Raw genomic sequence first — 57671 nt, forward strand, 5'->3', positions numbered from 1 at the left:
CTGTCAGCTTCTTGAGGAACAGGGCGCATGTACCACAGCAGCCGGAATGCTGGATGAATATCCGGTTAAGGCACAGCCGCAGATAATCAGGACTACTATTGACAAAATTAACGGATATATCGGTGAGCAGATTCCTGCAGATCAGGTTATCAGAATCCTTACCAATCTTTATTTTAAAGTAGAAAATGATAATGGAAACCTGACCGTAACAGTACCGGATTTTCGCCTTGACCTGGAAGGTATGCCGGATCTGGCAGAAGAAGTTGCCCGTGTATATGGCTATAAAAACATTCCGATTACCACTCCCTGGAGCGCTATTGCCAAAGGGAAAATGACTGAAGAGCAGGATGCGATTTTCCGTATCACCGACTGCCTTCTGGCTAATGGACTGTCCGAAGTTGTAAATTACAGCTTTATGGATAAAAAAGATCTTGAAAAACTGAATTTTCCTGCTAATCACAAGGTCTATAATGCCATACCGATTATGAATCCGATTTCAGATGAATATCCGGATATGCGCACCACACTCCTTCCAGGGCTCATGCATACACTTGTCTATAACCTTTCCCAGAAAAATGAAGAGGTGGCTGTTTTTGAAGCTGGTCATGTTTATCAGCCTAAAGCGCTGCCTTTGACCGAGCTGCCTTATGAATATGAACTGTTCTCCGGCCTTCTTTGCGGTACACCGGAGGAAGCCGGTTATCCGAATGATCAGAGAAAATATGATTTCTATGATGTTAAAGCCATTATGGAAAATGTTCTCACTACGTTGAATGTGACAAATTATGAAATTCGCCGTTCTTCTTATCCGGTATTCCATCCCGGAATTTCTGCTGATTTCGTAAAGGATGGAAAAGTCCTGATGTCCTTTGGTGAAATGCATCCGTCAGTTCTTGACAAATGGGGAATCAAAAAGAATGTATACGGATTTGTTATTTTCATTCCTCATCTGATGAATTTTATTGACGAAACCATTGATTATAAGAAGATTCCGAAATTCCCGGCTTCTGACAGGGATTTGTCTCTTCTGGTTCCTTTCAAGTATTCCAATAGTGATGTAATGGAGATCATTCGCCGTTCTGCAGGCAAACATCTTGAACTGCTTCGTCTCTTTGATCTGTATCAGGGCGAACAGGTCAAGGAAGGCTACAAGAGCATGGCCTTTAATCTGACTTTCCGGGCCGAAGATCGTACCCTGACTGATGGAGAAGTGGATACATGGATTGAACATATCGTGAAGGAACTTGGGAAGGCCGATATCGTTCTTCGTTCCTGATTTATTTCCTGGATGTTTATTCTCTGAATATCAGACGGCAATGATAAAAACCCTCAGGTTCTATCTGAAAGATAGAACCTGAGGGTTTTGCTGTTTTGAAATATTCAGAGAAAAATATGCATCACTCCGGTCCCAGGGTATCCCGTTTATCAGTCTTGTGGCGCATGTAATTTGCGACTTTCTGACCGGCATTTTTCACCTGCTGGCCTGTATTTTTAAACTTATGAAGGGCTGTCGATTTTGACTTTATTGATGGTTTCATGTCCGGATTAATGTTGCCTCTTTTAACGGAAGTTGCCCTTATTTTCTCGGGATGGAGTGTCGAACGTAAAACAGCCATAGTGCGGGAGGGTATTAAATCTGTGCTGAAACTGTAAATATCGACGGCTGCAAACCCAATCAGGGGATAGGCATGAATGCAGACATGGGATTTGATTCCGTAGGCTGCCGCAATGATTTCATCAGTATCCTCATGATAAAAAGTATCATTGATTTTCATGCCGATTTTTTCTGTGGAGTCCTCAAGCACATGAAGAATGTTTTCAGAAGAGCTTATTTCATCTGATCTGCAATTGTAACAATCAATCAGTAAATGTTTGCCTATATAATTATCCATTCCGTATACCTCTTTAAAAATGCCTGTTTTCTAAATTATATCAGATATTATTATTTTTATGCAGTTTTTTTGGAAACTCGCCACTTAAAAAATGAAATACAAAAATGAATTTTACCAGCTGGGATATTTGTTCGAGTCCGGGAGCCATTTGTATTATAAGAAGAAATTTATTTTTATGCAATAAAATTTGACCTTATGCGAAAAATGCTATAAAATTTAATAAATATACAACTTGATTCAATATTCTGAATGGTTTGTCAATGAATTTAAATAATCTGGAACCTGTTACTTAATTCTTCAACCAGGAAAGGAGAATTCTGATGAAAAGATATAGAATTATGAAAATAAAAGAAATTGTCCAGAACCAGGTTATAGAGACACAGGAAGATTTGGCTGAGGCTTTGAAAAAAGAAGGAATTATCGTTACCCAGGCCACTGTTTCAAGAGATATCAAGGATCTTATGCTCGTGAAAACACCATATAGGGATGGTCATTATCGTTATTCGTTATCCAGTGAGAAGGAGAGCGTTATGTCCAAAAGTCATACTGCCATTTTATTTCAGGAAGCTGTCGTCAAAATTGATTCGGCAATGAATCTTGTGGTTCTTCATACAATTCCCGGCTCCGCATCATCTGTCGCCTTTGCAATAGATCATTCTAAAAATGGGGAAATTATCGGTACCCTTGCAGGTGATGATACAGTCCTTGTTATTTTAAAAAAGCCTGAGGATGTACCTGTTCTGCTAGAACATATTCAGGGCATGCTGAAATCGTAAGGCAGGTGCTACCATGCTTCAAAGCCTTCATATCGTTAATTTTGCAATTATAGAGGATACCGTTATAGATTTTGGAAAAGGTGTTACGGTATTCACCGGGGAAACCGGTGCGGGAAAATCTATCCTGATTGATGCGCTGGCTGTATTAACCGGACGAAGGGCGAAAACCGACCTGATCAGGACCGGCACTGACTTCTTTAAGGTGGAAGGTGTTTTTGATGCTGATTCTTCTGTGATAGACAGCTTAAGGCAGGAAGGTATTGATTCAGAAGAAGGACAGATTATTATTTCAAGGAAATTGAATCGTTCAGGCCGCGGTATTTGTACCATAAACGGGAATTTCTGTACTGTGAAACAGCTGCAACGCATCGGCAAGCTGCTGATACGTCTTCATGAACAGAACGATAATATAGAGCTCCTGTCCATTCCTTTCTGCGAAAAGATGATTGATTCAGCTTCACCGGAAATAGTGAAGGTCTATAATGATTACCGTAATTTATATAATGAATGGAAGAAATTAAAGGACGCTTTGGAAGATTATGACCTGAAAAAGCAGGAGAGGGAACGGAGACTTGATGTTCTGGAGTGGGAATTGAATCAGATTTCTTCAGCCAATCTATATGAAGGAGAAGATGCGGAAGTCAGTAAAAAACTTTCAGTACTTCAGAATCATGAAAAAATAATCCGTTCAGTACATAATGCGCTTGATATGATTATGGACGAAAGGGGACCTCAAGACGTGATTGCCAGAGCGGAACATGAATTATCCGGTGTTGTCCGCTTTGATGATGCTTTGAACGGTGCTTTGGAATCTATACATTCTGCTGCTTATGCTCTGGAGGATGCGGTAAGCAGTCTTGAGTCCTATGCTGCGGATTCTGATTTTTCAGAGGAGGATTTAAATCTTCTGCAGGACAGGAATGAAGTCATTCTTGAATTGAAAAGAAAGTATGGTCCTGAAATTTCCGATGTTCTGACTTATGAGAAAAAAGCAAAGAGCGAATATGAATCTTTGAAGGAACTGATTTTTGATAATGGTGCACTAACTAAAAAATACAAAGAGCTTGCTCAGGAAGTTATGAATAAGGCTGATACGCTGAATAGAATCAGGAAAGAGGCGGCTGTAGGAATATTGGAGAAAATTATCCGCTCCCTTAATGATATGGGTATGGAAAATGCCAGAATGGAACTGCATCTTGTTCCTGCAGATGTACCGACACCAAATGGCGCTAAGGAAATGGAATTTTACTTTTCCGCCAATACTGGTGAGCCCCTGAGGAGTATGAGGGATACGGCTTCCGGTGGTGAAATTTCCCGTATTGCCTTGTCTATTGAAATTGTCATTTCAAAACTTCTCAGTCAGCAGACACTTATATTTGACGAAATCGATGTAGGGATCAGCGGCAGAGTTGGACTGCAGGTAGCAAAGAAAATTGCGCTTTTATCTAAGGATATTCAGGTCCTTTGCATTACACACCTCCCGCAGACTGCCTGCGCAGCCGACAGGCATTATAAAATTGTCAAGTCTGTCTCTAATGGACGTACTGCTACCAGGGCAGTTTTGCTGAATGATAACGAGCATGTTTCTGATATTGCCCTGATGATATCCGGCAGTACCTCCTCCTCAAGTGCGCTTGAATCGGCCATAGAAATGAGAAATAAAGTTAAATCATCTCAAAACCGATGGAATTGACAGCTGAAAAACGATTATGAAAAAATGATCAAAAAGGCACCAAAGCTATGCGCTCTGGTGCCTTTTTGACATTCCTGTAAAACTTGTCTGCAGGCAGGCTGTTTTCATTTATTAATAACAATTGTGGAAATATCCTGTGAATTTTCTGAAGAATCAGCACTTGCTAATTCTTTCCCGGCAGGAGAAAACTTTTTCTGTGCAGAAGTTTTAGACTTCTTTGCAGCTTCCTCTGCTTCCCTGGCAGCCTTCTCTTCTGCAATTTTCTGCTTGATGGCCCTGGTCTGATATACGGGATATCCGGGAATCGGGGAAACGAGCGCATTGATTTCAAAAAGACGGTTCCAGGGGAAATTGGCCGAAACCGTTGCCGGATTAAGCTTTAATTTTTTAGCTGCAAATTCCTGAACTTCCGCAATCATTTCTTCTTTGATTTCTGGCGTGGGAACCAGATTGTCTGTTTCTTTTTCCGTAATTCTTGCAATGTTCTTACGAACATTCGCCTGATAGGCCCAGTTATCAATATACTGTTCCGTCAGCATATTCTTATGATCAGCTTCGGACATTTCCGACGCAAGAATGGCTTGCGCGACAGCATAGCCTATTGTATTGGAGGCCGTATTCCATCCGTTATAAGCTGCTACCCTGTACAAAAGGTCATTTTTGCTGAGCAGATTCATCAGGGTATTATCTGAGCCGTTTGCGAAATATACATCTACTATAGAAACAGGAATGGAACGTTCTGTGATGTTCTTGATTTCATTTACAAAATCAGTAGTGCTTTGCTTGAGCATTCCGAAGTTACTGAACTGTCCTGATTCTCCCGTAGAGCTGATGGGGGTATTGACCGCAAGCACGATATCAGGAACTTTTTTACCCGCCATTGTACCCCCAACAGCAGCGATATGTTCACTGATTGTTTTTCCTATGGGCTGGCTTTCATAACTTGGAATCGTATCTTCTGCCCGACCAAGGGGATAAATGATAGAAAAGGCAGGCTTTAAATGGTTTACATCGTTATGGTAACGTGCAATCAGGAGTAATGCCAGCTGATCGGCACCGGGAAATGAACCATACTTTGTTTCTGAAAGTTTGGAAGCATCGATGGAGAGATAGCGGGATTCAAGGGAGGACTGTGAATTTTTACTGTTATCATCATGGCCTTCGCAAAAATAGGTGAAAACTCCATCGCGGGTATCCTTGATTAACATCCGATTGATGGTGTTGTTTTTTGTGCGTCTCTTGAACCAGTCCTGCAGGTATTCAGTCGGTATTGATAATTTAAGGGAAAGCAGTTCGCCGGCTTCATCCGTGGTAATACTCCCATTATCCATTTTATCCTGCAATCCGGAAAGCCGGTATATATCATTCCCGTACTGGCTGTAGTAATAGGGCTCTACACCGCTTTTGGAGGCGTAGGGAGTTCTCATTATGGTTCCAAATCCATAAATGGGGACCTTGGGAAAGCGTATGTGGAGCTGCCGGATTTTATTTTCCCGGGCCATCAATGTGGAAAGATCCTCATTATGCTTACGCGAGTCTACAAGGCCGCCATATATCAGGGAATCGGTGGAAATTACGGCAGCATCAGCCCGATTCATATTGCGAAGAACCCAGCTCCAGATCTGATCAGGGTAGCCACGATAATTTTTCCCGGATAAAAAAGCCTTTGGCGGGGTCAGAATCGTATATCCCGCTTTCTCTGCAGTGGATACTGTGTAATCCAGACTGACAGGACGATCGTCCTGCGGTACCAGCAGGATTGTTTTTGCTTCCGTATCGGCATAAAGTCCGGTCAATAAAGCTGTCAGCGCTAAAGCAAGGACCTTTTTGCGAGTTATCAATTTATTACCTCCTGAAATCAAAGACTGTGAGGCTCGAATAGGAAATAAAAAAGCACCTGAACAGGTGCTTTGCTTTTGGCGGAGCAGGTGGGATTCGAACCCACGGGCCCCTAGAGGCTAACGGATTTCGAGTCCGCCTCGTTATGACCGCTTCGATACTGCTCCTGATTCATTCCGTATGCCCTTTTTTCATGGAAAAAGTGATTTAGTATATCCTGGCACTCATCCGCCAGAATGCCGGTCGCAATTTCTATATGATGGTTCAGAACGTCTGCTTCATGAATATGGAATCTGGATTGAATGGCTCCATATTGCTTATTGCTGGAGCCGTAAACAAGACGTTTAATCCTGGCATTCAGCAATCCTCCGGCACACATCGGGCACGGCTCTATGGTAACATAAAGAACTGCCTTCGTCAAACGCCACAAACCCAGGAATTCTGCTCCTTCTCTCAGAACAAGAAGCTCCGCATGAGCGGTAGGATCATTATACTGCTCCTTGCGGTTATGGTTGGCCGCTATGACCATATCATCCCACACAAGGACAGCACCTATGGGTATTTCATTTTCCCGGGCCCCTTTTTCCGCCTCCATCAGCGCCAGCTTCATGTAATCCTGATCGTTCAATTTCCTATCCTTCCGTATAAAACTGATTTTCTTGTTATAAAGTACCATAAATATAGTGGAAATTAAAGTCCGGGCAGGTTAAAATAAATACAGTTGTTTTGCTTATTCAGAAAGGTGATAAATATGGCTGAAGAAAAAAGAGTAAACCTTAAAGCTAAGAAATTTGAACAGTATACCAGCGCAAACAAGATGGATTTCTTTGTTAAAAATGAAGTTCATGATGAAGCGGATACCGTTGTATTCCAGTCTAATATCCAGGTAGAAGGACAAACTATTCCTATGGGGATTATTACCGACAGTACAATCTATACGATCATCCGCGTACAGGTTGGGAGCAAACTCGTTAAAGAAAGCAATAAGAACAAATTCCTGGAATACCTGAATACTCTTAACAGAAGCTATAAAGTATTCAAGTATGTGGCTGCTGATGATGGTTCTGTATTCCTTGATGCCTGCCTGCCGAGCACAAATGACAGCTTTGATCCGGAAATTGTCCGTGTGGTACTTGATGTAGTTGTAGACCATCTGAACAGTGAATACAAAAATATCATGAAAGAAGCCTGGAACTGATTGGCAGTTTCTGCTTAGGAATCTGAAGTTACACAATGGCTTAATGCATGCCCGCATCGTGAGCGGATAATATACCTCCTGAAATTTGAACTTGATATTACAGTTTTGTTTCATCAATTCAAATCTTCAGGAGGCTTTTAATTTTATTGAAAAAGAAATTTAAATGACTTTTCAATAATATATTCTTTTATACCATTTGTGTTTTTGCAACTATCATATCGATCAAGATAATTCAATCTTATGATTCACCGGACAGGGCTGGCGGGTACTTCAAGCGGTGCCCGTATGATCTGCAGGTAATGATAATATATCGTAGCTAATGAGAATAAAAGGTGATAAAATAAAACAGAAAATATGACAAATAAAGGACTTGCTTACTATGGAAACAGGAAAGACGAAATACAAATGGAATATAACAGGTCGTGATGAAAATAGTAGAGATTCCGTTCCTTCTTTTTTTAAATCCTATCATATACCGGATGGACTTGCCCGCATACTGATGCGAAGGCATATTACGGACGAAGAAACCTTGTCTCATTTTCTTAATGATGATCTTGATAATCTTTCTGACCCATTCCTGATGAAAGGAATGAATCAGGCAGTGAACCGTATTATAGAAGCACTCAATCATCATGAAAAAATTGTTATTTATGGTGATTATGATGTAGATGGCATTACAGCTACTTCTATTATGTATCGCTGCCTCGCTGCTCTGCATGCTGAGGTCGGATATTATATCCCCAAAAGGGAAGTAGAAGGATATGGTTTAAATAAAAAGGCCCTTGTAAAGCTGGCAGAGGATGGATATAATCTGCTGATTACTGTAGATTGCGGTATAAGTTCAGCTCGGCTGATTGCCGAGGCTCCTTCCGGACTGGATATTATAGTCACTGACCATCATACTCCTCCGGAAGTAGTTCCGGATTGCGTGGCTGTACTGAATCCACATCAGGCAGACTGCCCGTATCCGTTTAAAGAACTTGCCGGCTGCGGTGTGGCATTTACTCTCTGCCGCGGGCTTCATTTACGTCTTCAAAAGAATGATTATTATAATGACTTGGAGCTTGTCGCGCTTGGAACTATTGCAGACGTTGTATCCCTGACGGGGGAAAATCGCATTCTTGTCAGAGAAGGAATGAAACACTTTGTTCATACACCCATAAAGGGATTGTCAGCCCTTCTTTATGCATCCGGCATTATACATGAAGATACTACAGAAATAAAAAGGGCCGACCAGGTTTCCTTTGGCCTTGCTCCAAGACTGAATGCCGCCGGTAGAATTGATCATGCGGAAACGGGAGTACAATTGCTGACAACCGAATCTTCTTCCGAAGCTGAAAAACTGGCAAACAGGCTTTGTGAAATTAACATGACCAGGCAGCAGATTGAGAAAAAAATTTATGAAGAGGCACAGAAGAGGATAGGAGAGCTCCAGATTGAAAAGGATCCGACTCTTATTATAGATGGCAATGACTGGCATCCCGGGGTGATAGGTATTGTTGCATCAAGAATTCTTGAAAATTTCCACCGCCCCGTTTTTGTAATCACAGTTAGAAATGGGGTCGGCAAGGGCTCCTGCAGAAGTATTGCTGCTTTCAATATATATGAAGCCCTGGCTGCCAGCTCAGATCTTCTTCTCCAGTTTGGCGGGCATAAAATGGCGGCCGGTTTTTCAATAAAAATGGAGAATATTCCTCTATTCAGAAAGCGTATGAACCAGTTGGCTGCCAGAATACTTCAACCGAAAGACTTTATTCCCGTTTTGAATGTAGAAGATATTCTTCCTCTTGATGAACTTTCACTGGATTTTATCCAGTCCCTGGATCTGTTGGAACCATGCGGCTGTGATAATCCCAAGCCTTTATTTTCCACTAACGGCGCTTTTGTAGAAACTTCACGTCATATCGGGCAGGAGGGGAGGCATTTTAAATGCCAGCTTTCCAGAAAAAATGATTTAATTGATGTCATTTGCTGGGGAACCGGCCCGGAAAGCCCCTGTCAGGCGGGAGATGTGATTGATCTTGTTTATGAACCTGAAATTCACGAGTGGTACGGCAAGCATGTCCAGCTCATCTGCAAAGATATAAAGCAGGAGAAGATTCATCTTCTGGACAGAAACTACCTGGTCAATGTGTACAGGAAACTCGATTCTATTTTAAAGAATATGCCCAAACCGGTTAAAGAAGTCCATTATCAGCTTATTGGAAAATTTGATTTTGATCCGGTATGCCTCAAAATGGCTTTAGCCGTATTCGAAGAACTGGAAATTATTTCCCGGTACAGCAGGAATGGGGAAGAATTCTACCAGAGAAGAATCGTGCATAAAAAGTTGGATTTATTATCATCTTCTGTTTACAGAAGGCATATGAGCCAGTGAGGTGATTGCGATGAGTGATAATCCGGATTTAATCAGTAATAAGATGCCTGAAAATAAAACGGCTGAACAGTCTTCCTCACAGGCTGTCAATCCCAACGCTGTTTTTAACAGAAACTTAAATGAAGAGACCATTCATACAGATGCATCGGCTTCCACTTTGGCTGAATTTCTTATTCATCAGGAAGAATATGTAAAGAAACAGAAAGAAAAAAAGAGCTGGAGCGGCGAGAAAGAAGAAGAATATAAAAAGCTTTTTGTGAAAATACATTCTTATATTAAAGATCCAAAAAGTCTTGACTCTATCGAAGAAGCCTATGAACTTGCTGCCAAAGCCCATGCTGAACAAGTCCGTGCAACAGGAGAACCTTACATTATTCATCCACTTTCTGTAGCTTATATTCTGGCGGAACTCGAAATGGATACTCAGGGGATTATTGCGGCTCTTCTTCATGATGTTGTAGAAGATACCGAGTATACTCTGGAAGATATTAAGATGATGTTTGGTGATGAAGTTGCATTCCTTGTTGACGGAGTCACCAAATTATCTCAGTTTCACTACAAAGATAAAGAGGACCAGCAGCTGGAAAATTTCAGAAAAATGTTTCTGGCTATGGCGAAAGATATCCGCGTAGTCGTTATCAAACTGGCTGACCGCCTTCATAATATGCGTACCCTGGGGGTATTCCGCAGAGAAAAACAGGAAAGAATTGCCAAGGAAACACTGGAAATATATGCTCCTCTGGCCCACCGGCTCGGTATTTATAATATCAAATGGGAACTGGAAGATTTGTGTTTCCATTATCTCTATCCGGAAGAATACTACGACCTTGTCCGGCAGATGAAGCAGAAACGAAAAGCCCGTGAAGAAATTGTTAATGATACCATGCGTGTTCTTCATGATCATATCGAAGAAGCCGGGATCAAGGCAACGATTACGGGGCGCCCAAAACATTTCTATAGTATTTATAAAAAGATGAAAAGGGATAATAAGGATTTATCCCAGATTTATGATTTATACGCTGTTCGCGTTATTGTGGATACAATTCCCCAGTGTTATGCGGTTCTGGGTATCGCTCATTCTCTTTGGAAGCCGCTGCCCAATCGTTTTAAAGATTATATTGCTGTTCCGAAACCTAATATGTATCAGTCGCTTCATACAACGGTTATTGGCACAAGGGGACAGCCCGTTGAAATACAGATTCGTACCTGGGAAATGCACCATATTTCCGAATATGGCGTTGCGGCCCACTGGCGTTACAAGGAAGGCAAGCAGGCAGGTTCAAAAGACTTTGATGCTAAAATAAGCTGGCTGAGAAGGATTCTGGAATGGCAGGATACAAGCAATCCTAAAGAATTCATGAATGCCCTGAAGCTGGATGTATTCTCCGATGAAGTCTTTGTCTTTACTCCTAAAGGGGATGTCATTAATCTGCCCAAGGGTTCCATACCTATCGATTTTGCCTACCGTATTCATACGGAAGTTGGTAATCGGTGCGTAGGGGCAAAAGTTAATAATAAAATCGTTCCCCTGGATACAAAACTTAAGAACGGGGATATCGTATCCATTATCACATCTAAAACAGGGAAACCCAGTTATGATTGGATCAATATGGTTGGGGCGGCCGACAGTAAGGCCAAGATTAGAAGCTGGTTCAAAAAGGAAAATCGTACCGAAAATATCGCAAGGGGACAGGAACTTCTAATTCAGGAAACCGATCGCCTGGGTTATGAATGGAAGAAATTGACTGCCAAAGACCGTCTTGTCCAGGTGGCCAAAGCATTTAATAACATAACTGTAGATGATTTATATGCTTCTGTAGGCTTTGGCGGAATCGCAGTCAAGAGTGTCATGCTGAAACTGACGGAGCTCTATAAGCGGGAACTCAATGAGCAGCAGCCCATGCCGCAAAAAACGGCGAAAGCCCTTGAAAATCTGAAAATGAGAAGGGTGAAGGCTCATTCCAACAGCGGCATACTGGTGAAAGGAGAAGAAGGACTCGAAGTCCATCTTTCCAAGTGCTGCAATCCGGTCCCCGGTGATGAAATTGTAGGATTTGTGACAAGAGGGCGGGGGGTTTCCGTTCACAGGGCTGATTGTCCCAATGCTATTAATTTCCCTGATAAAGACCGGATGATTGATGTGGCCTGGGAAGCACAGACAAATACGATGTTCCTTGTCACAATTGAGGTTATCAGCTATGACAGGACAGGACTCATGGCAGATATACTGGCTGCTTTGACTGAAATGAAATTATCAGTTTCGGCAGCCACCGTTAAAGTAGAAAATAACGGTATGGCTGTGATGCATTTGGGAATCCAGATCAAGGATTTGCAGCAGCTTGATTACATTATGACTAAAATCAGGAGAATCAAGGGCGTTCATTCTGTACGACGTATGCATTCAGTAAAGGGAGAATAAAATGAGGGCTGTCATTCAGCGTTGTAACTGGTGCCGTGTATCTTCCGAAGGTACTCCGGTTTCTTCTATCGGGAAGGGGCTTTCTGTCCTTCTGGGTGTAAAAAAAGGAGACACCTCAAAGGATGTTATTTATATTGCTGATAAAATTCTGCATCTGCGGATTTTTGAAGATGAAAATGGGAAACTGAATCAGTCAATTCTTGATGTCGGAGGAGAAATTTCCATTGTTTCTCAATTTACTCTTTATGGAGATGTCAGGAGAGGGAGAAGACCCAGCTTTACGGAAGCAGAACTGCCGGAGAAAGCCCGCCAGTTGTATCAGGAGGTAGTGGACTATTTCAGAAATGCGGGAATTAACGTTGGTACCGGAGAATTTCAGACGTATATGAAAGTGGCTCTTGAAAATGATGGCCCCGTCACTATCCTGATTGACAGTGAAAAAATTTTCTAGCCAATCGGTTATGCCTGAAATAGAAAGCAAGGTGAATGTAATTGAAAATCATGTACATGGTACTTGGTCCATTTATGACAAATACATATATTGTTTATAATGAAAAAAACATGGAAGGGCTTGTTGTTGATCCTTCTTTTACTCCTGAACACTATATCAGGGCTATAAAGGATAAAAATATCAAGCTTAAAGCAATTCTTTTAACGCATGCCCATGTAGACCACATGGCAGGGATGAATAAGCTTCGGCAAGAATTCCCGGGTGCACTTATGTACATGGATAAAAGAGATCAACCCTTTCTTCGTGACCCGGAACGTAATCTTTCCTATATGTTTTCGCCGTCAGTCAAAGTAGAAGATGCGGATATCTGGATTAAACAGGGAGATGAAATTAAAACTTGCGGTCTTACATTCCACGTGATCGATTCAGCAGGTCATACCCCGGGCGGGGTTTCTTATTATGAAAAAGGGGAGGGCATTGTTTTTACCGGAGATTCTCTTTTTCAGGGCTCCATAGGCAGGACAGACTTCCCGGGAGGTAATTTGAAAATGCTGGTTGGGAATATTAAGAAAAATCTCTTGTCTCTTCCTCCATCCACAGTTGTTCTCTCCGGTCATGGCGGACAGACATCAATTGGGGCAGAAGACCGGACGAATCCCTTTCTTAATGGAGGTTTCTGATGAGAAAAGGTGTTGAATTCTGGCTGCGTGTGGCAATTACTCTGGCTCTGGTATTGCTGGTTATAGCCGCTCCTTCTGTTCTGCTGCCTTTTATCGTTTCACTGGTTATAACCATATTGCTTAATCCGGTTGCCGGAAAAGTATATGCCCTGTCACAGAAATACCGGCTGAAGTGGTTTCCTTATGATTTTGCCATTATCATTTCCTTTGCACTTTTTATAGCAGTTATTTATCTGATTGTTGTTCATATTTTTGTACCCTTCGTTTCCGAATTCCAGGAATTCATTAAAGGTGTTCCTGAGATGATGTCCGCAGTTCAGCAGATGATTCCTGAATTGGAAAAGCAGTACCAGCTTAATGTGCTCCCGCCGGAAGCAAAATCCTTCCTGGCTAAAATCGTACAAGATATTGGTGAATATACATTAAAACTTGCGCAGTTCAGTATTTCCGCTATTTTTTCTTTCGCAAGTACTGTAATTGAACTGATTGTCGTTCCTTTTATTACGTTCTATATGATGAAAAGTGGGAGCGCTTTTATTAACGGATTTATTCATATTTTCCCTGAACGATTCCATAATCATCTTAATCATCTGTTCAAAGAGATTCACTTCGTATTGAATGCATATATCAGAGGACAGCTTATCCTTTCTACTCTGATGGCTTTAGTCGTATTTATTGGCATGTGGGCATTAAATATTCCCTATCCTCTGGTTATTGGCCTGCTTGCCGGGATTGTGGAAATGATTCCCCTGATCGGACCGATTATTGGTGCTGTGCCGCCAGTACTCCTCGGTTTGCTTCAGGGATCGGCTGTTATGATTAAAGTGATTGTTTTCTATATCATTGTGCAGCAGCTTGATGGGCATCTTGTTATGCCTAAACTTATGGGAACGATTATTAATGTTCATCCGGTTTCCATTATTGCGGCGGTACTGATTTGCGGCCATATTCTGGGGGTAGTGGGCATGATGATTGCCGTCCCACTGGTAGCTGTTCTGCAGATTCTACTGAAACATATGTGGTTTTATGATCGTTATAGGAACTGAGGTGCTGCATAAATTGAATAGACCAATGAAAAAAGCAGCGGTTATGAATACTTTAAAGAAAAAAATCAGGGACCATAAATATAAATTCACCAGCCAGAGGCAAGTCATCCTTCAGGCTTTTCTGGACAGCCAGGAAAATCATATGAGTGCTGAAGACGTTTTCAACGTTGTAAAACAGATTGATCCAGATATAGGTTTGGCAACGGTATATCGGGCCCTTGAGCTGTTCTCCTCCCTTGACTTGTTAAAAAAGCTTGATTTTGGTGATGGCAGAAGCCGTTATGAAATTAATGACAACAATTTATCCCATTCCCATTATCATCTTATTTGTCTTGGCTGTGGCCGGGTAACTGAATTTTCCTATGATTTTCTGAGTGAAATTAAAGATAAAATCCGGAAAGAAAACGGATTTGAAATTGTGGATTACCAGCTTAAATTCTATGGATATTGCAAAGATTGCGAAAAAAATAAAATTCAGTGATAATTTGAACTATTATTTTCACACTTAATCAGCTTTTGATAATCTTTATTTGCCAATACCCTGTAAGGAATGGTACAATTTAATTTGTCAGTGCATTTTCCGAATAAGAATTATGATTGACAGCTGATGGAATGATAATAATAACTGATTCAGAAAAAGAGGTGTCTATATGCAGGCATTAAAAGGGACACACGATATCCTTCCGGAAGAAGTCTATAAGTGGGATTATATGGAAGGCGTCATTCGTGCTGTTTGCTCCCGTTACGGATACAAAGAAATCCGGACCCCCATTATTGAAGCAACGGAACTTTTCCAGCGCGGGATAGGGGATACAACTGATGTTGTAACTAAAGAAATGTATACATTTAAAGACCGGGGAGACCGTTCGGTTACTTTACGGCCGGAAAATACGGCTTCAGCAGTCAGGGCCTATCTGGAACATAAAATGTATGGCGACCAGCAGGTTCATAAAATGTTCTACATTGGATCCATGTTCCGTTACGATCGTCCACAGGCAGGAAGGTACAGAGAATTCCATCAGTTCGGGCTCGAAGTGCTTGGTGCCTCGTCTCCACTGGCAGATGCTGAAGTCATTGCCATGGCTTGTGAGATTTTCCACAGGTTGGGCTTGAAAAATCTGGATTTGCATCTGAATTCCATTGGTGACAGGAATTGCAGGCCAGCCTATAGACAGAAACTGATTGAATTCTTTGAGGCTAAGAAGGACCAGCTTTGTGAAGATTGTCGTGAACGTTTATATAAAAATCCTCTCAGAATTTTAGACTGCAAGGAAGAGGGATGCAAAAAAGCATCTGAAGGGGCACCGGAGATTACTGACTACCTTTGTGAAGAATGCCATAATAAATTTGAAGCCGTCAAACATTACCTTGACGCTTTAGGTATTTCTTATACCGTAGATCCAAGACTGGTTCGAGGCCTTGATTACTATACCAATACGGCTTTTGAAATTCAGTATCCGCCGCTTGGTGCGCAGAGTGCTGTCTGTGGAGGGGGCCGTTATGATGGGCTGGTCGAGGAAATCGGAGGTCCGTCAACTCCCGGTATCGGTTTTGCAATCGGTTTAGAAAGATTACTGCTTGCACTTGACATGCAGAATTTGATTCCTGTACCTGCAGTAAATAAAAAGGTTTATATTGCTGCTCTCGGAGAAGATGCGATAGCTGCCGGATTTAAAATTCAGGAAGAACTCCGTTCCAGACATGTTATTGCAGATATGGACTTGCAAGGGCGTAGTCTGAAAGGCCAAATGAAGCAGGCAGGCCGGATGAATGCAGTTTACACTATCATCATCGGCAGTAATGAACTGGAAAAGGGCAAGGCTGTTGTGAAAACAATGGAAACAGGAACCCAGCAGGAATTGCCGTTTGAAGAAGTGGCAGATTACATTGTCACAGAAGAAACTAACTCTAATCGGTTATAATTTTTATTTATAAATACATTTTTTAAAGAGGTGCTCTAATTATGGAAACAATGGCAGGCATGCATAGATCCTGCGGATGCGGAAAAGTAACTGAAAGCGATTGTGGCAAAGAATTGACTCTTGCCGGATGGGTCAATACCCGTCGTGACCATGGCGGTCTGATTTTCGTTGATCTTCGTGATCGCAGTGGTATCGTGCAGCTGGTTTTAAGTCCGCAGTATGGTGAGGACGCATTTCATAAAGCAGAGGGCGTAAGAAGTGAATACGTTCTTGCCGTTAAGGGCAAGGTAAGAGAGAGAAGCGAAGATACAATCAATCCCAAAATGGCTACAGGCAAGGTTGAAGTTGTTGTTTCCGAACTTCGCGTTTTAAATAAAGCAAAGACACCGCCATTTTATGTGGAAGATGGTATTGATGTCGATGAAAATGTCCGTCTCAAATACCGTTATATCGATCTGAGACGTCCGGAAATGCAGAATCATCTGATCATGAGACATAAGATCGTTCATGAAATGAGAACATTCCTGGATGAACACGATTTCCTGGAAATCGAGACCCCGATGCTTACAAAGAGTACTCCGGAAGGCGCCAGAGACTATCTGGTTCCAAGCCGTGTAAACCCGGGTAAATTCTATGCTTTGCCGCAGTCTCCACAGCTTTTCAAACAGCTTCTCATGGTGTCCGGTCTGGAAAGATATTTTCAGGTAGCCCGCTGCTTCCGTGATGAAGACCTCCGTGCGGATCGTCAGCCTGAATTCACTCAGCTGGATATGGAACTTTCCTTCGAAGACCAGGATTTCATCCTGGATCTGATGGAACATATGATGCAGAGAGTCTTCAAAAACGTACTTCATGTGGATATCCAGATTCCGTTTAAGAGAATCAAATGGGATGATGCCATGAATCTGTATGGTTCTGATAAACCGGATCTCCGCTTTGATATGCATTTTTATGACGTATCCGATCTTCTTCGCGATACCGGGTTTAAAGTTTTCCGCTCTGTCCTTGATAAAGGCGGTGTAGTCAAAGCAATCAATGTAAAAGGTGATGCCGGTATTCCACGCCGGGAACTGGACGGACTTGTAGATTATGTAGGTCATTATGGCGCCAAAGGCCTGGCATGGATTGGATTCAATGAAGACGGGACTCTGAAATGCCAGATTACCAAATTCCTGGGTGAAGACAAAATCCGTGAAATCGGAAAAGCCTGTGAAGCCGAAAAGGGAGACCTTGTACTTATCATTGCTGATAAGCCGAAGGTTGTTGCACAGGCTCTCGGTGAACTCCGCCTTGAAATGGCACGCCGCATGAACCTGATTGATCCAAATGAATTCTGCTTCCGCTGGGTCACTGATTTCCCAATGTTTGAATACAGCGAAGAAGAACACAGATATGTTGCTGAACATCATCCATTTACTGCTCCCCGCGATGAAGATGTGCAGTACCTCCTGACTGATCCGTCAAAAGTTTATGCAAAAGCATATGACATGGTTCTGAATGGTGTAGAAGCCGGTGGCGGCAGCCTGCGTATTTATCAGGAAGATTTGCAGGAAAAAGTATTCCAGGCTATCGGAATTTCTCAGGAAGAAGCCCAGGTTAAGTTTGGATTCCTGCTTGATGCGTTCAAATATGGCGCACCACCGCATGCAGGTATTGCGCTTGGTCTTGATCGTCTGGTAATGCTTATGCTTCATCTGGAGTCCATTCGTGATGTTATCGCATTCCCCAAGACTCAGAGCGCTATTGATCCATTGACCCAGGCGCCTTCTACTGTCGTTGAAAAACAGCTGAAAGAACTTCATATCAAAGTAGATATCAAGAAAGAAAAGGATTTCTTTGCCAAAGCGTAAGCCCAAAGTCAGAGACTTGTAAATCTTTACACTTTTTGATACACTATCCATAAAGAAACCCTGCTGTGCACGTGCAGCTTTATATTTTGAACCAACACCTTTATAACGGGAGTTCAAGCTGAATTTATGAGTTAATGCCTCGTCAAGTGGACTAACAAGAGTTTTATTCATGAGAACACCCACCTGCAATTATGCAGACTCAAAATACGGCAATTAACGACATGGTGGGGCTATGAAAATGAAAATGCCGCCAAAATATTTGGCGGTATTTTTTTATGTTTAGATACAGGCAATTCAATAATTCATTCCGGGGTTTTGAAATTTTTCCATTTCCATGGGATAATAAGAACATATTATTAAAGAAATAGCCGGGCTTTTCATAAAAGACCGTATCTTTTTCAAATGAGGAATCATTATGGACTCACTTTTTGATTATAACGATGATATCAGACCTTCATATGCACCGCTGGCAGACCGGATGAGGCCGGAGTCTTTGAATGAAATCATAGGACAGGATCATGCAGTGGGGCCCGATTCTTTTCTATACCATATGATTCAAAGAGATACAATCCCTTCTATTCTGTTATTTGGACCACCTGGGTGCGGGAAGACGACGATAGCATCTGTCATTGCCAAAATGACACAAAGCAGATTTATAAAACTAAATGCAACCTCCAGTGGAGCCAAAGAACTTCGGGATGTCCTGGAACAGGCAAAAATCGATCTTACCTATTATCAGAAGAGGACAATCCTCTTTATTGACGAAATTCATCGATTTAATAAAGGCCAGCAGGATCTTCTGCTTCCCTATGTAGAAGATGGGACAATTATTCTCATTGGCGCAACTACGGAAAATCCTTATTTTGAAATTAACAGGCCCCTGCTTTCCAGAGTCAGGATCATTCATCTGAATGCATTGTCAGAAGCGGCAGAATTAACCATTTTAAGGAAAGCAATAGCAGATTCAAACAAAGGGCTTGGTTCATTTGCCTATAAGGCAGAAGACTCTGTTCTTAAATTAATCTGTTCGTATGCCTCCGGGGATATCCGTATGGCTTTGAACCTGCTGGAACAGGCCTCCTCTCTATTACCGATTAAGGGGGATCTTACGGAAAAAGAGGTAAAAGAGGTTGCAGGAGAACATATTATCGTATATGATAAGAACAGGGATTACCATTATGACGTTGTTTCGGCATTTATTAAAAGTATGCGGGGAAGCGATCCTGATGCAGCTCTTCATTATCTGTCGCGTATGATTGAAGGGGGAGAAAAAACGTCATTTATATCCCGTCGTATTATTATAAGCGCCGCAGAAGATGTAGGACTCGCTGATCCTATGGCTCTTCAGATAGCGGTCTCAGCGGCCCAGGCTGCAGAGATGATAGGATTTCCAGAAGCCCGCATACCGCTTGCAGAAGCAGTGATTTATATTTGTCTTGCCCCCAAAAGCAACAGTGCCATTCAGGGAATCGAAATGGCTTCTATGGAAGAGCGGACCCGTCATAACTGGTCTATACCCGATTGGCTTCGTGATACTCATTATGCCGGGACCAAAAATCTGGGTTATGGGAAAGGCTATCTCTATCCCCATGATTTCGGTGGATGGGTAGAGCAGCAGTATATTCCTGATGAATTAAAAGGGCATATATATTATCACCCGGTCAATAACGGGCATGAAGCCGAATTGGTCAGACGATGGAACCAATTCAGGAAGAATAAAGAGGAGTGAATTCCAATCGTATGAAAAAAAGAGCACGCTCCAAAAGAAGAACTAAAAACAATTCAAACAGCAGCTATGAAATATCCGGTATCATTATTTTCTTCCTTGGTATTTTTGCGGCGGTAAGCCTTTGGGAAACAAGAACGGGTTTATTGGGAGATCTGACCAACCAGGGCATTCATTTCCTGCTTGGCAGTGCAGCATGGCTTTTTACTATTTTTTTGATGTTCTTTGGTGCCAGATATGCAATATTCTCTAAAGGAATTTCTTTAGACAGGCGAAATGTGTTGTTGGCACTTTTAGTTTTGTTTTTACTTACATTCATCCACCATTACTATGTTCCTATGGGGCAGGAATTCAATGTTGAAAAAATATTGAAATATGGAGGAATTATAGGAGCCGGCATAAGCAGTTTATTTCATTCAGCTTTTGGAGGCATTGGTACTACGCTTCTGCTTATTGCACTGGTTTTGATCGACGTCCTTATGCTGACCCACTGGTCCCTTTCAGCGGGAGCTCGAAAGGCGGGGAGTAAAGCTAGACATATTGGTCAAAAAACCGGGGATAAAATCAGTGATGTTGCTCAGAAGCTGAAGGATAAACGAAGAGCTCTTGAGGAAGCAAGATCTGCTGCAAGACTTGAAACGTTAAATGATAAACCAACAGAATTTATTTATAAGAAAAAAGCTGATGTTCCGGAAATCGAACAGTATGGCAATGAAAAAGATACAAATATAGAGGATGATGCCATAGATTCAGAGAATGAAACAGGCGAAGAAATTGCATTACCTCAGGTTGAATCAGGAGATGATTTTCAGGAAATTTCGGAAATTTCGGAATTCAGTCCAGCACTTGAAAATGATAAGGGAATTCCCACTCCCTATGAAGAGATTCAAATGGAAGAGAAGCCGGTCTCTGCTGGAGGGGCTGAAATAGAAAATATAACAGAAAATGATCTAAATGAATCTTTAGAGGAGGGAACGACTGAGGCTTCCGGGGAGAACAAGGAAGCCGTTCCTGAGCTGCTCGTTAATGAAGAATACCATTTTCCTCCATTATCTTTGCTTCATGCCGGCTCTGTGAAAAATTCAGGCCCTCAGGATATTGAACAGAAAGGGACTTTGATAGAATCCACTTTAGGCAGTTTCGGGGTAAAGGCGAAAGTTTTACTTGCCAGTGTTGGTCCTACCGTTACCCGTTTTGAACTTCGTCCGGAAGTAGGAGTCAGAGTCAAACAGATTGAGAATTTACAGAATGAACTGGCAATGGCCCTTGCGGCAACCCATATCCGCATTGAAGCTCCAATTCCGGGTAAGTCAGCAGTAGGTATAGAAATCCCCAATAGCAAATCGTCCGCTGTGCCGCTTAGAGATGTGCTTGATTCCGATGAATTCAGGAATGGTAAAGGGCACATTCTTGTTGCATTGGGAAAAGATATAGCAGGAAAACCCGTGGTTACTGACCTTTCTAAAATGCCGCACCTTTTGATTGCCGGGTCTACAGGGTCCGGTAAATCTGTATGTATCAATTCCATCATTACCAGCATTATTTATCACAGCAGGCCCGATGAAGTTAAACTGATGCTGATTGATCCGAAGGTGGTGGAGCTCAGCGTATATAATGGGATACCTCATTTAAGGACAGAAGTCATTACCAACATGAAAAAAGCGGAAGGGGCATTAAACTGGGCAGTGAAGGAAATGGAAGCCCGCTATCAGCTTCTTGCTAATGCCAGAGTCAGAAATATAGAGGGATATAACAAACTGTTTCCTGACCAGAAACTGCCCTATATTCTTATTATTGTTGATGAATTTGCAGATTTAATGAATGTAGCGGCTAAAGATGTGGAAGTATTAATTCAACGTCTTACGCAAAAAGCAAGGGCGGCCGGTATTCATCTGATTCTTGCGACCCAGAGACCGTCGGCCAATGTAATTACCGGTGTTATTAAATCCAACATTCCAAGCCGTATTGCATTCATGGTGGAGTCGTCCCTTAATTCCCGAATCATTCTTGATGAAAACGGAGCAGAATCCCTTTTAGGGAAAGGGGATATGCTCTTTAAAGAGGGTGGGGCATTGACTGTTCGTGTCCAGGGAGCATTTATTTCCGATGAAGAAGTAGAATCTGTCGTGGAATATGTCAAAGATGAATGTCTTAAACAGGAAAAATTACCGGTTAAATACGAACCTATCGATTTGTCAGTTCCTGAAAAAGATAGCACTTCAGAAGCTACGGAAGAAGAAAGCGAAGAACTCCCGGAGGAAGTTGTTGAATGGGTGCTTGATACCAAGAGGGCGTCTGTCTCTGCTTTGCAGCGTCGTTTCCGGATAGGTTATACAAAAGCCGGGAGATTTATGGATATAATGGAAAAAATGGGTATTGTAGGTGCTGCTAATGGAGCAAAACCTAGAGAAATACTGATGAACAAGGAACAGGCACTGGGTATGCTTTCCGGTAAAAGCGAGGAAGGAGAAAGGCCTGATTGAGGAATTGTGACTGACAAATTCAGTTCCATATACTTAAGATTCTATTGATAATTGGCAGTGTGATATAATTTTTTCAGAGGTGATTTCATGAAAAGAATGGCATCGGTTGTTCTTTTTCTCATCCTGGCTGCATCTGCTTTCTTGGGAATTCTGGATTTTGCCCATAAGCAGGCTGCGATCAAGGCGGAACGTCAGAACCCCTCTGATTATGTTACTGTGTATACAGATATACCACCCGGTGCTCTTGAACTTTTAAATCCTGTCTTTTTCGAGGAGTCCGGTATTAAGCTTAATGTTGTTTATCTTTCAACAGACCAGCTGGCCTCTGAAACATCCAAGCCGGATGTAGCACCGTGTGATATATTTATTTCAAGTCAGGATTCGCTGAATAAATTAAAAGAGAATAACCGGCTGCAGATATTTGCTTCTGCCAGAACAGACACCGCTTTGAATCTGTTTAAAGATGAGGAATGTTACTGGACTGGCATATGGGTAGATCCCGTAATTTTTGCTGTTAATAAGGATTATTCCTTAAAGCATCCTGCTTTTCAATTTAACTGGCCGGAAGTCCTGACAATAAAATCCGTCAGACTGTCGGTAACTGATTTTATCGCTGCATCCATGGCAGAAGATTTACTGATGTGCATGACAGAGCATTTTGGGATTGAAGAAACCATGTGGTACTTGACGGAAGCACAGAAGCATATTGTACAGTATGGAAAATACCTTTCTACCCCTTCAAGAATGGCGGCAATGGGGAAATGTGATATCGGTATTTCCGGCTTCAATGAAGCAGTGCGGACACAGAAAGAAAATATGCCTCTGGAAATCGTGTTTCCAGAAGATGGCAGTCCCTGGTATCTTTATGGAGCGGGTATCAGTAAAGATGCACAATATCCGGAAAGGGGACAACTGTTTTTAAACTGGCTTCTTGATTCACCTCAGTATAAGAACTTGATGGAAAAAAACAATTTTTATTACATTTATGTAAATGATCTGGCAATGAATGGGGATAACAGGGGTACGACTTTGAATTTCTGGAATCTCCAGAAGAAATATTATGATGAAGGGAAAAAGGATCTTTTGAATCAGTGGGGCGAAAAGATCCGCTTTGGAGGTAAAGAAAGTGATTAAGAGAAAAATAGGGTTTATCAGTCTTGGATGTTCCAAGAATCTGGTAGATACGGAAATGATGCTTGGCATTATGGAAAATGCAGGCTATGAAATGACCGAAGATTTGAGTCAAGCTCAGGTTATTATTATTAATACCTGCACTTTCATTGATCCCGCAAAGGAAGAATCCATTCAAACCATTCTTCAGGCGGCCGAATACAAGAAGACGGGGAAATGTGAAAAACTGGTGGCAGCAGGCTGCCTGACCCAGCAGTATCAGAGAGATTTGGGAAAAGAGATTCCTGAAATTGACGTTTTTATTGGGACTGATTCCTGGCAGCATATTCTTGAAGCCGTCAATGAATCTTATGATAAAAATGAAAAAGTTTACAGCTTCGATACAAAGCCGGCCGTAAATGAAGAATTGATTCCCCGGAATACTCTCACACCATCCTATAGCGCCTATGTCAAAATTGCTGAAGGCTGCAGTAACGGCTGTACTTTCTGTTATATTCCCTATGTCCGCGGCCCCATGCACAGCCGCCCTATTCCATCTATTGTTCATGAAGTCAGAAGACTGACTGCATCAGGGACCAGAGAATTTAATCTCATCGCCCAGGACTTAAGCTGTTATGGCAGAGACTTAAATAATGGGACGAATCTTGCCGGGCTTTTGAAAGAACTTGTCAAAATTAAAGAAGTAAAATGGATCAGATTATTTTATCTTTATCCCACTTATTTTGACAGTGAACTTTTACATATCATTCTTACAGAAGATAAAATCTGCAAATATGTGGATATACCGCTGCAGCATATCAGTGATACGGTACTCCGGCGCATGCACCGGAGAGATACCTCTGAGAGTATAAAGACTTTGCTGAGGAAAATCCGTAGTTCCGCACCCCGCATGACCATCCGTACTACACTTATGGTAGGCTTTCCGGGAGAAACGGATGAAGATTTTAACCAGCTCTGTGATTTCATAAAAGAGGTTCGCTTTGATGATATGGGAGCCTTCAAGTTCTCCCCACAGGATGGTACGCCTGCAGCCAGGATGACTGATCAGATTCCTGAGGAAATCAAGGAAAACCGGTATCATGAATTGATGGCTATCCAGGCTGCAATATCTGAAGAAAACAATGAAGACCTGATCGGTATGGAAACCGAAGCTCTGGTGGAAGAACTGGTAGATGATGGAGAAGGCCATATTCAGGCTAAGGGACGCACATCTTTCCAGGCACCGGAAGTGGATGGAAATGTATATATCGATAATCCTGGAAATGTAAAACCCGGTGATTTTTTGAAAGTACGGATTATAGATGGGTATGCTTACGATCTGATTGCTGAAAAGATCTGATTCACTATTTGACTGGAATCAAGAGGCTTCTTTTATGATTGTTGAAATAATAACTACCGGTACCGAGCTGCTGCTGGGAGAAATTTCCAATAGAAATGCCCGTTGGCTGGCATCCTGCCTCAACAGATATGGCTTTACAGTTGCCTATATAACAACAGTTGGGGATAATCCTGCAAGGCTCAGGGAAGCCTTCCGTATCGCCTTAAACCGGGCTGATCTTGTTATTACTTCGGGAGGGTTAGGTTCCACTCTGGGAGATATAACCAAAAAAGCCGGCGCAGATGTGCTGAAACTACCTTATGTACGGTTTCCGGAAGAATCCATGCGGCTCAGGAAATATTATGAACTGCTTAATCGTAGATTTATTCTTCCTCTTGACCGGCAATCCTGGTTCACCTCAGGTGCCATTCTTTTTCCAAATGAAGTTGGATCCGCCAGCGGCTGCATAGTGGAAAAGAATGGGAAATTTCTTGTTCATCTTCCTGGTCCTCCATACGAAATGCAGGTGATGATGGAGAAACATGTGATGCCGTGGATGATTCAAAAATTTGGAGATCAGGGATCTATCCAGTCAGTTATACTCTCTATTGAGCATATGTCTAAAGCAGAAATAGAAGTAAAAATTGGAGACCTTTTGAAATCGCAATCGAATCCTACTATAGCTTTACTGGCAAGACCCGGTTATATTGCTGTCCGTATTACAGCCAGGGAAATTAATGAGAGTGAAGCACTTCAGAAGGCACAAAATCTGGCCGAAATTATCAAAGGTAGACTTCCAATCAGTGAGTTTAGCCCTGAAACAGGAATGATCTCAAAGCTTCATAGAGCTCTGCTGGAAAGGAAAATGACAGTCAGCGCTGCTGAATCCTGTACAGGTGGATTGATTGGGAAACTCCTGACCGATTTGCCCGGAAGTTCAGCTTATTTTAAAGGAAGTGCCGTGACCTATTGGAATGAGGCTAAAGAACAGGTGCTTTCCGTAAAATCAGATACACTTGACCGTTATACGGCAGTCAGTGCAGAGACAGCTCTTGAAATGGCTGAAGGAAGTAGAGCATTATACCACAGCGATATTGCCGTATCTACAACTGGTTATGCAGGCCCCGGGCCCGGCGAGCGGGGTGAATCACCGGGTCTTGTATATATCGGAATTTCCGGTCAGCAGGGCAGTTATGTACATGAAGAACATTTCTTGGGATCCAGGCAAAGTGTCCGTTATGGAGCGGCAGATAAAGCTCTCTATTATATTTTGAAATATTTGCAGATGTTAGAAAAGTAACCGGGAGGTTTAAGATGGAAAAACAGATGGAAATCAGTCCGGAAAAAAGAAAAGCGCTTGAAAATGCAATGCACCAGATTACCAGAGAGTTTGGTGCCGGCTCGATTATGCGCCTTGGAGACATGAATGGCAAACTTGATATAGATGTCATTCCAACCGGTTCTCTGGCTCTTGACATTGCCGTTGGCGTTGGCGGATATCCCAGGGGACGTGTGATAGAAATATATGGACCTGAATCTTCAGGTAAGACCACCCTTGCTCTTCATGCCATTGCGGAAGCACAGAAACTCGGAGGAGTCGCGGCATTTATTGATGCAGAACATGCTTTGGATCCCGTTTATGCCCATCATCTCGGCGTTGACACAAAGGACTTACTGATTTCCCAGCCTGACAGCGGCGAGCAGGCTCTGAGTATATGCGAATCTCTTGTACGGAGCGGAGCAGTGGACATCGTTGTTATTGACTCAGTAGCGGCCCTGGTTCCAAAGCAGGAAATCGAAGGGGATATCAGTGATCAATCTGTAGGCCTTCAGGCCCGCCTGATGAGTAAGGCGCTTAGGAAGCTGACAGGCATTATCAGCAAATCAAGAACTATCGTTATCTTTATTAACCAGATTCGTGAAAAAGTGGGAGTCATGTTTGGCAATCCGGAAACTACAACCGGCGGACGGGCACTTAAATTTTATGCTTCCATGCGCATTGAAATAAGAAGAGCCGAGGCTATAAAAAATGGCACGGAAGTAATTGGTAACCGGACCAGGGCCAAGGTTGTAAAAAATAAAGTAGCACCTCCATTTAAAATTGCTGAATTTGATATTATGTATGGAGAAGGCATATCTACGGAAGGAACGCTGCTTGATATTGCCGTCAATATGGACATTATCCAGAAAAGCGGTGCCTGGTATTCATACAAAGGGACCCGGATCAGCCAGGGCCGTGAAGCTGCAAAAACTTATCTGAAGGAACATCCGGATGTAGCAGCAGAAATTGATAAGATTATCAGAGATACCCTTGTCGTAGAACCGGATCATTTTGAAGATGGCGTATTATCTGAACAGGATGAAGAAAACTGACCGCACAGCCTATGAGGCTGCCCTGCACCTTTTGAAATATCGCGGTCAGAGTGAAAAGGAATTAAGACGTAAGCTCAAAGATCGTGGGTATGAGGAATCTGAAATAGAAAAATCTATAGAAAAGCTGAAACATTATGGTTATGTGGATGATGAAAGCCTTGCAGAGGATGTATTCAGGGCACTTCGAAACAGGAAATGTTATGGGGACTCCTATATTCAGCGTAAAATGAAGGATCAGGGACTAAATGCACCGTCTCATGTACCCGAAGAAGAAGAAAGGAAAAATGCAGTGAATCTGCTTCTTGGCAGGATTAAAATTTATCCTGGGCTGAGAGATGATTATCGGAAGGCCGCTTCTTTTCTCCTCAGAAGGGGATTTTCATCCTCCGCGATTCATGAAGCTCTTTCAATTCTATATACTGATATACCTGAAGATGACTAAATAAATCAAAAGGTTCAATTATTGATGCAGATCTTATGAATAATCATGGGATCTGCTTTTTTCATATAACTCTGTAATTTCAATACTTTTTGGTGATATATGTGATTTATATTTCAAATTTCAAAAGTGTAAAAAATAAAATTATTTGACTAAATATATTGACTATTTGACTTTAAGGAGATATACTATACTTGAAATCCGGGAAAGTGGTGAATGTAAAATGAACAATACAATGTTATCAGATCGAATTGAAAAATTTATTTTGGAGCTGTTGAATAAACAGTCTAACGATGAATTGCTTCTGAAGAGAAAAGATGTGGCAGATCTGTTAGAGTGTGCTCCGTCTCAGGTCACTTATGTCATTAATACAAGATTTTCTTCAGATAATCGTTTTATCGTTGAATCCAGGCGGGGAAGCGGAGGATATATTAAAATCAGCATGCGTCCGGCCAATCATACTGAACAGGTTCATATTCCTGATTTCAATGTGGGAATTCGTCAAAAGCCTGGACGTGACTCAGCAATGGGTAAAGATAATCCCAATTCGATTGAATCTATTGAAAAAGGACTTGATGGTTATTTCCGGATGCTCGCTGATTATGATATTATAACCGGCCAGGAATACAGGCTGATCTGCATGATGACTCATACCATGCTTGAATATTGTCCGGAAAGCCACAGAAGGGAAGCGGCTAAAACAATGATTCATCGTATAGAATGGGCTTTGAAAGGAGAATAAGCTATGCTTTGTGAACGCTGTCATGGAAGAGAGGCTGTTGTCCACATTACCAGAATTATCAATGGACATAAAACAGATGAATATCTTTGTCGTGAGTGCGCCGCGGAAGAACATTCAAAAGCAGTGCACCTGAACCTCTTCAATCATAATTTTTTTAATGATAGTTTTGATTCTTTTTTGGATGATGGTTTCATGAGATCTTTCTTAGGTGGTCCTGTTGCCGCAGTTGAAAGCCTGTGTTCTCCTAAACATAGAGTAAGAAGTTTTGAACCGGAAAGGACCGGCCTTTTTGGAAAACCGGGTAGTTATGAAAATCTGATGCGTCATCTGAAATTTCCGGAAGAGAAAAAAACCGTAGAAAAAAAGACTGAAAATTTGAAAGATCCTAACGATAAACTTTCTTCTCTTAGAAGAAAGTTGAATCAGCTTGTGGCTGAAGAAAAATATGAAGAAGCTGCCAAAGTAAGGGATGAAATTCGAAAGCTGGAAATGTAATTTAATACTTGTGCTTTATCTCCTGTTTTATACTTTGGCATATTTTATCGTATATATTTTCCCCTTGAAAAGGAGGGATACTTATGGAAGACAGATTTACTGATGGTGTGAAAAATGCATGGAAATTTGCCGCTTCTGAAGCTGCAAAACTTGGAAGTGATTATGTAGGCACAGAGCATCTTCTGCTCGGCATTGCCCATGAAAAAGATACAGCTGGTGGTAAAATACTTCATGAACTGGGAATCACGGTCAACGATATAGAATCTCTTCTTGCCCAGTATGCTGGCGTGAGAAGAGGATTTGGTGGTGGAGAGATTTATGTAGCGCCCAGGACCAAAAGGGTTTTGGAAATGGCTGTGGAAGAAGCAAACTCTCTTGGAAATTCCTATGTGGGAACTGAGCATCTCCTCCTTGCTGTTCTCCACGAGGGAAGCGGCCTGGCTGTTCGTATCCTTGAAAACTTTGATGTGACCGAGGACAAACTTGAGAATGCCTTCAAAAAGTTCATGAATGAAGATGGTGTGACCGGTAATGAATCTGCCAATCTTGGAGAACTTGGAGGTTTTGCCATAGATTTAAATGAACGGGCCAGACAGGGTAAGATCGATCCGGTTATTGGCAGAAATGACGAGATCAACCGCGTTATTCAGATTCTTTCCCGCAGAAATAAAAATAATCCGGTTCTCATTGGTGAACCGGGCGTAGGTAAAACAGCCATTGCTGAAGGTCTTGCGCAGAGAATCATTAATAACGATGTCCCGGAAATTCTTAAAAATTGCCATATTATTTCCCTCAATATGTCATCTGTGGTAGCAGGGACCAAGTATAGAGGGGAATTTGAAGAAAGACTTAAGAAAGTCATTGAAGAGGTAAAAAAACATTCTGACTGGATTCTCTTCGTAGATGAACTTCATACTCTTGTAGGAGCGGGATCCAGCGAAGGTTCCATGGATGCAGCCAATATAATGAAGCCGGCCCTCGCAAGAGGTGAACTTCGCTGTATCGGCGCAACAACCCTGAAAGAATACAAGAAATATATCGAAAAGGATGCCGCTCTGGAACGTCGCTTCCAGCCTGTAAAAGTAGGTGAGCCTACAGCAGCAGACACTCTTGAAATCCTGAAGGGACTTCGGGACCGTTATGAAGCTTTCCATAAGGCCCAAATAACAGATGAAGCACTCCATGCAGCAGTCGAGCTTTCAGGTCGTTACATTACGGATCGGTTCCAACCGGATAAAGCTATAGATGTAATTGATGAAGCAGCGGCCAAAGTCCGTATGGAGGCCTCTTCTGCTCCTGAGGATTTGAAGAAGAAGGAAGATGAATTAAAATCCGTGAATAAAGAAAAGGAAGCGGCAGTATCTTCCCAGGATTTTGAAAAAGCAGCAGCTTTAAGAGACCAGTCCAAAGCAATTCAGCAAGAAATCAATCAATTGAAGAAAACATGGAAAGGCGGAGACCATGATCATCTGGTAGTTACGGAAGAAGATGTAGCTGAGGTCGTTTCCAAATGGACCGGAGTTCCCGTTTCAAATCTTAAAAAGAGCGATTCTGAACGTCTGCTTCATCTGGAAGAAGAACTTCATAAGAGAGTGGTTGGGCAGAATGAAGCTGTCCATGCGGTAGCGACAGCTATCCGCCGCGCAAGGGCAGGGATGAAAGACCCCAGACGTCCGATTGGATCCTTCCTTTTCCTTGGCTCCACAGGTGTAGGCAAAACTGAGCTTGCCAGGGCATTGGCAGAGTGCATGTTTGGCAGTGAAAAGAACATGATTCGTTTTGATATGTCCGAATATATGGAAAAGCATGAAGTGTCCCGCCTTGTAGGTGCTCCTCCAGGATATGTCGGTTATGAGGAAGGCGGTCAGCTGACCGATGCAGTTCGTCGTAATCCGTATAGTGTAATTCTTTTTGATGAAGTCGAAAAAGCACATATTGATTTCTTCAATATTCTGCTGCAGGTTCTTGACGACGGTAGACTTACTGATGGTCAGGGCAGAACAGTGGATTTCACAAACTGCGTTATTATCATGACCAGTAACCTGGGCTCTAATTTCCTGAAGGGGAAAATCCGGAAACTTGGTTTTTCTTCGGATGATAAAGACGACAAGAACGACAGCTTTGAAAATATCAGAACCCTGATTATGGGAGAAGTCAAGCGTGTATTCCGCCCTGAATTCATTAACCGGATTGATGAAATTATCGTATTCCATCCATTAAGTTCGGATGATCTGGGCAAAATTGTAGACCTTATGCTGAAAAAAGTGGAGATTAAACTTGAACATTTCCATGTTTCCCTTGATGTTTCCGATGAAGCAAAGCAGCTTCTTATCAAAGATGGAACCGATATGGAATATGGTGCCCGCCCGCTCAAGAGAACGATCCAGAAGGAAATGGAAGATCCGATTTCTGAATTGATTCTGGAAGATGGATTAAAAGATAAGAAGGTTCTCCATGTCAGTGTGGATGATAAAAACAGGCTGGCCTTCAAAGCTGCATAAATTTTATACTGAATAGTAGTATAATGGACACAGGAAAGTTATTCCTGTGTCCTTTTTTGAGGAGAAAATGATGGGCGCAAATAAGATTCGGACAAAATATGTATGCTCCAATTGTGGCGCAGAAACTTTGAAATGGATGGGGCGATGCCCTCAATGCGGTGAATGGAATACGCTCGAAGAACAGGTAGAAGCCCCAGTTCCTAAAAGAATTGCAGTCAGTGAAGATTATCTGACTCCATCCAGACCACAGAAGCTTTCTTCCATTCAATTTAACGGAAATGAAAGAATCCTGCTTAAAATGACGGAAATTGACCGGCCTTTAGGCGGTGGTATTGTTCCCGGGTCAGTTATTCTCTGGGGCGGGGAGCCCGGTATCGGTAAATCCACTTTAATTCTGCAAATCTGTCATGCCATGGCGTCACAAGGGCAGGGTGTACTATATTGCAGTGGTGAAGAATCAGAAATCCAGATTAAATTAAGAGCTGAAAGGCTGCATGTTAACGACGATAACTGTTTTATATATGCGGGAAGTAATATAGAAAGCATCCTGAAGGAAGCCGAAACGATCAAGCCGTCTATGCTTGTGATAGACTCTATTCAGACCATGTATCTGTCAGGCGTGGAATCACCGATGGGAAGCCCGGCGCAAATTCGTGACTGCACATCTGCGTTGGTCCGTTTTGCCAAGAAAATGAACGTGTCTGTCATGATTATTGGTCATGTGACGAAGGAAGGCAACCTTGCAGGCCCTCGAATCCTCGAGCATATGGTGGATGTTGTATTTTATCTGGAAGGGGATAGAAGTTATCAGTTCCGTGTGTTGAGAACTGTAAAAAACCGTTTTGGCTCGACATCTGAATCAGGATTATTTATCATGGAAGGAAATGGACTTCGTGGAATTGAAGACCCATCCGGCTATCTTTTGAGAAACCGTACAGCTTCTACTCCTGGTTCAACCGTGGCTGCATGTATGGAGGGACTCCGTCCTGTGCTTGTGGAAATTCAGGCACTTTCTGTTCACTCCGTTCTTGCTATTCCACGGCGTATTGCAGCTGGCTGTGATTACAACAGGATGATTATCCTTCTGGCTGTACTTGAAAAGAGAAATCATATCCATTTTTCCACAGACGACGTTTATCTGAACGTGGCCGGAGGTTTTAAAATCCGTGAAACGGCAGCAGATCTGGCTATGGCAGTTTCTCTTATTTCCGTGAAAAAGGATACTCCTATACCGAAGGATTTAATGGCCCTTGGAGAAATTGGACTTACTGGAGAGATTATGGCTGTTTCTAAAATTGGTCCCAGACTTAAGGAAGCAATGAAAATGGGATTTAACCACTTTATCCTGCCGGATGCAAACAGGAAAGAGGTTTTGGATTTTTTCCAAAGTAATAGGGGAAATATTGAAAATTCAATCCGGTTTGTGAAAAAACTGCAGGATGTAATTGATATTTTATTTTAGTAGAGATTTAGAAATATCGATTTGGAGGAATATAATTGCAGCCTTTGAATAATTTTTCTCCGCTATAGATTTTTTATATTTGATTGTATAAATTTTTTCCCCAATTTGGTATAATAAAATAACACGTGCAATATATTGTATTAGAAACGAACGAGGTTTATTTCATAAAGCCTTTTGATATTTATAATTTTGTAAAATAAGAGGGATTTCAAGATGCCGGAAAAAATATTAAGAGGAATATTCATATTGCTCTTTACTGTTCTCGGTATCGTTTTGTCCAGGCAGGGTGAAACGGTCCTTGCTGCACTGCTTCCAAATTCGGTGTTGACCGAAACCATATTGGGAGTAACATTTATGGCTTTGGGGGCAATGCTTGTTGGCGGTATACTGGGAGCTGTTGTTGGATGGTTCATTTCACCATATCTGATCAGTTGTCTATTTGCATTTACCTCCAGAGTTGAGAAATCTTTGTCATCCATGTCCATTCAGGATCTGGTTGCAGGGACCCTTGGCCTTTTTCTGGGGCTGATTATCGCCAATCTTGTGGGAATTGCTTTTATCAGCGTTCCTTATATTGGACCCTATGTATCCGTAGCACTGAGTATTATTCTAGGTTACTTGGGAATGCATCTCGCGGTCACCAAAAAAACGGAAATGGCCGGCTGGTTTCATCTTCATTCGGAGCCTGAAAAGAGAAAAGGTAAGGATAAACGAGAAGGGAAACTGCTTGATACAAATATCATAATCGATGGACGAATTGCGGATATTTATCATTCCGGATTTCTGGAAGGCCCAATCTATGTTCCTGTTTTTGTTTTGGAAGAATTGCAGAAAATAGCTGACAGTTCTGACATTCTGAAAAGGAATCGGGGACGGCGGGGGCTGGACATTTTAAATCATATGAAAAAGAACAGCAAAGACTTCCAGATCATTACAGATGATTTTGAAGATATGTCAGAAGTGGACTCCAAACTTGTCAGGCTTGCTCGTCAAAAAGGTTATAAAATCGTGACGAACGATTATAATCTTAACAAAGTCGCAGAGCTCCAGGGAGTCAGCGTCTTGAATATCAATGAACTGGCTATAGCAGTTAAACCTGCTGTAATTCCCGGGGAGCAGCTTTTTGTGCAGCTCGTCAAGCAGGGAAAAGAAGAGGGGCAGGGGGTCGCTTATCTTGAAGATGGTACTATGATCGTCGTTGAAAATGGTGATCAGTGTATCGGCCGGGAAGTTCCCGTCATTATTACTTCTGTACTTCAGACTTCCGCGGGGAAAATGATTTTTGCGAAATTGGAAACCAATGATTAACAGTTTGATTCTTGTAGCCGCGGGCAGCGGTGTTCGTATGGGGGCTTCCTGCAACAAGCTCCTTTTATCCTGTGAAGGACATCCGATTATCTACTATACATTAAAAAATGTATTTCAGAGCCATCTTTTATCTGAACTGATAGTTGTCATAAAACCGGAAGAATTTTCCTGCTTTGATGAAATTATAAAATCTCTTCCTCATGCAGTTCCTGTCATTTATGCGACAGGCGGTCGTGAAAGATATGAATCTGTCCTGAATGGGCTTGCCAAAATTTCAGATGCATCTGATAAGGTACTTATTCATGACGGTGCCAGACCTTTGGTTGATGGACAGACAATCGATAGAGCTTTTACTTCTATTACACCGGAAAATCCCGCTGTGGTAGTTACACTTCCCTGTGTGGACACCATTAAAACAGCATCGGGAAATTATGTTATCAATACACCGGATCGCAGTATGCTTTTTCGTGCCCAGACTCCCCAGGGGGCAATGACTGCCGTTTTTCGACAGGCAGTAAGGAATCTTGAAAACGGTAGAAAAGTGACCGATGATGCATCCATACTGGAGCAATCCGGTATACCGGTCCATATGATTCCAGGAAAGGAAAGTTTCTTCAAAGTGACTACACCTGAAGATCTGAATCGTTTTGATCATATTTTACAGAAAAATTTCTTTCCGATCCGCATCGGGCAGGGGTATGATATTCATCAGTTCAGTCCTGAAAGACCTCTTTTCCTCGGGGGAATCCGTATTTCTGAAAAGGATGGACTTCTAGGTCATTCTGATGCGGATGTGCTGCTGCATGCTATAATGGACGCTCTTCTGGGAGCGGCAGGCCTTCCTGACATTGGGCATTATTTCCCTGATACTGACGATAGGTTTAAAAATGCTGACAGCGCAAAACTTCTGGGTGAAGTGAAAAATATTATAAGACAGTCCGGATTCGCTATAGGAAATATTGATAGTACAGTTATTGCTGAAAAACCTAAATTGGCCAGGCATATACCGGCAATGAAACAAAGAATCGCCGATATACTGGATATAGATCCTGATGCGATTGGCATCAAGGCAACAACAAATGAACAGCTTGGAGCTCTTGGCAGAGCAGAAGGAATTGCTGCCCTTGCATCAGCCTTATTATTCAGAAGGAGTTAAATCAATGGAAAAGAAATTAAAAGTTCGTTTTGCACCGAGTCCTACCGGTCCATTTCATATCGGCGGTGCCCGTTCTGCATTGTTTAACTGGCTCGTGGCACGCCATGCCAATGGAACTTTCCTTGTCAGAATTGAAGATACTGATTTAAAACGTTCCAGCAGGGAATCTGAAGAGAATATCAAGGAATCCATGAAATGGCTTGGCCTTGACTGGGATGAAGGTATCGATGTGGGAGGAGAAAATGGCCCATATCGGCAGACGGAAAGACTGGAAATCTACAAAAAAGAAGTGCAGCGCCTTCTTGATGAAGGGAAAGCTTATTATTGCTATTGCTCTGAAGATGAGCTCGAAGCCAGCCGCCAGAAACAGCTTGCTGCAGGTGAGACTCCGGTCTATGATGATCACTGCCGTCATCTTACCGAAGAACAGGTGGCTCAGTACAAAGCAGAGGGAAGAAAGCCGGTTATTCGTCTGAAAGTACGAAAGGAAGGCTCTTTTGCATTTGATGATATGGTTCGCGGGCATGTAGAATTCCAGGCATCCGGCGTAGGTGATTTTATCATTGTTAAGTCCGATGGTATCCCGGTTTATAACTTTGCTGTTGTTATTGATGATTCCCTTATGGGTGTTACTCACGTTATCCGCGCAGAAGAACATCTTTCCAATACACCCCGTCAGCTTGCCATTTATGAAGCTTTGGGATATCCGGTTCCGAAATTCGGTCATATTTCCCTGATCCTTGGCGCCGACCATAAAAAGATGAGCAAACGTCATGGAGCAACTTCTGTTACAGAATATAAAAATATGGGTTATCTCCCTGATGCTGTAGTCAATTATCTCGCTCTGCTCGGCTGGGCACCTAAAGGGGAACAGGAAATTTTCACTCGTGAAGAACTGATTAAGCAGTTCTCTATGAAAAGGGTATCTTCCAATGATGCCGTATTCGATATTGAAAAACTGAACTGGATTAATTTCCAGTACATGAAAAAGTTATCTCCGGAAGAACTTCTTGAACTGACGCTTCCTTTTATCGCGGATGCAGGCTATGTAACACTTCCTTTGGCAGAAGAAAAGAAGGCATGGCTTACCAGAGTGGTATGGTACGTCAGGGATCATTTATATTATGGCGCTCAGGCTCCAGAGAATGTGAATCTTTTCTTTGAAGATCTTCCTGAAATCACAGATGCCGAAACTCTGGATATCATGAAGCAGCCGACGAGCCGTGAGATCATTGAGAAATTTGCAGATGCACTTGAAAAACTGGAAGTCTTTGATGAATCTTCTGTAAAGAAATGCTTCTCCAGCCTCATGAAGGAAACCGGTATCAAGGGAAAGTCAGCTTTTGAACCGGTAAGAATCGTCTTAACCGGTGTTACTCATGGTCCGGGACTCTATGATATGATCGTACTCTTTGGTAGAGAAAAAACATTGGCACGCCTGCGTAATGGAGTGAAATACTGTTAAGGTTTTTACACTTAACAAAATGAAACATTTAAAATAAGTTTATATTGCATAGATTAGATATAAAATTTAACAGTGCCCCTTTTTGTTTAGTCTGCATCAATGGCGATACAGGGAATAAAAAGGGACCTGTTTTTATTTTTTCTTTATTTTTTCATCATTTATCTATTGACTGGATTTGGGGCAGTGAGTAAAATTTATACAAGAAATACCACAAATATGCATAATTATGTAAGGAGAAGAGTCTTATGAACTTTGAACTGATTCAGCATGCCCTGCCAATGCTTTTGGTAGGTGCCGGGGTTACCATAGAAATTACCGCGGTCAGTGTCGCGGTTGGTTTCCTGATAGGGCTTTTTGTTGGAATCGCCCGAATTTCGCAGATGAAAGCTTTACGCATTCTGGCTACTGTGTATGCTGACTGTATTCGCGGAACTCCGTTACTGGTTCAAATCTTCCTCATTTATTTTGCGCTTCCTATAGTGACAGGTCATCGTGTTGAACCTTTCGCTGCTGCAGTTGCAGCCTGCGGCATTAACAGCGGCGCTTATGTTTCTGAAATATTCAGAGCCGGCATTCAGGCTATTGATGCAGGGCAGATGGAAGCCGGACGGTCACTTGGGCTTACATGGTGGCAGACCATGTATTATGTCATTCTTCCCCAGGCAGTCCGCAATATCCTCCCACCGCTGGGCAATGAATTTATTGCCATGCTTAAGGATTCATCTCTTGTATCGGTCATTGGATTTGAAGAATTGACCAGAAGAGGACAGTTGATCATTGCACAGACTTACGGTTCATTTGAAATCTGGACGACGGTCGCAGTTTTATATCTGATTATGACGCTTGCTATTTCCCGGTTAGTTGCATGGTTAGAAAAGAGATAATTATGGCAGAAAATAAATACCTGATTGAAATCAATCACGTCGGAAAGAAATTTGGCGATCTTACTGTTCTGAAGGATATCAGCGTCAAGGTCAAAGAAAAAGAAGTGGTAGTAATTATTGGGCCATCCGGTTCCGGTAAGAGTACTCTTCTCCGTTGTATCAATGGATTGGAACAGCCTACGAGCGGTACTATTCTTTTTGATAATATGCCCCTTGCTGGTGAAAAAAATATTAATGAAGTACGGACAGAAGTGGGGATGGTATTCCAGCGTTTCAATCTGTTCCCGCATATGACGGTAATCCAGAATATTATGCTCGCACCTATGAAAGTACGCAAAATAAGTAAAAAGGAAGCTTATGACCGCGGAATGCTTCTCCTAAAGAAGGTGGGTTTGGAGGACAAGGCAGATTATAAGCCGGGACAGCTTTCCGGTGGACAACAGCAGCGTGTAGCCATTGCGAGAGCTCTTGCCATGAAGCCCAAAGCTCTTCTTTTTGATGAACCTACTTCCGCACTTGATCCTGAAATGGTTCATGAAGTACTTGATGTTATGAAGGAAGTTGCTGAAGAGGGGATGACTATGGTCGTCGTTACTCATGAAATGGGATTTGCCAGAGAAGTGGGTGACCGGGTTCTTTTCATTGATGGCGGTGTCATCGTTGAAGAAGGTACTCCGGAGGAAGTCTTCAATCACACCAGAGAAGAAAGAACAAAATTATTCTTGTCTCAGGTACTTTAAAATTCTATTTATGCCCGTGTTTGTGGATATGACTTTTAATACCATCGTCTTCCGGAATCGTGGAAGAACGGTGGTATTTTTCTGTTTTCGGTTGACGTAATTATAGATTTATGGTATTGTAAATTTATGCTCAATTTTAGAGCATAGTAGTAATTTTTTTAGGAGGAATTTCCATGAAGGGTACAGTTAAGTGGTTCAGTGCTGAAAAAGGCTATGGCTTTATTGAAAGAGAAGAAGGCGGAGACGTTTTTGTTCATTTTTCCGCTATTCAGGCTGATGGTTTCAAGACACTGAATGAAGGCCAGAAGGTTGACTTTGATATCATTGAAGGTAACAGAGGACCCCAGGCTGCAAACGTAAAAGTAGAAGGCTGATCACTTACTGAAGCTTTAATATAGCGTAAGTTTCTGAACCCCCAAAAGAGCAGAGCTGTTTTTCAGCTTTGCTCTTTTTTGCGTGGATAGAGTTTATACACCCTGTTCTTTTATTCAGAAATTTAATTAAGTCTTTTTTCATCTCTCCTTCAGAATAAAGATTCTTTTTTAACCTGGTCTAATTTTAGTACTTGCGGTAATTGATTATTATACGAAATATAGTATAATATAGACAGATGAACGAATACATAAGTTCGTTCAAGAAAGGGGGATTTCATTATGGAATTAACAGTTAGAGGAAAAAATCTGGAAATTACCGATGCACTCCATTCCTATGTTGAGAAACATACCGGCAAGATTCAGAGATACTTTGACAAACCACTCAAAATTAATGTTTTACTCCGCATTTCAAACCTGACCAAGACCTGTGAAGTTACTGTTTTTGTGGACGGAATTATCCTTCGCGGCGTGGAAAAGTCCGATGATATGTACAAATCTATCGATTTGGTATTTGATAAGGTAGAACGTCAGATTCACAAGTATAAGACCCGGCTTGCCAGAAGATTTAAAGAAAAGAATACTCTGAACAAGCAGTTTGTTGCTGAAAAGGAACCTGTTCCGGCAGTTGCGGATTCCGAATTTGAAATTGTAAAGACTAAACACTTCAATATCAGCCCCATGTCTCCGGAAGAGGCAATTCTGCAAATGAATCTGCTTGGACATAATTTCTTTATGTTCTTTAATTCAGAAACCGAATCTATGGCTGTTGTATATCGTCGTGACGATGGCAAATACGGTCTGATTGACTCGAATAAATAGTTTTTAGATTTAAATTCATGAAAAGGAGCAGTTTTTACTGCTCCTTTTTTGACTATATGTGTCTATTTTGTTAAAATAAACTATATGTGTTCTCTTTTAGGTTTAATTGAATATCATGCAGTTAAAATAAGGAGTTGTATCAATGTTTGATAAATTTCTGGACCGTTTATTTAACGGCTCTAATGAAAAGGAAATTAAAAAAATTCGCAAGATTGTAGAACAGCAGATCAATCCGCTGGAAAAGGGATTGATGCAGCTCAGCGATTCTTCTCTTGCCAATAAAACGAATGAATTTAAAGCACGTCTGGCTAAAGGAGAAACGCTTGATGATATATTACCGGAAGCATTTGCAGTTATCCGAGAAGCTTCACGCCGCGTACTTGGAATGCGCCATTTTGACGTCCAGCTTATCGGCGGTATTATTCTTCATCGTGGGAATATTGCAGAAATGTGTACCGGTGAAGGTAAAACCCTTGTGGCTACCGCTCCTGTATATTTGAACGCACTGGAAGGAAAAGGCGTTCATGTCATTACCGTTAATGACTATCTGGCCAAACGCGACAGCGAATGGATGGGACAGGTATATAAATTCCTGGGACTTTCTGTAGGCCTGATCATTCATGATCTGGATTTTCAGCAGAGAAAAATTGCTTATAATTCAGACATTACTTATGGTACCAATAACGAATTTGGATTTGACTATCTTCGCGACAATATGGTTACTTCCCTGGATCAGATGGTACAGAGACCACTTCATTACTGCCTGATCGATGAAGTCGATTCCATTCTGATTGATGAAGCAAGAACCCCTCTGATCATTTCCGGCCCTGGCCAGAAGTCTACCGATAATTACTATGTTGTTGCAAAACTTGTGCCGCAGCTGAAAAAAGACGTAGATTTTACAATTGACGAAAAGCAGAAAACTGTAGCCCCTACAGAGGCAGGGGTCGCCAAGATGGAAAAACTTCTTGGTGTAGAAAATCTTTATGATGCAGAAAATCTGGAATTAAATCACCTCTTTGTCCAGGCACTTCGTGCACAGAATATGATGCAGCGTGATAAGGATTATGTGGTTAAGGATGGCGAGGTCGTCATTGTCGATGAATTCACCGGTCGTCTGATGTACGGCCGCCGTTATTCGGACGGACTTCACCAGGCTATTGAAGCCAAGGAAGGGCTGGAAGTGCAGAGAGAAAGCCAGACCCTTGCCACTATCACTTTCCAGAATTACTTCAGAATGTATGATAAACTCGCAGGAATGACCGGTACTGCAAAGACGGAAGAACAGGAATTTATCAAGATTTATGGACTTCCGGTTCTTCAGGTTCCTACAAATAAGCCAATCCAGCGCAAGGACCTTCCGGATGTGGTATTTAAGACGAAGAGGGGCAAGTATAGAGCCGTTGTTAAAGAAGTACAGAAACGTCATGCAACGGGCCAGCCAATGCTGATTGGTACTACATCTATTGAACAGTCTGAAGAACTCTCCGGCATGCTTGACAAAGCAGGAATTCCTCATTCTGTGCTGAATGCAAAATATCATGAAAAAGAAGCAGCAATCGTTGCTTTAGCAGGCCAAAAAGATGCGGTTACGATTGCAACCAATATGGCCGGGCGTGGTACGGATATCCAGCTTGGTGATGGAGTTGATGCCTTGGGAGGTCTTGCCATTATCGGTACGGAACGTCATGAAAGCCGTCGTATTGACAATCAGCTTCGTGGCCGTGCCGGTCGTCAGGGGGATCCGGGGTCCAGTCAGTTCTTCCTTTCTCTGGAAGATGACCTTCTCCGTATTTTCGGTGGAGATAATATCAAGAAACTCATGGAAAAGATGGGGCTTGATGAGGATGAACCGATTAACAGCAAAATGGTATCCAATGCCATCCAGAAGGCTCAAAAACGTGTGGAAGCGCGTAACTTTGATATCCGTAAATATGTCCTTGAGTACGATGATGTCATGAACCAGCAGAGAAAAGTTGTCTATGATCAGCGGCGCAGGATTCTTGAAGGCGAGGACATGAAGGACCAGATCCTTGGCATGGTTGACACTATCGTCGACAATGGTATGCAGGCATATGCGGATCCGAAACTTTATCCGGAAGAATGGGATTTTGAAGGGCTGCTGAAATATAGTGAAAAATTCTTTCTTGCCCCAGGTGAACTGAATCTTGAAGATGTAGAAGATATGAGCCGTGAAGAGATTGAGGACAAGCTGAAGACACTGGCCCATGAAACCTATGAATCCAGAGAAAAGTCCATTGGCTCTCCAATGATGCGTGAACTGGAAAAAGCAGTCATGCTGAAAGTAGTGGATTCCAAGTGGATGGAACATTTGGATGATATGGATATGCTGAAGGAAGGTATCGGCCTTCGTTCCTATGGGCAGAGGAATCCGATTGTTGAATATAAAGTAGAAGCTTATGACATTTTTGAAGAAATGCAGCAGGCCATGATGGAGACAATTATTCTCTATCTCTACCATATCCAGATTCGCTTTACTACAGATCCCGAGGCTCCTCAGCAGGAGGCCCCCAAACCGGACAACCATCTTGAAGGTGCAACTGAGCATTATGTGGACGAAAATCCACAGAACGTGTCAGATTCTGAAAAATAATATCTTGAATTTTGAATCAATCTGATTTTAAATTTTTATATGAAAGAGAGATGACAATCCAGATGCTGGAAGATTTGAAAAAAACTTTAACAGAACTGCTGAATCATGAAAAAGAAATAAGGGATTCACTTTGACTTACCTCAGCTGAAAGAACGAATCAGAAGTTACGATGTTCAGATGAGCGATCCGACTTTCTGGGATGATGCGGACAAAGCCCGTCAGGTTTCCCAGGAAGCTACAGAAGCCAAAGAGGCTTATGAAACATATACGAAGCTTTTCTCCAGGGCTGAAGGCCTGCAGGACATTCTTGAGCTGGCTATTGAAGAAGATGACCAGTCTATGGAACCGGAGATTGCTAAAGAGCTTGCTGAAGTCAAAGAAATCATGGATAAGAAGGAAATTGAACTCCTCCTTTCAGGAAAATATGATGCCAGCAATGCCATTATTACATTTCATGCCGGTGCAGGTGGTACAGAGGCGCAGGATTGGACTGAAATGCTGATCCGCATGTATATCAAGTGGGCAGAGGCAGAAGGTTTTGAACTGGACGAACTCAATATGCTGCCAGGAGACGAGGCGGGTATAAAAAGTGCTGAATATATGGTAAAAGGGAAGTATGCCTATGGTTTCCTGAAATCTGAAAAGGGAGTACATCGTCTTGTCAGGATTTCTCCTTTTGATGCGGCCAAACGCCGTCATACGTCTTTTTCTGCTGTTGATGTGATGCCTGAAATTGATGACGATGTTCAGGTTGATCTTAATATGGATGACGTGCGTGTCGATTATTATCGTTCCAGCGGCGCCGGTGGACAGCATATCAATAAAACAAGTTCTGCCGTCCGCATGACTCATATTCCTACGGGTATTGTGGCAGCCTGCCAGAATGAACGCAGCCAGTTCCAAAATAAGGAACAGTGCCTTCGCCTTTTACGTGCCAAGCTTTATGAATTTGAGATGAAGAAACACGAACAGGAAATCAGTGCTCTGGAAGGAGATCAGCAGGCTATTGAGTGGGGCAGCCAGATTCGGTCTTATGTTTTCCAGCCCTATACACTGGTAAAGGACAATCGTACCGGTGTGGAGACGGGAAATATCCAGGCTGTTATGGACGGAGATCTGGATCCTTTTATCGAGGGCTTCCTCAAGATGAATAAATTCAACGCAAAAGCTAAGTAAGAGGGAGAAAGAAATGTCGGCCATACAAAAAAACGCCTGCAGGGTTCTGGCAGTTTTAATATGTATCGGTATTATCGCTGCAGGGATTATTTCCCTGCAGCGTACTCATGTAGAGTCTGCTGCGTCCTCAGTGGAAAACGTATATGACTATTACAATATCATTGATAATGCGGCAGTAGAAAAGAAGTCTCCTGAAGAACTGTTTTCTCTCTATCGGAAAAGCGGTATTACTTCTCTGGCTGTTTATGATGAGACCATGGAAAAAATGGTCAATCATGATTATCTGAGGGCCTATCGGGGAGGGGAATTCATTTTCCGCAATCCGGGAGTGGACAGCCTTTCTGATAATAAAATATATATCCAGCCTGGAGCCGGCGATAAAGGGCTTGCCTATTTCCGGGAAACAGAAGATCATCTGCCCCTTATCATGGGAAAAGATGCAGTCAGGCATTTTACAGTTAATGGGACGGATACTCTTGAAGTCAATGCAGTTTACAGCCAGTTTATGATTAAACCATTGGGGATTTATCAGGAAACTGTCAAAGCTGCATCAGAAGCGGGATTTTATATTGTACTTCGCCCGATTAATGAACCGCATATAACCAGGGAATACGTTGATCTTTTCTTTAAAGCCGCCGATGCTTCTGACCGTGTCAGCGCTGTCATTTTTCAGGGAAAAGAAGTTTTAGGCTACAGAGATTTTGTTGAGTATGTTACCCGGGAATTGCAGTCCCGGAGTATTCCGTCTGTTCTCATTGAAGCACAGAACCAGCTGGGTTTTGAGCGGCAGTCCGGCAACATGGATATGGCGGTACTTTCTAATTACAATACGGTCCGTCTTTATGCCATGTCTAAAGATGAGCTGATTAAGATTACTCCTAAAGAGGCTGCATCCCGTTTCTATATTTCTGATATTGAAAGAAATATACGTATGAACCTGTTCCCTTCTTATAAATTCCCGGTAGATGGGATGACTCTTTCTGAAACAAATGCTTCTTACATTGCCGATGTGTCATCACGTTTGGTCAATCATGGCTTCACCATTGGAAAAGCTTCCATATTTGAGCCTTATTTTCCAACCAGAATACTTCGTGCCCTTACCATGATTGGAGCAGTTTCTCTTATAGTTATGGCAATGATATGTATTTTGCCATTCCTTGGGAGATACTGGGTTTTTATTGAAATACTTGGAATTTTAGGTACTCAGGGATTATTCTGGCTGAAAAATTCTATTCTTCCCCTTCAAATCCTTGCCCTGGGAGCTGCTGTGTGTACTCCTGTCATCGTAATGACATTGTTCCTTAATTATTGCATAAAAAGGAAAAATACGGCTTTCTCCGAGGTTGGCTGGGGGCACCTTTTCGTTGAATCCCTGGCACTGTTGTGGGGGGCTGGGATTTTATCTCTTGCGGGTGCTGCTTTTATAAGCGGCCTTCTTGGAGACATCAGGTTTCTTTTGGAAATACAGTTTTTCCGGGGCGTAAAGGCAACCTTTATTTTGCCAATTGTCCTGGTTTCCATTGTATATATCCAAAAATTTCCATTCTTCGGAAAGATTGTATCTTCCGACCGTGACTTTGTTTCCTTTGTCAGAAAATTCTGCAATATTCAGATTAAATTGGGACTACTGGCTTGCCTTGGTCTTCTTGCTATGGTTGGCTTTATGTTTATTGGCAGAAGTGGCAACAATGGGGCACCTGTTCCTGCTTTTGAGATTGCCCTCAGAAGATTTTTGGAAGATCTGATGTATGCCCGTCCACGCGAAAAAGAATTTCTGTTTGGCCATCCGGCTGTTTTACTGTCATTGACGGCTTTGTACAGAAAATGGCCTCAGATACTTCATTATTTCCTTATTATTGCCGTAACCATAGGCCAGGGTTCCATGGTTGAAACCTTTGCCCATATGAGAAGTCCCTATATTCTGAGCCTTATCAGGGGCATTGACGGACTGGCTGCCGGAAGTTTATCCCTTATTACAGCTCTGATTGGTGTCATGATTCTGGTGCGGATTACCAAGTTTTTTGGAGAACGATATGGCAAATTATAATATCGTCATATCCGGATATTATGGATTCAATAATGCCGGCGACGAAGCAATGCTTTCTGCCATACTGCAGGCCTTAAGAAGGACTTTTGACAAACCTGATATTACCGTTATTTCAGGTCACCCGGAGGTCACTTCTAACACTTTTGGTGTACATGCGGTTCCCCGTTTTTCTGCTTCACGGATTATATCTTCCATTCTCCGCTCAGACCTTATTATCAGCGGGGGAGGAAGCCTTCTACAGGACGTAACCAGCTGGAAAAGCATGATTTACTATCTGTCTATTATCACGCTGGGAGTCCTTTTTCAAAAACGGGTTTTCCTCTATTCTCAAGGAATCGGTCCGGTCCGTTACAGGGTTATCCGTATTATCCTGAAACACGTCCTCAATCATGTGGATGCTATTACTGTCAGGGATACGGAGTCAAAAGGATTTCTTGAAAGGTTGGGAGTTCACAGCCGCATCTATACAACTGCTGATGCAGTGCTTTCACTTCAACCGGCAGAGCTGGACTCCGGACGAAATATTCTTCATGATAACCATGTTCCCAGCTTCGGAAAGAAAATAGGTATTGCCATTCGAAACTGGAATCATTCTGAAAAATGGATGGCTGATTTAAAGAAATATATTGAAGAGCTTTCTCTGCACAAAGATATTTCCATTATTTTTATTCCAATGCAGTATCCGGAAGACAGGGATGCTGCCAGGGAAATTGGTGCTGGTAATAATAATATTTACATATTGCCCGATGATTATTCTATAGATGAGCTCATGTCCATCATCGGTAATATGGATGTCCTGATAGGTATGAGATTACATGCCCTGATTTTTTCCGCATTGATGCATGTCCCTTTCCTGGGTATTTCCTATGATCCCAAAATAGATAATTTTCTGGCACTGATTGGGGAAAACCCGGTATGTTCTGTTTCCCATATGGATGCCGGAAAGTTGTATAATGATACGTGTAAACTCTGTGCTGGCGCAGGAACTTTTTCCGGCTGGGGTAATGTGAAAAGGCTTCAGGAGCAGGCCCTGCAGAATGTTCAGATTTTAAAGAATCTTATTGAAAGCAAGGAGGAAAACTGATGAGTCATTTAAGCAATGAAGAGATCGCTTTTCTCAGAGAAAAGGCCAAAGAAGTTCGCATTGATATTTTGAAAATGATTACAAAGGCTAATTCCGGTCACACTGGCGGATCTTTATCATCTGCAGATCTGCTTACTCTCCTGTATTTTAGGGAAATGAATATTGACCCGGAAAATCCTCACTGGGCAGAGAGGGATCGTCTGGTCCTTTCAAAAGGTCATGGCGCGCCTGCCTTGTACGCTTGTCTTGCAGAAAAAGGATATTTCCCCAAAGGCGAATTGGACTGGCTCAGACAGGCTGGTCATATGCTTCAGGGCCATCCGGATATGAAGCATACGCCGGGAGTGGATATGACTACCGGTTCTCTTGGACAGGGAATCAGTGCTGCATGTGGAATGGCTTTGGCTTCTCAAATAGATCATAAAGACTGGAGAGTATATGCAGTTCTTGGAGATGGAGAACTGGAAGAAGGACAGGTATGGGAGGCTGCTATGTACGCCGCTCATTACAAGCTTGATCATCTGACTGCCTTTGTGGATAATAATGGGCTTCAGATCGATGGGCCTATCACGGAAGTCATGTCTTCTCTTCCGATTGACGAAAAGTTCAAAGCTTTTGGATGGCATGTCATTCATGCAGATGGTCATGACTTTAATGCACTTCATGCTGCCATTGAAGAAGCAAAAGCAACTTCCGGAAAACCGACTATGGTAGTTATGAAGACTGTCAAAGGCAAGGGTGTTCCGGAAATTGAAAACAAAGTCGGCTGGCATGGCAAGGCTCCGACCGCTGAAGAATGTGAACGGTTTATTAAAGCAGTGGAGGAAGAATAAATGGGTAAGGCAACACGTGACGCATACGGTGAAGCCCTGAAAGAACTGGGGGCTGTTAATCCTGATATTGTTGTTTTGGATGCAGATCTTTCTGCTTCCACTAAGACGCAGGTTTTTGCTAAAGCTTACCCGAATCGCTTTTTTGATACCGGCATTGCTGAAGCTAATATGATGGGAATTGCCGCCGGATTGGCTGCGGCAGGTAAAATTCCCTTTGCGTCTACTTTTGCTGTTTTCGGTGCCGGTCGTGCTTATGAACAGATTCGAAATTCCATATGCTATCCTAAGCTGAATGTGAAAGTTGCTGTTACTCATGCCGGGCTTACGGTTGGTGAAGATGGCGCAACCCATCAGATGCTTGAAGATATTACTCTGATGAGAGCACTTCCCAATATGACGGTCATTGTTCCATCTGATGCAAAGGAAACCAAAGAAGCTGTCAAATGGGCCGCTTCTTATAATGGACCCGTTTATATCCGCATGGGCCGAGCCAAATGTGATGACATTATGCCGGAAAACTATATTTTCAAGCCCGGTAAAAGCTTTGAGGTATGCCCTGGTACGGATATTACGATTATAGCCTGCGGCATTATGACGGCTAAGGCAAAAAAAGCACATGATTTACTGGAAGCAGAAGGAATTTCTGCAAGGGTTATCAATATGGGTTCCATAAAGCCGATTGATGAGGATGCTATCCTTAGGGCCGCTTTGGAAACTGGTGCCATTCTTACCTGTGAAGAACATACAGTCAAAGGCGGACTTGGCGGGGCAGTTGCAGAAGTTCTCTGCCTTCATAAACCCGTTCCTATGGCAATGATTGGAACGGAAGATACCTTTGGCCAATCCGGTAAAGCTGATGATCTGCTCGAAGTATATGGACTCACTCCTGAAAATATCGTCAAAAAAGCAAAAGCACTGATTGCAAGAAAGTGAGGATTTGATGATTACTTTTGATCAGGTGTCTCTGAATTATGATCCAAAGCATACGGCCCTGAAAAATATTTCCACTCATATTGACAAAGGAGAGTTTGTATTTGTAGTTGGTCCCAGTGGTGCCGGCAAATCTACTTTTGTGAAAATACTGACTCACGAACTGGTGCCGGAATCGGGAACTGTTATTGTTAATGGGATCAATATTACCCGGTTGAAAAGGAACAAGATACCCTACTACAGGAGGACACTGGGCATAGTATTCCAGGATTTCCGCCTTCTCTCAGAGAAATCAGTATTCGATAATATTGCTTTTGTCCTCAGGGTAACCGGTGCGAAGAGCCGCGAAATCAAAGAACGGGTAAACAGAGTGCTTGATCTTGTGGGACTTAGAAATAAGGCAAAGGAACTTCCTTCCCGTCTTTCGGGCGGTGAGCAGCAGCGCGTGGCTATAGCCAGGGCACTTGTTAATCAGCCTATTCTTTTGATTGCTGATGAACCGACCGGAAATCTGGATCCTGTTACTACGGATGAAATCATGAAACTCTTTAACGAGATTAACCATATGGGAACGACAATCATTATGGTTACCCATAACAAGGATCTTGTAAATTCCATGCATAAGCGGGTCATCAATATTGAAGATGGCCGTATCATTGCGGACCAGGAAAAAGGGGGATACCACCTACATGTTTAGTTCACTTGGTTATTTCTGGAAAGAGACAGTTCATTCACTTTTCCGAAATAAGTTCATGGCGGTTGCCTCCATCCTGACTGTTACATTATCCATGTTTATTTTAGGGACATTTCTCTGTGCTGTTTTGAATGTCAATCATATGGCCTCTTATCTTGAGAGTCAGGTTGAAATGACCATTTATCTGAAAGATGGATTAACGACCAGTCAGGTAATGGGGATAGGGCAGCGGCTCAAGGCACTTCCTGATCTTAAAGCAATCAAATTTACTAATAAAGATCAGGCGATGGCAGAATTCAAAAAAGGTCTTGGGGATCAGCAGGGAATCCTGGAGGCTATTAATGGCAATCCTCTTCCCGCGTCTTATTCAACATCCTTTTCCAATCCTGAGTCATTGAAGAATGCCGTGGCAATTGTGTCCCAATATAATGAGGTAGACACCGTACAGTATGGGCAGGAAATCATTGAACAGCTGTATAAGGTTGCTCAGGTAATCCGCATTGGCGGCATCATTCTCATAGTTTTTCTGGCTGGTGCCGAACTCTTTATTATCTCCAATACGATCAGGCTGACTGTATTCGCAAGACGTCGTGAAATTCAGATCATGAAATATGTGGGTGCCACCAATGGATTCATCCGCTGGCCATTCATCTTTGAAGGTATGGTCATTGGTTTTATAGGTTCCGGCATTTCTTCCCTCATCCTTTGGGAAGGGTATAAAATTGTTCTGCAGAAGATGACAGAGGCCGGACTGGTATTTATACCAATGATTTCGATTTGGCCCTTTGTGGGTTATCTTGCTGCTATTATCCTCGGAGCGGGAATCGTTATTGGAATTTTAGGAAGCACGATTTCGCTCCGCAAGTATATGAAGGTATAATTTCCATGAAAATATCGAGGAATATTGTATCTGCCGTGATTATTTCTCTTATGATCGGCAATACTTCTTTGTCCGTACCTTCTTATGCGGATGACCTTGATGACCAGTTGTCCGATATCCAGGGGCAGATTGATGCATCCCGGATTGAACAGGCCAACTGGGAACAGGTCATTGAAGAAGTCAGTACCAGGCTGAAGGGAATTCAGGCAGAACTTAATGCAGCCACCGCAAGGCTCAGGGAAATTCAACGACAGCAGGCTCAGATCAATGCCCAGATAGAGCAGACAAAAAGGGATATTGCCAAAGCAGAAGCCTATCTGAAGAGCAGGCAGAATATATTAAACCGCCGTGTCCGTGCTATTTATATGCATGGACAGCTCAATTATCTCGAAGTTATTCTTGGGGCAAACAGTTTCAGTGACTTCGCAAATCGTATTGAACTTCTGAAAAGAATTATTCGCTCTGACTATAATCTGATTTTAGAAATCCAGAAGCAGAAAGCTGCTATTGAAGCAAAGAAAGCGCAATTGGAAGAAGATAAACGTCAGCTCGATGCTCTGGCTCTCGAAGCGGAAAAAGCCCGGCAGGAAATTGCCGTAAAAAAAGCTGAACAACAGAAAATACTTGATTCTGCGAAGAGCAACCGGGCTGCCGCAGCCCAAATGGAAAAAGATCTCGCAGCCCAGGCTGAACAGGTCAGAAACCTGATTCAGCAGCGTCTTGCTGCCGCAGAAGCTGCCCGCCAGGCAGCTTCTGGAGGTGGAAGTGATGATGGGTATATACAGGGAACCGGAGCTATGAGCTGGCCCTGCAGCGGACCGATTACATCACCTTTTGGTTATCGGACACACCCGATTTTCGGAACAACCATTTTTCATGCCGGTATTGATATTGGCGTAGACTACGGGACTCCTATTCATGCTGCTGATAGTGGTGTTGTCGTTTATTCCGGGTGGATTTCCGGTTATGGAAATGCTGTTATTATCGATCATGGTGGCGGTGTATCTACTCTTTATGGACACAATCAGTCTCTTGCTGTGTCTGAGGGACAATCTGTTTCCAAGGGTTCTGTAATCGCTTATGCCGGATCTACCGGTAATTCCACTGGCCCACATTGTCACTTTGAAGTGGATATCAATGGATCACCGGTAAATCCGATGGGGTATTTGTAATGAAATCCGGTATATTGAAATATGGGAAGTTCATTTTAGCCGGAGCAGCACTTTTGCTTTCAGGTTCCATTATTCTTCCTCTCGGATATGCATCATTCATAACAGATGGGCATCCTGGCGAATTGTTCCGATTTTTTGCAAATTATCACCGGATACGTTCTGAATATTTCAAAAATGTTGATGATGATCTTCTTTGGAAAGGTGCTACAAAAGGCATGCTTGACAGTCTGGGGGATCCTTATACAACGCTTCTGTCTGATGACAGTTATGATTTATTTTCCAGAACAACCAGTGGAGAATATGCCGGCATCGGTGTACTGGTTGGTCTTGATAAAGATTCAAATATCAGAATTTTTTCTGTTTTCCCTGACAGCTCCGCGGAACGGGCTGATCTGAAATCCGGTGATATCATTCTTTCGGTTGATGAAACACCGGCACATGATTTGGGATTAACTGGAGTGTCCCATTCACTCAGAGGGCAGATAGGCACAACGGCTGCACTGACAGTAAAGAGGGGAGAAGAGAATTTAGATATTCAAGTGACAAGAGCAAATATAACTCTGCCCACGGTTGTCAGCCGCATGGTGGATTCTGAAATCGGCTATATTCATATTTTCAATTTCAGTAACCACACTCCTGATGATTTCAGGAAACAGCTCACTCAATTGAAAGAAAAAGGATGCAGGAAACTGATTGTCGATGTGCGCATGAATCCTGGCGGTGTTATTGACTCTGTGGTTTCAATAGCTGATCAGTTGATTTCCGAGGGAACGGTCGTAAGTTATCATACGAAATCAGGGGATTCTAAAGTATACACCATCAATGGAGCTGATGAAATCATTCCTTTAGTCATATTGATCGATAAAAACAGTGCCAGTGCTTCTGAAATTCTTGCAGGGGCCATTCAGGACCGGAAAGAGGGCATTGTAATGGGAGAGACCAGTTATGGAAAGGGAACTGTCCAGGCAGTCTATCAGGAAACTGACAAAACTGCTATAAAAATATCTATTGCTGAATATAAGACGCCTTCAGGAAAATCCATTGATAAAAAGGGAATCCATCCTGATATTGAGGTAAAGCAGGAAGGAAGAGCATTTGATTTCACAAGTGATACAGTTCTTTCAAATGCCATTAAATATCTCCACAATCACTAAGGAACTGCGGTCATTTGTCGGCCGCAGTTTTTATTGTACAGGGAACAGTAAACGATACCTGATCTTTGAAAAATGACAGGATTTTTACTATATTTCCTGCTTCCATGATATAATAAAATAGATTATTCTAAATTTTTAGAGAGGTATTCTTCCATGTTTATTGATAGAGCAAAAATCATAGTTGTCTCCGGCGCCGGTGGCGATGGGGTTGTCGCATTCCGGAGAGAAAAATATGTCCCCCGGGGAGGCCCGAGCGGTGGCGATGGGGGTAAAGGCGGTTCTGTGATTATCAGGGCCGACAGCAATCAGAATACATTGATTAACTTCAGACGTCATCGTAAATTTGCTGCCAAAGCAGGAGAAAATGGCGGCGCTAAGGAAATGTTTGGTAAAAATGCCGAAGACGTCTTTGTCGATGTACCCTTGGGAACTATGGTTTATGATGACCGTACCGGGGAACTTCTGGCAGATATGACTCAAAATGGACAGCAAGTCATGGTTGCAAAAGGCGGGCATGGCGGAAGAGGAAATTCCCACTTCGCCACTTCTGCTGTTCGTGCCCCAACTTATGCAGAAAAAGGAGAACCGGGCGAAGAAAAAAATATAAGGCTGGAACTTAAAGTTCTGGCTGATGTAGGTCTTCTTGGATTTCCAAGCGTAGGAAAATCAAGCCTGCTCAGAAAGGTTTCCGGAGCAAAACCGGAAGTTGCGGCCTACCATTTTACTACTTTGAATCCTGTCCTGGGCGTAGTCAGCCTTGATTCAGAAAGAAGTTTTGTTATGGCTGATATTCCCGGCCTTATAGAAGGTGCCAGTCAGGGGACCGGACTGGGTGACGAATTTTTGCGGCATGTCGAAAGAACCAAAGTCCTTATCCACGTATTGGATGCCGCAGGAAGTGAAGGAAGAGATCCATTGGATGATTTCCGAATCATCAATAATGAGCTGGAGCTTTACAGCCCTGCTCTTGCCCAAAAAAAGCAGATCGTTGCGGCCAATAAAATTGATCTTATAGAAGACTCTTCCCGTATAGAGGACTTAAGGAAAGCTATTGAATCAAAAGGATACAAATTCTTCCCGGTATGCACATTAAATGGAGAAGGGCTTAAACCATTACTGGAAGCTGCATGGACCATACTGCAGGAAGAACCGGAAGTTTCTTTCGAGCCTACTGAAAAGGATATTGTTTATGAAGTTCAAAAGGATGAATTCCTTGTTGAGAAAAAGGATGATATCTATTACGTTACCGGAAAACGTGTAGAAAAACTTGTTGGTATGACCAATTTTGAAGATTATGTCTCCCTGCGCCGCTTTGAAAGAGCCTGGCGTTTTATGGGGCTGGATAAACTGCTTAGAAAGCAGGGAATTCATGAAGGGGATACAGTTAACCTTTACGGAGTGGAATTCACTTATTCCGAATCAAAAGATAAATCAGAAAATACTGATGAATAAGGAGTCAATCATGTTAACCGGAAAACAGAAACAATACCTGAAAAGTCTTGCTGTACAACTTCCTGCTTATGTGCAGATTGGTAAAGAAGGAATTACGGAGTCTGTCATTGACAGCGTTGAAGACGTATTACTGGCCAGAGAGCTTGTCAAGGTGAAAATTCATCAGAATTCTGATGAAAATATACGGGCTACCGCAGAACTCCTTGCTTCAAGGTTTGATTGCGAAATTGTACAGATTATAGGGCGCAATTGTGTACTGTTCAAACAGAAAGAAAAGAAGTCCCACTATGAACTCCCTTAATTCGAACATCCGAAAAGGCATTACCGGCAAAAAAAGGATTGTAATCAAGGTCGGTACCAGTTCCCTTACTTACAGCAATGGTAAGATTAATCTGCGTTTCATGGATCATCTGGCCAGGCAGATTTCCGATTTAAAGAACCGCGGTATTCAAGTCATATTGGTTACCTCAGGCGCTATCGGAGTAGGGTTTCCGGAACTGGGATTCAGGGAAAAACCCTCTTATCTGCCCTATAAGCAGGCTTCAGCTGCTGTCGGGCAGGGGATGCTTCTGAATATCTATGAGCATCTTTTCAGGGAATATGGGCATGTTGTAGGGCAGCTGCTTTTCACTAAAGGGGATGCGGTAAATTCCAAACGCTATCTGCATATGCGCGGAACCCTTTTATCTCTTCTGGAACTTGGCGCCGTGCCGATCGTCAATGAAAATGATGCTGTGACCGCAGACGAAATCAAAATTGGCGACAATGATACTCTTTCAGCCATTGTTGCAAGTATTGCAGAAGCGGATCTGCTTATCATTCTCTCGGATATAGAAGGACTTTATACTGCTGATCCGAGAAAAAATCCAGATGCCGAATTGATTCATGAGGTGCCTCAATTTACCCGGGAAATCTACCAGATTGCCGGTGGTGCCGGTTCCACCCAGGGAACCGGAGGAATGTATACAAAAATTCAGGCAGCGGAAATTTGTGTACGTTCAGGTATTGATATGGTTATTGCCAACAGCATCCTTCCTGAAGTAATTGAACGTATTATGGAAGGTGAAAATCTGGGAACATTCTTTAAAGGAGAAAATGTTCATCCCCAGCTCAAAAAGCGGGATATCATTATCGGAACTGCTGTTAAAGGTAAGATTTTTGTGGATCTGGGATGTCGTAATGCAATTCTAAAAAACGGATCCAGTCTGCTGGCTGTTGGTATAACAGGGACAGAAGGCTCCTTTTCTGAAGGCGATACTGTTTCTGTAACCTATAAAAATGAAGAGCTGGCAAGGGGACTTACTCACTACTGCAGTGATGATATTGAAATCATCAAAGGACTTCACACGGAGGATTTGAAATCGGCACTGGGGTATGAACCTCCCTATGATACTGTAATTCACAGGGATAATCTGCTGGTGATGAAATGAAATTTTCAGAAAAGCTGAAATGGATCATTTACTATTTTTCGGAATATCCCAAAGGCCGTTTTGAGATGATTCATATCCTGCAGCTTTTTATTCTATTGATCATATGTATTCTCATAGCGGAAGCGGTGGTTTATGTATGCTTAAACGGATAGGAATTTTCGGGGGATCTTTTAATCCTCTGCATATTGGCCACCTTGTAATTGCTGAATCCGCCTGGCAGGAATTTGAACTTGAAAAAGTTATTTTTGTTCCTTCCGGCGATACGCCCAACAAGGATATGCATAACATCAATAAATTCCTTCGATATGATATGGTTTACACTGCCATTAAAGACAATCCCCGGTTTGAGATTTCTCCCATTGAACGGGATCGGAGCGGACCGTCGTATACTGTAGATACGATTCACCTTCTTCGGAATATTATGGGCAGCGGCTATGAATTCTATTTTATATGCGGCACCGATGCACTCGCCGATCTGCCTACCTGGAAATATAACAGGGAACTCCTGTCCTGCTGTCATTTTATTTGTGCCAGCCGTCCGGGATATGAGGAAAAACTAAAACGCTCCGTTTCGTATTTTGGTGAATTGGGTCGAGAAAAAATTCATTTTCTGCGAATCCCTGAATTGGAAATATCATCGACTATTCTTCGTGAATCACTGGCAAACAATAAATCGGTAAGATATTTTATCCCTGATAAAGTCATTCAGTTTATAAAGAAATATCATCTTTATGAAGGTTAAAACCATGAAACTTGAAAATATCCAGAAAGATTTAAAAAACATCCTGTCAGGCAAACGGTTCCATCACTCGGAAGGGGTTGCCCGGACAGCCTTCCATTTGGCAGAAAAATATGGGGCCAATCCGGATAAGGCCTTTCTGGCAGGATGGGTCCATGACTGTGCCAAGGAGTTTTCATTGCAGGAGATGCAGCAAATCGCCTGCGAAAACCATTTATCTGCGGACTCTATTCTGCTTTCCAGCCGGGCACTGCTTCATGGTCCCGTTGGAAGCATTCTGGCAGAGGAAAAATATGGCATACATGATGAAGAAATCAAAAGTGCCATCTACTATCATACGACAGGTCACGCCGACATGTCCCTGCTTGAAAAAATAATTTTCCTGGCAGACTATATAGAACCATCCAGAGATTTTCCGGGAGTGGAAAAACTCAGACAGCTTGCAGAGAAAGATCTTGACAGAGCATTACTGGCTGCCTATGATTCAACAATAGCCCACTTACTTGATCAGGGGGCCTATATTTATGATCTTACCTTTATTGGCAGGAATGATTTGATATTGAAACTCAAAGAGAAAACAAATGAGAAAAAATAAACACAGGAAAACCAGAATTCGTGTAAAGAAACTGATTTTCTGTATAATAACCTTGTTGATTATACTTGGCGTTCTTATTTTGGGAATCGGCAAAGGCGTATCCTTTATTCTTGCCAAAATTCATGATACAGATCAGCCACTTTGCTATTACCTGATCATAGGGACAGACGAAACATCAGGAAATGAAGCTGATTCCATTCTGCTGTCAGCCTGGAATGCCAAAGACAGAGAAATCACTTTCCTGTCCATTCCGCCCAATACAAAGCTATCAAGACAGGAAAAGACAAATCAGCTGATTAAATCTACTTATACAGAAGGAGGAGCTGAAGAAACCAGGAGCGCTGTGGAAAATCTTCTCCATATACGGATAAACAAGTATGCGGTTCTCAACTATGCCGACTTTCAGAGATATATCGATAAGGCCGGCGGTCTGAATTTATACGTCGAAAAAGATATGTCCCATCGTGATAAAAATGGTGAAGAGGACATTGCTATTCGTAAAGGCTATCAGGAACTGGATGGAACCGGTACACTGGGTTATGTCCGGTTTTTGGACGAAAAAGCCGGCGAAATTGATAGAATCCAGCGTCAGGAAAGGATTCTAAAAAAACTCGTCGAAACCATGCATGATAGATTTGCTATTTATAACTGGATAGCTGCAAGACTGATATGGTCGGCTTCAGAAACCGATATTACGCCTTCCGAAGCAGCTTCTATGGCTTATGCGGTTACCGGTTATCCCCCGGAAAATTTCAAATATGTAATCCTTCCTGGAGAAATCCAGAAAATCAACAAAGTCAATACATGGGTAGTTAATCCGGTAGAAGTTCAGAAAGCCATCGCACTCACTATCGGATCAGGTAATAATTCAAACTGAGGGAGATATTATGGAAAAAAACATAGAAATAATCTGTAAAGCTTTATCTGCCAAAAAAGGCGTTCGTATTCGTGTCCTCGACGTAAGAGACTTGACCAGTATAGCCGATCATTTTATTCTTGCTTCCACAAGAAACAAAAAGCAATCCCAGGCAGCTGCTGATGAAGTGGAAGAAAAACTGGCGCAAGAGGGGATTCATGCCCTCCGGAAAGAAGGATACAGGGAAGGTGACTGGATTCTTCTTGATTTTGGAGATGTAATCGTTCATATCTTTACCGATGAAGAACGACGCAGATATGATTTTGATACACTCTGGCAGGAGGCGCCTGCTGCTGAATATCATGATATTGGAGAAATCAATGAATAGTGAAGAACCTAATGGATTAGGCCCTCTGCATCTTAAAGAAAACTCCATCGCAGAGCTGACAGTTTCCA

At 42.4% G+C, this 57671-nt stretch carries 50 protein-coding genes, 1 tRNA gene, 1 other RNA gene and 1 pseudogene (2 of these 53 cut by a window edge); 49 read left to right on the top strand and 4 right to left on the bottom strand.

The genetic code is table 11. From position 1 onward, the window contains the following. A protein-coding gene (pheT, locus tag VZT47_RS00275) for a phenylalanine--tRNA ligase subunit beta (protein WP_330222979.1) crosses the window boundary here: on the top strand, positions 1–1276 show its 3' portion. The gene continues 1196 nt to the left of window position 1, outside the view; 1276 of the gene's 2472 nt are visible here — the last part of the coding sequence; the start codon falls outside the window, past its left edge; its stop codon occupies positions 1274–1276. A 121-nt stretch (positions 1277–1397) separates the two neighbouring features. On the opposite strand, the gene speD is transcribed toward pheT, so the two are convergent. Beyond that, positions 1398–1892, bottom strand: coding sequence for an S-adenosylmethionine decarboxylase (gene speD, locus VZT47_RS00280; RefSeq protein ID WP_330222980.1), 495 nt, complete (start codon positions 1890–1892; stop codon positions 1398–1400). 320 nt (positions 1893–2212) lie between these two features. On the opposite strand from speD, the gene argR reads away from it, so the two are divergent. Both argR and recN read left to right on the top strand, forming a co-directional pair. Further along, entirely contained in the window at positions 2213–2668 is a 456-nt protein-coding gene (gene argR / locus VZT47_RS00285; protein ID WP_330222981.1) for an arginine repressor, read from the top strand. A gap of 13 nt (positions 2669–2681) precedes the next feature. Further along, entirely contained in the window at positions 2682–4361 is a 1680-nt protein-coding gene (recN, locus tag VZT47_RS00290; RefSeq protein ID WP_330222982.1) for a DNA repair protein RecN, read from the top strand. Positions 4362–4465: 104 nt separating this feature from the next. Here the strand turns inward: recN and VZT47_RS00295 are convergent, their stop codons facing one another. From VZT47_RS00295 to VZT47_RS00305, 3 genes and pseudogenes are all read right to left on the bottom strand, one after another. After that, on the bottom strand, positions 4466–6202 hold the full coding sequence (locus VZT47_RS00295) for a DUF4127 family protein (protein ID WP_330222983.1): 1737 nt from the start codon (positions 6200–6202) through the stop codon (positions 4466–4468). Positions 6203–6278: 76 nt separating this feature from the next. Continuing rightward, positions 6279–6367 (bottom strand) — tRNA-Ser (locus VZT47_RS00300). A 65-nt stretch (positions 6368–6432) separates the two neighbouring features. After that, a pseudogene (locus VZT47_RS00305) lies at positions 6433–6876 on the bottom strand (nucleoside deaminase); the annotation flags it as partial. Between the two features lie 75 nt (positions 6877–6951). Here VZT47_RS00305 and VZT47_RS00310 point away from each other — a divergent pair. The 46 genes from VZT47_RS00310 to VZT47_RS00535 all read left to right on the top strand — a co-directional run. Then, the gene (locus VZT47_RS00310) at positions 6952–7398 is read left to right on the top strand and encodes a histidine kinase (protein WP_330222984.1); all 447 of its coding nucleotides are present in this window, start codon (positions 6952–6954) and stop codon (positions 7396–7398) included. Between the two features lie 379 nt (positions 7399–7777). Next, entirely contained in the window at positions 7778–9775 is a 1998-nt protein-coding gene (gene recJ / locus VZT47_RS00315; RefSeq protein ID WP_330222985.1) for a single-stranded-DNA-specific exonuclease RecJ, read from the top strand. Between the two features lie 43 nt (positions 9776–9818). Then, positions 9819–12194, top strand: coding sequence for a RelA/SpoT family protein (locus VZT47_RS00320; RefSeq protein WP_330223156.1), 2376 nt, complete (start codon positions 9819–9821; stop codon positions 12192–12194). Between the two features lies 1 nt (position 12195). Next, positions 12196–12645, top strand: coding sequence for a D-aminoacyl-tRNA deacylase (gene dtd / locus VZT47_RS00325; RefSeq protein WP_330222986.1), 450 nt, complete (start codon positions 12196–12198; stop codon positions 12643–12645). Between the two features lie 50 nt (positions 12646–12695). Continuing rightward, positions 12696–13325, top strand: coding sequence for an MBL fold metallo-hydrolase (locus tag VZT47_RS00330; RefSeq protein WP_330223157.1), 630 nt, complete (start codon positions 12696–12698; stop codon positions 13323–13325). Beyond that, a complete protein-coding gene (locus VZT47_RS00335; protein ID WP_330222987.1) occupies positions 13325–14371 on the top strand; it encodes an AI-2E family transporter in 1047 nt (348 codons plus the stop codon). The genes VZT47_RS00330 and VZT47_RS00335 overlap by 1 nt, the downstream gene beginning before the upstream one ends. A gap of 43 nt (positions 14372–14414) precedes the next feature. Beyond that, entirely contained in the window at positions 14415–14852 is a 438-nt protein-coding gene (locus VZT47_RS00340; protein ID WP_330223158.1) for a Fur family transcriptional regulator, read from the top strand. A gap of 169 nt (positions 14853–15021) precedes the next feature. Further along, positions 15022–16293: a histidine--tRNA ligase gene (gene hisS, locus VZT47_RS00345; protein ID WP_330222988.1), complete on the top strand. Its 1272-nt coding sequence runs from the start codon at positions 15022–15024 to the stop codon at positions 16291–16293. 41 nt (positions 16294–16334) lie between these two features. Beyond that, positions 16335–18143, top strand: a complete 1809-nt coding sequence (aspS, locus tag VZT47_RS00350; RefSeq protein WP_330222989.1) for an aspartate--tRNA ligase — start codon at positions 16335–16337, stop codon at positions 18141–18143. Positions 18144–18197: 54 nt separating this feature from the next. Beyond that, a non-coding RNA gene (ssrS, locus tag VZT47_RS00355) (6S RNA) lies at positions 18198–18378 on the top strand. A 180-nt stretch (positions 18379–18558) separates the two neighbouring features. Further along, entirely contained in the window at positions 18559–19872 is a 1314-nt protein-coding gene (locus VZT47_RS00360) for a replication-associated recombination protein A (RefSeq protein ID WP_330222990.1), read from the top strand. 11 nt (positions 19873–19883) lie between these two features. Beyond that, on the top strand, positions 19884–22352 hold the full coding sequence (locus tag VZT47_RS00365; RefSeq protein WP_330222991.1) for an FtsK/SpoIIIE family DNA translocase: 2469 nt from the start codon (positions 19884–19886) through the stop codon (positions 22350–22352). 87 nt (positions 22353–22439) lie between these two features. Beyond that, a complete protein-coding gene (locus VZT47_RS00370; RefSeq protein WP_330222992.1) occupies positions 22440–23486 on the top strand; it encodes an ABC transporter substrate-binding protein in 1047 nt (348 codons plus the stop codon). Further along, entirely contained in the window at positions 23482–24822 is a 1341-nt protein-coding gene (gene rimO, locus VZT47_RS00375) for a 30S ribosomal protein S12 methylthiotransferase RimO (RefSeq protein ID WP_330223159.1), read from the top strand. The genes VZT47_RS00370 and rimO overlap by 5 nt, the downstream gene beginning before the upstream one ends. Positions 24823–24856: 34 nt before the next feature. Next, positions 24857–26101 (top strand): competence/damage-inducible protein A, encoded by a 1245-nt coding sequence (locus VZT47_RS00380; RefSeq protein ID WP_330222993.1) that lies wholly within the window; start codon positions 24857–24859, stop codon positions 26099–26101. A gap of 14 nt (positions 26102–26115) precedes the next feature. After that, on the top strand, positions 26116–27174 hold the full coding sequence (gene recA, locus VZT47_RS00385) for a recombinase RecA (RefSeq protein ID WP_330222994.1): 1059 nt from the start codon (positions 26116–26118) through the stop codon (positions 27172–27174). Next, positions 27161–27616, top strand: a complete 456-nt coding sequence (locus VZT47_RS00390) for a regulatory protein RecX (protein WP_330222995.1) — start codon at positions 27161–27163, stop codon at positions 27614–27616. Before recA ends, VZT47_RS00390 begins: the two co-directional genes overlap by 14 nt. 220 nt (positions 27617–27836) lie before the next feature. Next, entirely contained in the window at positions 27837–28355 is a 519-nt protein-coding gene (locus VZT47_RS00395) for a CtsR family transcriptional regulator (RefSeq protein WP_330222996.1), read from the top strand. 3 nt (positions 28356–28358) lie between these two features. Further along, the gene (locus VZT47_RS00400; protein WP_330222997.1) at positions 28359–28850 is read left to right on the top strand and encodes a UvrB/UvrC motif-containing protein; all 492 of its coding nucleotides are present in this window, start codon (positions 28359–28361) and stop codon (positions 28848–28850) included. 83 nt (positions 28851–28933) lie between these two features. Continuing rightward, the gene (locus VZT47_RS00405; protein ID WP_330222998.1) at positions 28934–31351 is read left to right on the top strand and encodes an ATP-dependent Clp protease ATP-binding subunit; all 2418 of its coding nucleotides are present in this window, start codon (positions 28934–28936) and stop codon (positions 31349–31351) included. 67 nt (positions 31352–31418) lie between these two features. Next, positions 31419–32813 (top strand): DNA repair protein RadA, encoded by a 1395-nt coding sequence (gene radA / locus VZT47_RS00410; protein ID WP_442877400.1) that lies wholly within the window; start codon positions 31419–31421, stop codon positions 32811–32813. A gap of 213 nt (positions 32814–33026) precedes the next feature. Further along, positions 33027–34121, top strand: coding sequence for a PIN/TRAM domain-containing protein (locus VZT47_RS00415; protein WP_442877401.1), 1095 nt, complete (start codon positions 33027–33029; stop codon positions 34119–34121). After that, positions 34114–35277 carry a 2-C-methyl-D-erythritol 2,4-cyclodiphosphate synthase gene (gene ispF, locus VZT47_RS00420; RefSeq protein ID WP_330223001.1) on the top strand — a complete coding sequence of 388 codons (1164 nt, stop codon included), beginning with the start codon at positions 34114–34116 and terminating at the stop codon, positions 35275–35277. The genes VZT47_RS00415 and ispF overlap by 8 nt, the downstream gene beginning before the upstream one ends. A 4-nt stretch (positions 35278–35281) precedes the next feature. After that, the gene (gltX, locus tag VZT47_RS00425; protein WP_330223002.1) at positions 35282–36742 is read left to right on the top strand and encodes a glutamate--tRNA ligase; all 1461 of its coding nucleotides are present in this window, start codon (positions 35282–35284) and stop codon (positions 36740–36742) included. Between the two features lie 245 nt (positions 36743–36987). Beyond that, on the top strand, positions 36988–37626 hold the full coding sequence (locus tag VZT47_RS00430) for an amino acid ABC transporter permease (protein WP_296953730.1): 639 nt from the start codon (positions 36988–36990) through the stop codon (positions 37624–37626). Between the two features lie 2 nt (positions 37627–37628). Then, a complete protein-coding gene (locus tag VZT47_RS00435) occupies positions 37629–38366 on the top strand; it encodes an amino acid ABC transporter ATP-binding protein (RefSeq protein ID WP_330223003.1) in 738 nt (245 codons plus the stop codon). Positions 38367–38539: 173 nt separating this feature from the next. Next, the gene (locus VZT47_RS00440) at positions 38540–38740 is read left to right on the top strand and encodes a cold shock domain-containing protein (RefSeq protein ID WP_296953734.1); all 201 of its coding nucleotides are present in this window, start codon (positions 38540–38542) and stop codon (positions 38738–38740) included. A gap of 279 nt (positions 38741–39019) precedes the next feature. Beyond that, positions 39020–39559, top strand: a complete 540-nt coding sequence (gene hpf / locus VZT47_RS00445) for a ribosome hibernation-promoting factor, HPF/YfiA family (protein WP_330223004.1) — start codon at positions 39020–39022, stop codon at positions 39557–39559. Positions 39560–39701: 142 nt separating this feature from the next. After that, on the top strand, positions 39702–42173 hold the full coding sequence (gene secA / locus VZT47_RS00450) for a preprotein translocase subunit SecA (protein ID WP_330223005.1): 2472 nt from the start codon (positions 39702–39704) through the stop codon (positions 42171–42173). A gap of 62 nt (positions 42174–42235) precedes the next feature. Continuing rightward, positions 42236–43349 (top strand): peptide chain release factor 2 gene (gene prfB / locus VZT47_RS00455; RefSeq protein ID WP_442877404.1). Its coding sequence is split into 2 segments (ribosomal slippage): positions 42236–42304 and positions 42306–43349, totalling 1113 coding nucleotides; the frame shifts between segments, so codons are not numbered across the junction. 13 nt (positions 43350–43362) lie between these two features. After that, positions 43363–45396, top strand: a complete 2034-nt coding sequence (locus tag VZT47_RS00460) for a DUF5693 family protein (protein ID WP_330223006.1) — start codon at positions 43363–43365, stop codon at positions 45394–45396. After that, positions 45383–46480: a polysaccharide pyruvyl transferase CsaB gene (csaB, locus tag VZT47_RS00465; RefSeq protein WP_330223007.1), complete on the top strand. Its 1098-nt coding sequence runs from the start codon at positions 45383–45385 to the stop codon at positions 46478–46480. The genes VZT47_RS00460 and csaB overlap by 14 nt, the downstream gene beginning before the upstream one ends. Continuing rightward, on the top strand, positions 46480–47313 hold the full coding sequence (locus tag VZT47_RS00470) for a transketolase (protein WP_330223008.1): 834 nt from the start codon (positions 46480–46482) through the stop codon (positions 47311–47313). Before csaB ends, VZT47_RS00470 begins: the two co-directional genes overlap by 1 nt. After that, the gene (locus VZT47_RS00475) at positions 47314–48246 is read left to right on the top strand and encodes a transketolase family protein (protein ID WP_330223009.1); all 933 of its coding nucleotides are present in this window, start codon (positions 47314–47316) and stop codon (positions 48244–48246) included. It begins immediately after the preceding gene. A gap of 7 nt (positions 48247–48253) precedes the next feature. Further along, entirely contained in the window at positions 48254–48940 is a 687-nt protein-coding gene (ftsE, locus tag VZT47_RS00480) for a cell division ATP-binding protein FtsE (protein ID WP_330223010.1), read from the top strand. Continuing rightward, positions 48933–49817, top strand: a complete 885-nt coding sequence (ftsX, locus tag VZT47_RS00485; protein WP_330223011.1) for a permease-like cell division protein FtsX — start codon at positions 48933–48935, stop codon at positions 49815–49817. The genes ftsE and ftsX overlap by 8 nt, the downstream gene beginning before the upstream one ends. Before the next feature lie 5 nt (positions 49818–49822). After that, positions 49823–50989: a murein hydrolase activator EnvC family protein gene (locus VZT47_RS00490; RefSeq protein ID WP_330223012.1), complete on the top strand. Its 1167-nt coding sequence runs from the start codon at positions 49823–49825 to the stop codon at positions 50987–50989. Further along, positions 50989–52143 (top strand): S41 family peptidase, encoded by a 1155-nt coding sequence (locus VZT47_RS00495; protein WP_330223013.1) that lies wholly within the window; start codon positions 50989–50991, stop codon positions 52141–52143. The genes VZT47_RS00490 and VZT47_RS00495 overlap by 1 nt, the downstream gene beginning before the upstream one ends. A 153-nt stretch (positions 52144–52296) precedes the next feature. Continuing rightward, positions 52297–53595: a GTPase ObgE gene (obgE, locus tag VZT47_RS00500; RefSeq protein ID WP_330223014.1), complete on the top strand. Its 1299-nt coding sequence runs from the start codon at positions 52297–52299 to the stop codon at positions 53593–53595. A 10-nt stretch (positions 53596–53605) separates the two neighbouring features. Next, positions 53606–53896 carry a ribosome assembly RNA-binding protein YhbY gene (gene yhbY / locus VZT47_RS00505; RefSeq protein ID WP_330223015.1) on the top strand — a complete coding sequence of 97 codons (291 nt, stop codon included), beginning with the start codon at positions 53606–53608 and terminating at the stop codon, positions 53894–53896. After that, the gene (proB, locus tag VZT47_RS00510) at positions 53883–55025 is read left to right on the top strand and encodes a glutamate 5-kinase (protein ID WP_330223016.1); all 1143 of its coding nucleotides are present in this window, start codon (positions 53883–53885) and stop codon (positions 55023–55025) included. The genes yhbY and proB overlap by 14 nt, the downstream gene beginning before the upstream one ends. Before the next feature lie 136 nt (positions 55026–55161). After that, on the top strand, positions 55162–55767 hold the full coding sequence (gene nadD / locus VZT47_RS00515) for a nicotinate-nucleotide adenylyltransferase (RefSeq protein WP_330223017.1): 606 nt from the start codon (positions 55162–55164) through the stop codon (positions 55765–55767). A 4-nt stretch (positions 55768–55771) separates the two neighbouring features. Continuing rightward, positions 55772–56359: a bis(5'-nucleosyl)-tetraphosphatase (symmetrical) YqeK gene (gene yqeK / locus VZT47_RS00520; protein ID WP_330223018.1), complete on the top strand. Its 588-nt coding sequence runs from the start codon at positions 55772–55774 to the stop codon at positions 56357–56359. Continuing rightward, a complete protein-coding gene (locus VZT47_RS00525) occupies positions 56346–57236 on the top strand; it encodes an LCP family protein (RefSeq protein ID WP_330223019.1) in 891 nt (296 codons plus the stop codon). Before yqeK ends, VZT47_RS00525 begins: the two co-directional genes overlap by 14 nt. A gap of 10 nt (positions 57237–57246) precedes the next feature. Continuing rightward, positions 57247–57603: a ribosome silencing factor gene (rsfS, locus tag VZT47_RS00530; protein WP_330223020.1), complete on the top strand. Its 357-nt coding sequence runs from the start codon at positions 57247–57249 to the stop codon at positions 57601–57603. Then, positions 57596–57671, top strand: partial view of a CvfB family protein gene (locus tag VZT47_RS00535; protein ID WP_330223021.1) — the beginning only. The gene runs 806 nt beyond the window's last position; only the first 76 of its 882 coding nucleotides appear in the window; the start codon lies at positions 57596–57598; the stop codon falls past the right edge of the window. The genes rsfS and VZT47_RS00535 overlap by 8 nt, the downstream gene beginning before the upstream one ends.

It is taken from the genome of Dialister sp. (assembly GCF_036343215.1).
GTDB lineage: Bacteria > Bacillota > Negativicutes > Veillonellales > Dialisteraceae > Dialister.

Coding starts and splice junctions, on each gene's coding strand:
- speD (WP_330222980.1), bottom strand. CDS start 1,892: ATGGATAATTATATAGGCAAACATTTACTGATTGATTGTTACAATTGC.
- argR (WP_330222981.1), top strand. CDS start 2,213: ATGAAAAGATATAGAATTATGAAAATAAAAGAAATTGTCCAGAACCAG.
- recN (WP_330222982.1), top strand. CDS start 2,682: ATGCTTCAAAGCCTTCATATCGTTAATTTTGCAATTATAGAGGATACC.
- VZT47_RS00310 (WP_330222984.1), top strand. CDS start 6,952: ATGGCTGAAGAAAAAAGAGTAAACCTTAAAGCTAAGAAATTTGAACAG.
- recJ (WP_330222985.1), top strand. CDS start 7,778: ATGGAAACAGGAAAGACGAAATACAAATGGAATATAACAGGTCGTGAT.
- VZT47_RS00320 (WP_330223156.1), top strand. CDS start 9,819: ATGCCTGAAAATAAAACGGCTGAACAGTCTTCCTCACAGGCTGTCAAT.
- dtd (WP_330222986.1), top strand. CDS start 12,196: ATGAGGGCTGTCATTCAGCGTTGTAACTGGTGCCGTGTATCTTCCGAA.
- VZT47_RS00330 (WP_330223157.1), top strand. CDS start 12,696: ATGTACATGGTACTTGGTCCATTTATGACAAATACATATATTGTTTAT.
- VZT47_RS00335 (WP_330222987.1), top strand. CDS start 13,325: ATGAGAAAAGGTGTTGAATTCTGGCTGCGTGTGGCAATTACTCTGGCT.
- VZT47_RS00340 (WP_330223158.1), top strand. CDS start 14,415: ATGAATACTTTAAAGAAAAAAATCAGGGACCATAAATATAAATTCACC.
- hisS (WP_330222988.1), top strand. CDS start 15,022: ATGCAGGCATTAAAAGGGACACACGATATCCTTCCGGAAGAAGTCTAT.
- aspS (WP_330222989.1), top strand. CDS start 16,335: ATGGAAACAATGGCAGGCATGCATAGATCCTGCGGATGCGGAAAAGTA.
- VZT47_RS00360 (WP_330222990.1), top strand. CDS start 18,559: ATGGACTCACTTTTTGATTATAACGATGATATCAGACCTTCATATGCA.
- VZT47_RS00365 (WP_330222991.1), top strand. CDS start 19,884: ATGAAAAAAAGAGCACGCTCCAAAAGAAGAACTAAAAACAATTCAAAC.
- VZT47_RS00370 (WP_330222992.1), top strand. CDS start 22,440: ATGAAAAGAATGGCATCGGTTGTTCTTTTTCTCATCCTGGCTGCATCT.
- VZT47_RS00380 (WP_330222993.1), top strand. CDS start 24,857: ATGATTGTTGAAATAATAACTACCGGTACCGAGCTGCTGCTGGGAGAA.
- recA (WP_330222994.1), top strand. CDS start 26,116: ATGGAAAAACAGATGGAAATCAGTCCGGAAAAAAGAAAAGCGCTTGAA.
- VZT47_RS00390 (WP_330222995.1), top strand. CDS start 27,161: ATGAAGAAAACTGACCGCACAGCCTATGAGGCTGCCCTGCACCTTTTG.
- VZT47_RS00395 (WP_330222996.1), top strand. CDS start 27,837: ATGAACAATACAATGTTATCAGATCGAATTGAAAAATTTATTTTGGAG.
- VZT47_RS00400 (WP_330222997.1), top strand. CDS start 28,359: ATGCTTTGTGAACGCTGTCATGGAAGAGAGGCTGTTGTCCACATTACC.
- VZT47_RS00405 (WP_330222998.1), top strand. CDS start 28,934: ATGGAAGACAGATTTACTGATGGTGTGAAAAATGCATGGAAATTTGCC.
- radA (WP_442877400.1), top strand. CDS start 31,419: ATGATGGGCGCAAATAAGATTCGGACAAAATATGTATGCTCCAATTGT.
- VZT47_RS00415 (WP_442877401.1), top strand. CDS start 33,027: ATGCCGGAAAAAATATTAAGAGGAATATTCATATTGCTCTTTACTGTT.
- ispF (WP_330223001.1), top strand. CDS start 34,114: ATGATTAACAGTTTGATTCTTGTAGCCGCGGGCAGCGGTGTTCGTATG.
- gltX (WP_330223002.1), top strand. CDS start 35,282: ATGGAAAAGAAATTAAAAGTTCGTTTTGCACCGAGTCCTACCGGTCCA.
- VZT47_RS00430 (WP_296953730.1), top strand. CDS start 36,988: ATGAACTTTGAACTGATTCAGCATGCCCTGCCAATGCTTTTGGTAGGT.
- VZT47_RS00435 (WP_330223003.1), top strand. CDS start 37,629: ATGGCAGAAAATAAATACCTGATTGAAATCAATCACGTCGGAAAGAAA.
- VZT47_RS00440 (WP_296953734.1), top strand. CDS start 38,540: ATGAAGGGTACAGTTAAGTGGTTCAGTGCTGAAAAAGGCTATGGCTTT.
- hpf (WP_330223004.1), top strand. CDS start 39,020: ATGGAATTAACAGTTAGAGGAAAAAATCTGGAAATTACCGATGCACTC.
- secA (WP_330223005.1), top strand. CDS start 39,702: ATGTTTGATAAATTTCTGGACCGTTTATTTAACGGCTCTAATGAAAAG.
- VZT47_RS00460 (WP_330223006.1), top strand. CDS start 43,363: ATGTCGGCCATACAAAAAAACGCCTGCAGGGTTCTGGCAGTTTTAATA.
- csaB (WP_330223007.1), top strand. CDS start 45,383: ATGGCAAATTATAATATCGTCATATCCGGATATTATGGATTCAATAAT.
- VZT47_RS00470 (WP_330223008.1), top strand. CDS start 46,480: ATGAGTCATTTAAGCAATGAAGAGATCGCTTTTCTCAGAGAAAAGGCC.
- VZT47_RS00475 (WP_330223009.1), top strand. CDS start 47,314: ATGGGTAAGGCAACACGTGACGCATACGGTGAAGCCCTGAAAGAACTG.
- ftsE (WP_330223010.1), top strand. CDS start 48,254: ATGATTACTTTTGATCAGGTGTCTCTGAATTATGATCCAAAGCATACG.
- ftsX (WP_330223011.1), top strand. CDS start 48,933: ATGTTTAGTTCACTTGGTTATTTCTGGAAAGAGACAGTTCATTCACTT.
- VZT47_RS00490 (WP_330223012.1), top strand. CDS start 49,823: ATGAAAATATCGAGGAATATTGTATCTGCCGTGATTATTTCTCTTATG.
- VZT47_RS00495 (WP_330223013.1), top strand. CDS start 50,989: ATGAAATCCGGTATATTGAAATATGGGAAGTTCATTTTAGCCGGAGCA.
- obgE (WP_330223014.1), top strand. CDS start 52,297: ATGTTTATTGATAGAGCAAAAATCATAGTTGTCTCCGGCGCCGGTGGC.
- yhbY (WP_330223015.1), top strand. CDS start 53,606: ATGTTAACCGGAAAACAGAAACAATACCTGAAAAGTCTTGCTGTACAA.
- proB (WP_330223016.1), top strand. CDS start 53,883: ATGAACTCCCTTAATTCGAACATCCGAAAAGGCATTACCGGCAAAAAA.
- nadD (WP_330223017.1), top strand. CDS start 55,162: ATGCTTAAACGGATAGGAATTTTCGGGGGATCTTTTAATCCTCTGCAT.
- yqeK (WP_330223018.1), top strand. CDS start 55,772: ATGAAACTTGAAAATATCCAGAAAGATTTAAAAAACATCCTGTCAGGC.
- VZT47_RS00525 (WP_330223019.1), top strand. CDS start 56,346: ATGAGAAAAAATAAACACAGGAAAACCAGAATTCGTGTAAAGAAACTG.
- rsfS (WP_330223020.1), top strand. CDS start 57,247: ATGGAAAAAAACATAGAAATAATCTGTAAAGCTTTATCTGCCAAAAAA.